A 46230-nucleotide genomic window follows, 5' to 3' on the forward strand; every position below is an offset into this window, starting at 1 on the left:
ATCTCCGCCGTGAACGACTCCAGGTCCTCCCGGACCCGATCCATCTCCTCAGGTGTCACACACCATCAACGCGCCCGCGGCCACAAGGACACGCCGCCAGTGATCACACCTGACCAAGCCCTACTAGAGCCCGGCCGGTCAACAACTCCTCTACGGCGGGGCCGAGCCGTGCCGGCGCGTCGCTGGCAACGCGGCGGAGGACGGCTTCGCCGTCCTCGCCGAGATCCGCGCCGAGCAGTGCCAACAGCTCGACCATGACCTCGTCGGTGATCTCCCGCGGCAGCTCACGGCGGGCACGGCGGCGGGCACGGCGACGGCGGCCGTTCCCCAAGAAACGCAGCCGCTGCTCCTCCAGGAATCGCTGCTCCGCTTCGGCCTCCCCCGGAGGCCGGGCTGCCTGTGCGTCCTCGAACCGGCGGTCGGCTGCGGCGCAAGCGGTGATCAGGCGGTCGTGCAGCTTGACGCGCAGCGGATAGCCGGCGGGTTCGTTCTTGACGATGACGGCATGGAGCCAGTCTCGCAGAATGCCCTGCACGTGCTTGCCTCGGCGCCATGGCTCCTCGTCTTCGAGCAGCAGGGCGATGATCGGTTCGACAGCGGTGATCCGTACCAAGCCTGCTTCATTGTGCAGGCGCTGGTCCACGAGTCGGATGAGTCGCCGCACGCCGGTGTCGGGGTGAGCTTGTAGGGCCGGCCACGCGTCGCGAAGGACCGGGTCGGGTGCTCCGAGCGTCAGGAGCGCTTCACCGGGCACGTCTCCCCAGCGGTCGCCGTGGCCCTGGGCGACCAGGCCGTCGAACTCCTCCTGCAGGCGGGCGAGTCTGCCGCGTACGGGGGTCTTCAAGGCATCGGGCGCGGCGAGCAGTGCTTGGCAGGCGAGTCGTGCGGCACCGAGCGCCCACCGCGGCACGCCGACCTCGACCAGCTTCGCAGTGGGATGTCCCGCGGAGAGGAAGAGTCGGGCGATCGCGTACCGGCGGACCTCGTCGTGCGCGAACTGCGGGCCGATGGCGAACGGGTCATCAGGGTCCGTGCGGAGCAGGCCGTCCTGTCGGAGGCCGGCGAGCGCGGTGGGGTCGATCGCGCTCACGACCTCCAGGGCATCTCCCTGGCCGAGTTCCAGGGCCGCGAGGCGTAGCAGCGTGATACTGCGGGCGTCGGGGGTACCGCGTTCGGGATGTCCTGGGCGGAGTACCAGTCGCGACCACACCTGCTGCATGGCGTCGGCATCGCTGAGGGGAGTGCCGTTGACACCTCCGCGGACTAGCAGGTCCACCACGACGGGCCTGCGCAGCAGTTCACGTGACCTGGAGTCAGCTGCGAGGGTCGACAGCTCGGTGAAGACGGTGACGACTTCGGCCACCTGGGCGTCGGTCAGTGGCGGCACCTCGAAGCTCGCGACCTCTGCGGTGATGCGATCCGTGATGGTGTCGCGGACCACCTGCTGGGCGTCGTTCGCGGTGATCGCGACAGTTTTGACTTCGGCCTGGCGTGCCGCGTCGATCAGGTGGAGGAAGGGCTCGCGTTTCCCTTCGGCGAGGGCATCCGCGCCGTCGATCACCAGGACGCGCCGAGGGGCGCTGAGCTCGCCGAGAAGGGTCGCCAGCGGGGTGCCGAGCGCGGTCTCCAGCTCCATTGTGGTGTTCGGGAGTTGTCGCAGATTGATGCACACCGTCTGCACGGAGTCGACGTCCTTGGCGGCGTCGGCAAGCGTGCGGAGGACCAGGGCGCTCTTGCCTACGCCGGAGTCACCGCGCGCGACGACCGCCGCAGCCTCGGACTCGATGAGTTGGAGCAGTTGGCTCGCGGTGTCGCTGCGGTCGAGGTGTACGGTGCGGTCGGCACCCTCGGCGGCGATCTCATCGCGGACCGACGCGAGCGCGCGCTCGTGCAGGTGGTCGAGCATCCGCCACCCCTGCCGGTGGCGGCGTGTGGTCGAGTCGAGGACCTCGTGCGCATCGCGCCGCAGGACGCTCAGGTCGACGGTGGCTGCCTTCGGTGGGTACTCGTCGGCCAGGGCGACGAGCCGCTCCAGCAGACGGGTGGCCCCGTAGAGGTCCGTGCCGCGGGCGACGGGGATCAAGGTGTTCGTTACGCCGGCCCAATCCAGTTCGTCCGGTGTCTCGAGTCTGGGCATGAGCACGGTCAGCCGCGACAGCATCTCCCAGGTGCGCTGTTGGACAAGCTGCAGGCTGGGATCGGGAGTTCCGGGCTTCGTGAGTGCGAGTTCGACGAGCTTCTCGATGTGGGTGAGGCGTGTCCGCACCTCGGTGGTGAACTTCCGATGTGTGCGGATGAGGCCGAAGAAGCTGGGTGTGTCCTTCTGCCGGAGAGCTTCGGCGGCGAGTACGGCGAGCTGTTCGGCGTGGTCCTGGGGGCCTGCGACGACCAGTGCCGCCCGGTGTTCGGGGCCGTTGCTCGGCACGTTGGCGGTCTCCTGCACGAACGTGGAGATGAGCTTCCTGCTCAGCTCGTTACTCTGCACGAGGTCGGGTGCGCGCCGTACGGCGATGGCGAGTACGAGGGAGGGCTCGGACTCGTCGGCACGGGCCGCGTGAACGACGAGGTCATCAACCGAGTGGCCGGGCGACTGCTGGAAGTCCACCCCTACCACCAGTCGGCCGTCGCCGAGCTCGGTCGCGCCAGCACCGAGGAGCAGACGCGCGAGGTACTGGACAGCGACCTTGCGCTCGAAGGTGACGCCGCCACCCCCTGTCGCGTATGGACTCATCCCGCCAGGGTCCGAGGCGTCGGCGGTGCTCGCCCGAGTCTCCTCCAGCCAGGTGCGCAGCACGGCGTTCGCGCTGTTGATGTGCCACTGGTCGGCGCGGCCGACCCGGCTGGAGATCGCGTACCCGGCGTCCCGAAGCCTGTGCAGCGCCGCCGTCGCCATGGTCGGGGACACACCCAGCGCCGCGGCCACGGCCCGGCCGGACAGCGGCCCGCCTGCGCCGGCCAGGGTTTCCAGTGCCTTGTATTCGCACTCGCTCAGCGTGCTGCGAAGCAGATCGACGGTAGACGCCACATCCCCACCTTATCGGCCCGTCCTGCTCCTTCAAGGCACACCGGAGGCCGCCCCGGAGACGCCGACCCGGGCGGTCGACCTCCTGCGGGCGGCGGGGGAGTGGACACGGTCGAGCTCCTTGACCACCTACGCCGTCGAGGCGGCGCTGGCCTGCGGCCTCCACGACGAACTCGAGCGGCTCACAGCCGAACTCGAACTCCAGGTGTATGGGAAGGACTCACTGGCTGCCGACGCCGGACTGCAGTGCTGCCGGGCGTACCCCGGCGTTCGGCGATGCCGGGTCGCTGAGTCAGAACTTGTGGTCGAGGACCGCCGTGACGGGCGCGTGGTCGGACCAGCGCTCGGCGTGGGAAGCTGGCCGCTCCACGTACGCCTCGGTGCAGCGGCTTGCGATACCCTCCGTTGTACAAATCAAGTCGATTCGCCAGCCCGAGTCGTTGTCGAACGCCCGGCCGCGGTAGGACCACCACGAGTACGGGCCGGGCCGGTCGGGGTGGAGGCGGCGGACGACGTCGACGTAGCCGACCTCGTCGAAGAGGCGGGTGAGCCAGGCGCGCTCCTCGGGGAGGAAGCCGGCGTTCTTCTGGTTGGCGCGCCAGTTCTTGAGGTCGTCCTCGCGGTGGGCGATGTTCCAGTCGCCGCAGACGAGCACCTCGCGGCCGTCCTCGGCGGCCCGCCGCCTCAGGTCGTCGAGGTGGACGAGGAACTCCGCCATGAAGCGTTCCTTCTCGTCCTGGCGCTCGGTGCCGACCTCGCCGGACGGCAGGTAGAGGCTGGCGACGGTGAGGCCGGGCAGGTCGATCTCGGCGTACCGGCCGGAACCGTCGAACTCGGTGGAGCCGAACCCGACGGCGGTGCGCTCGGGCGCGCGGCGGGAGAGCACGGCGACGCCTGCGCGCCCCTTGGCCGCGGCGGGCGCCCACACGGCGTGCCAGCCGTCGAGGTCGCGGATCTCCGGGGGGAGCTGGCCGGGTTCGGCGCGGACCTCCTGCAGGCAGACCACGTCGGCCTTGGTGTCGGCGAGCCAGCCGACGAGGCCCTTCTTGGCGGCTGCACGGATGCCGTTGACGTTGACGGTTGAAACCACGATCACCCCGGGAGGGTACCGGGCGGCGGGCCGGATCGCCGAAGCGGCAGGCCCCGGGTGTGGCGGGGTTCACGAACGAGCGGGCCGCGGCGGGGACCGGTCGGCGGCCCGTCATTGGTCTTGACCATGTCGTTCGGCACCCCCTAAGGTCACATACTGCAAAGACCTTTAATAAAGAAGGACGGATAAAGCCCACCCTCCCCACCTGCCGAAACAGGGGAGTGGTGGGCCGGCCCACACTTCAGGACCTTCAGGGTGGAGGACACGGTGGCGCAAGGACAGCTCACGGCAGCCCCGGAGCCGAAGTACTGGCACCTGCGCACCGTGTTGGTGCGCACCATCGACTCGGAGTTCTCCACGGGGCAGGTGCTGCCCAACGAGCGTGAGCTGGCAGCGCGCTTCGGGGTGGCCCGGGCGACGCTGCGGCAGGCCCTCGACCAGCTGGAGCTGGAAGGCCGGCTCGTCCGCCGCCGCGGCATCGGCACCCTGATCGCCGCCCCGCGGGTCGGTGTGCCGGTGAGCAGCAGCGAGGAGGGCTGGCCGAGCGCCTCGCGCAGCCAGGCCTGGCGGGTGGTGGACTGCACGAGCGCCCCCGCCACCGAGCGGCTCGCCGCCGAACTGGGCATCCCCCAGGGCGAGATCGTGCACACCGTGCGCCGGCTGCGGCTGGTGCAGGGCCGGGTGATGGCGACGGAGTCGCTGCACGTGCCCGACTCCGCGGTGCCGCACCTGCCCGCACTCCCGCAGCTCGTCGGCTCGACGGCCGAGGGCGAGCGCGCCCGCTCGGTACTGCGCCAGCTGGAGCGGTGCGGGGTCGACGGGGAGTCGCGCACCGTGGAACTGGGCGTCGCCGAGGCCGCGCAGGCGGCCCTGCTGGAGCGTCCCCCGGGCACGCCGGTGCTGGTCGTCACCACGCAGTACGCCGCGGCCGGCCGCCGGATCGCCCGCGCGGTCTGCACCTACCGCGCGGACACCTGCAAGCTCACCTTCGGCGAGGCCGGGGCCGTCGAGGTCACGCCGGTCGAGGCGGTCCGCTCCGCCTGAGCCCGCCCGCACCGCCCGTACGCGGCGCCGGTCCCCTCGGGGCCGGCGCCGCTGCACGTGCCGGCCGACCGGGGCGCCGGAGCCGCCGACGGCCGGTCAGCGGCTGCCGGTGCCGGGCGGATCGACGGCGAAGAGCTGCACCTCGACGTGGTCGAGGGCGACCCGCAGCGCGCCCGTCGCCACGACCTCCGTGCCGAGCGTGGCGAGCGACACCTCGGGTGCGCGCAGCGTGAACTGCGCGAGCCGCTCGCGCAGCGGCTCCAGCACGCCGTCCAGGCCGGCCGCCCAGCCGCCGACCACGACCAGCTCCGGGTCGAGCGCGAGCACGAGCGCGGCCACGTCGTGGACGAGCCGCCGCATGAAGCGGTCCATCGCGACCTGGGCGACCTCGTCGCCCTCGCGGGCCAGCCGCAGCACGCGGGCGACGGCGGCCTCGTCCAGCGGGTCGAGGGGCTTGCCGGTGGTCGACAACAGCCGTTCGGGGGTGGCCTCCTGGCCGAGCAGGTGCAGTGCGCCGATCTCGCCGGCCGCACCGCCGTAACCGCGGTGCAGCCGCCCGTTGATCAGGGAACCCGCACCCGGGCTGAGCCCGGCCATGACGAAGACGACGTCGCCCTTGCCGACGGCTGCGCCCTTCCAGTGCTCGGCGATGGCGGCGAGGTTGGCGTCGTTCTCGATGGTGACGGTGCAGCGGAACGAGCGGCGCAGCCGGGCGCCGAGGTCGAGGCCGGTCCAGCCGGGCATGGCGGTGCTGAGCTGCACGGTGCCCTCGCCGTCGACGATGCCGGGCGTGCCGACGGCGACCGCCCACAGGCTGTCGCGCGAGACGCCGGCCTTGCGGAGCACCTCGGCGACCGTGGTGCGCATGACGCCGAGCCGCTCCTCGGCGTCGAGCGTCTCGTGGACGGGCTTGGCGTGGCTCGCGAGGATCTCGCCGGCGAGGTCGGCCAGCACCACACGGACGTCGTGCACGCCGATCTCGATGCCCAGCACGTGGCCGGCCTCGGCGCGGAAGCGGAACCAGCGGGCGGGGCGGCCGCGGCGCCCTCCGCCGTCCTGGCCGTTCTCGACCTCGGCGACGAGCCCGGCCTCCAGCAGGCCCTCGATGACTCCCTCGACGGTGGGCCGGGAGAGCCCGGTGTCGCCGACGAGCCGGGTCAGGGTCACGGAGTGCCCGTCCCGCAGCGCCCGCAGGGTGACTGCCGCGTTGATGCGACGCAGCAGTGAGGAGTCCCCTCCGGTGAGCCGATCCGTCAAGTCGCTGCCTTTCCCGCGTTCGCGCGACAGCTCTGGCGCGCGGTGCCGAGTGCGCGGTGACCTCCGTTGCCCCGCGAGAGCCCGCCGTCGGGCCGGTGCGGCACGTGGCCATCCGGCGCCCGGGGCGTCAGCCGGATGGTACTCGGGCGCCCGTTCGGCCGCGAGCGTTTCCGCAGCTCATCACGGCTTCGGTATGGAAACGGTACTTAGCCGGTGATGCTCCCGTGCGTTCGCGGAACGGGAGGCGGGGACGCCGGTGACGGCCGGTCCGGCCGCGGTGGTCCGGGGGCGTCAGCCGAGGGGGTCGTCCTCGGAGCGCAGGGTCTCCAGGACGGTCGCGTACATGCGGGCCTTGATGGTGCCGAGCGTGGGGCCGGCCTTGGCCGCCTGGGCCCGTGCGATGCCGACGGCGGTGGGGCGCACGGCGTCCTCGTCCACCGCGCGGTCGACGACGGCGGCGGCCAGGGCGTCCGTGCCGCCGTAGCGCCGCGCGGTGGTCATGGCCTCGTGCGCGACCTGGGGTGCCAGCCGTGCCTGGATCAGGGCGGACATGCCGGGGGTGAAGGGGATGTCGATGTCGGCCTCGGGCAGGCACCAGAAGCCGCGGTCGGCGCGCATCACGCGGAAGTCGTGCGCGAGGGAGAGCATGGCCCCGGCGGCGTAGGTGTGCCCCTGCAGGGCGGCCACGGTGACCACGGGCAGCGACAGCATCCGGGCGAACAGCCGGTGCACCGACACGACGTACTCCTGGTACCGGTCCGCGTTGGCGTAGAGCCACTCCAGGTCGAGGCCGTTGGAGTAGAACTTGCCGGTGGCGGCGGTCACCAGGGCGCGGGCCCCGTCGGTCTTCTCCACCTCGTCGAGGGCGGCGTCGGCGGAGGCGATCCAGTCGGGGTGGAAGCGGTTCTCGCCGTCGCCGAGGTCGAGGACGAACACGTCGTCGTGGCGGTCGAGCACGGGCATGGTGGGCTCCTTCGGCGGGGCGGACGGCGGACGGCGGACGGGTGGCGGTCGGGTGAACGGGGGTACGGGCGGCGGACCCGGGTGCGCGGCCCGGTCGCCGGCCCTGCGGGCAACGCTCACCGCGATCCCGCCTACCCATCGGTAACATATGATGCGCGGCCGCGCCCGTGCAAGGGTCCGCGGGTCGCCGTCCCGCGGCGCGCCGCCGGTGGCCTTCGCCGGCGCGGCCCGCCGGCCCGCCCGTCCTGCGGTCGCCCGTTCTGCGGTCGCCCGTCGCCCGCCCGTCGTGGTCCGATGGTGGTCGAGCCGGGTGTGGTGCACCGACCCGCCCGCGAGCCCGCACAGTGGAGGTTCACCATGGCCGGATCGCCCGATGCCGGGGTGATGAGAGCGGTCGCCTACCGCGCGTACGGCGGCAACGAGGTCCTTGCGGCGACCACCCTGCCCCGCCCGAAGGTGGGCCCGGGCGAGGTGCTGATCAGGGTGCGGAGCGCCGCGGTCAACCCGGTCGACTGGAAGGTGATGGCGGGCGGACTGGACGGGCTGATGGACATCGTCTTCCCGGCCGTGCCCGGCTGGGACGTCGCCGGTGTCGTGGAGCAGGTCGGCCTGGACACCCCCGAGTTCGCGCCCGGTGAGGAGGTCTGCGCCTACGCCCGTCGCGATCACGTGCACGGCGGCACGTTCGCCGAGTTCGTGACGGTGGCCGCCCGCGACGTGGCCCTCAAGCCGGCGTCGCTCGGGTGGGACGAGGCCGCGGGCCTGCCGCTGGCCGGGCTGACGGCCCACCAGACGCTCACCCGGCTCGGGACGGGCCCGGACGACGTCGTGCTCGTGCACGGCGCCGCGGGCGGGGTCGGCACGTTCGCCGTGCAGATCGCGGTGGCGCTGGGCGCCCGGGTGATCGGCACCGCGTCGCCGTCCAACCACGAGCGCCTGCGGGCGCTGGGCGCCGAGCCGGTGGCGTACGGCGAGGGCCTGGCGGAGCGGGTCCGCGCGCTGGCGCCGTCGGGGGTGACGGTCGTCGCGGACTACGTCGGCGGCGTCCTCGACGCCACGCTGGCCGTGCTCCGGGAGGGCGGCCGGCACGCGTCCATCGCCGACGACCGGGTGGTCGGTGCGGGCGGGCAGTGGATGTGGGTGCGCCCGGACGGCGACGGACTGCGGGCGCTGGCCGTGCTGGCCGACGAGGGCCGGCTCGTGGTGCCGGTGGCGGCGGTGCTGCCGCTGGAGCGGACGGGCGAGGCCTTCGACCTGAGCCGGGAGGGTCACACCCACGGCAAGATCGTCATCCGGGTGTCCGAGTGACCGCGGGCGCCCGCGGGTGGTCGTGCGCGGCCGGTGGGCCGCGGCGGCGCGGGCCGCAGGGCGGCTGACCCGCGAGGCTGACGCCCCCGTCGTGTTCCGGCTCCGCGCCGGGCCGCGGCGGGGGCGTCGCCGTGCCGTGCGGCGTCCGGTGCGGGCCGCGGGGCGGGGTGCGCTCCAGGGGTGTTCAGCGGCGTTCCCCGCGCGAAGTCTTGACGGCGATTCATCAAAACCGTACGTTCTGGGCTCGGAAAGTTTCCAGCAAGTTTCATGACCATTTCGGAAATTCTCCGAATGACTTTGCATGCCCCCCTGTGCGCCCATGCGCACCATGCACCCCAGCCCAGCTCCCCGAGCTGCCCCCACCCGCAAGGAGACGCCGTGGACCGATCCGTACGCGAGCCGCAGCGCAGACGCGAGCCCCGGCGCGGGCACCGCAGGCCGCGCACCGCGGGCGTGCTCGCCACCGCCGCCGTGCTGAGCCTCCCGCTCGGCGCGGGCCTCGCCCAGGCCCCCGCCGCGCACGCCACCCCGCCCGGTGCCAGGACGGTGACCGCCACGCTGTTCGAGTGGACGTTCGCCTCGGTCGCCAAGGAGTGCACCGCCACGCTCGGCCCGAAGGGCTACGGCTACGTCGAGGTCTCCCCGCCCCAGGAGCACATCCAGGGGGCGCAGTGGTGGACCTCCTACCAGCCCGTCGGCTACCGGATCGCCGGCCGGCTCGGTGACGCCACCGCCTTCAAGGCCATGGTGAACACCTGCCACGCGGCGGGCGTCAAGGTCGTCGCCGACGCGGTGGTGAACCACATGAGCGCAGGGTCCGGCACCGGCACCGGCGGCACCGCGTACACCAAGTACAACTACCCCGGCTACTACCAGACCCAGGACTTCCACTCCTGCCGCACGAACATCAGCGACTACGGCAACCGCGGCAACGTGCAGAACTGCGAGCTCTCCGGGCTGGCCGACCTCGACACCGGCAGCGACTACGTGCGCTCCACGATCGCCGCCTACCTCAACACGCTGATCGCCGCGGGCGTGGACGGCTTCCGCATCGACGCCGCCAAGCACATGGCCGCGGCCGATCTGGCGGCGATCAAGGCCAAGTTGAGCAAGCCGGGCATCTACTGGGTCCAGGAGGTGATCTACGGCTCCGGCGAGGCCGTCCAGCCGGGGGAGTACACCGGCACCGGGGACGTGGACGCGTTCCAGGGCGCGTACGACCTCAAGCGGATCTTCACCTCCGAGAAGCTCGCCTACCTGAGCAACTGGAACGACTCCTGGGGCGCGGGCTACCTGCCCGGCGCCAGCGCCCGTACCTTCACGGACAACTGGGACACCGAGCGCAACGGCTCCACGCTCAACTACACGTACGGCTCCACCTACACCCTCGCCAACGTCTACATGCTGGCCTGGCCGTACGGCTCACCCAACGTCTACTCCGGCTACGAGTTCTCGAACGCCGACGCCGGCCCGCCCAACGGCGGCACCGTCAACGCCTGCTTCTCCGACGGCTGGAAGTGCCAGCACAAGTGGCGGCAGATCGCCAACATGGTGGGCTTCCGCAACGCCGTCGCGGGCACCGCGGTGACGAACTGGTGGTCCAACGGCAACAACGCCATCGCCTTCGGCCGCGGCGGCAAGGGGTACGTCGCCGTCAACCGCGAGTCGGGCGCGATCAGCCGGACCTTCCAGACCTCGCTGCCGGCCGGCACCTACTGCGACGTCCAGCACGGCGACCCGACCGCCGGCGGAGGCTGCACCGGACCCACCTACACCGTCGGCTCGACCGGCACCTTCACCGCCACCGTCGGGGCGGGTGACGCGGTGGCGCTCTACGTCGGGGCCACGGCGTAGCGGCGGGCCCGGAGCCGTGACCGCGGGGTCCGGGGCGCGCTGTGCGAGCAGCGCGCACCGGACCCCGCGGCGCAGGCGGGGCCGCCTGGGGGCGGGGCCGGCGGTGGCCGGGCGGCGCGCGGAGCGGCCTGGGGGCGCCGCCGGCCCCGGACCCCGCGGCGCAGGCGGGGCGGCGTGGTGGCGGGGCCGGCGGTGGCCGGGCGGCAGCGGGCGGCGGTGGCGGCGGGAAGGCCGGGTCGTTCGATGCACGATCGATGCGACACCGGTGCGCGGCGCATTCGGTCCAGGATCGCGGGCAGGCGGGGCGGGTGTCGGCGTCCGTGCGCCCCCGGCGCTGTGGTTCACCGATAAAGACTCTCAATCATTGAGATACTATCGGCCGTCCGGTCTTTCACCGCCCGCCCGAAGGGCTCCCCCGCCATGCTCGCCAACCGACGTCGCCTCAGACTCCTCCTGCCCCTCGCCCTCCTGATCACCTGGCTCGCCCTGGGCGGCGCGTTCGGCTCCTACGCCGGAAAGCTCTCCGAGGTCGCGACCAACGACAACGCCGCGTTCCTCCCCCGGAGCGCCGAGTCCACCGAGGTCGTCCGCCTCGACAAGGGATTCCAGGCCGACTCCACCCTCCCCGTGATCGTCATCTGGGAGAACAGCGGCGGCGGCGCCCTGGAGCCCGCCCAGCAGGAGGCCGCAGGCCGCGCGATCGAGTCCGCCGCCTCCGTGCCCGGCGCCGTCGGCAGGCCGTCACCGGTCATCCCGTCGTCCGACGGCAAGGCCGCCGAGGCGATCCTCCAGCTCCGCGCCGACCTCGGCACCGCCACCCCGGACAGCGTGGACGCGATCCGCGGCCTGGCCGAGAAGGTACCCGGCACCACCGTCGCCATCGCCGGCCCGGCAGCCATCCAGGCCGACCTCTCCGGCGCCTTCGCCGGCATCGACGGCCTGCTCCTGGGCGTCGCCCTCGGCGTCGTGCTGGTCATCCTGCTCGCCGTCTACCGCAGTGTGCTGCTGCCCTTCCTCGTCATCCTCGGCGCGGTCTTCGCCCTCGGCGTCTCCTGCGCCGTCGTCTACGTGCTCGCCGACCACGGCGTCGTCCGCGTCGACGGGCAGGTCCAGGGCCTGCTGTCGATCCTGGTCATCGGCGCCGCCACGGACTACGCACTGCTCCTCTCCGCCCGCTTCCGGGAGGAGCTCCAGCAGCACGGCGACCGCTTCACCGCCATGCGCATCGCCTGGCGGCAGTCGCTCGAACCCATCGCCGCGTCCGGCATGACCGTGGCCCTCGGCCTGCTCGTCCTGCTGCTCTCCGACCTCACCAACAACCGCGCCCTCGGCCCGGTCGGCGCCATCGGCATCGTGTGCTCCGTCCTCTCGGCCCTCACCTTCCTGCCCGCCGCGCTGGTGCTGCTCGGCCGCGCCGCCTACTGGCCCGCCCGTCCGCCCGCCGACGGCACCGCCCCGGTGCACGGCATCTGGCGCAGGGTCGCCGCCGTCGTCGGCCGCCGTCCCCGCGCCACCTGGGCGGCCAGCCTCGTCGTCCTCGCCGCCCTGGCCGCGTTCGCCCCCGCACTCGACAGCAGCGGCGTGCCGCAGACCGAACTCTTCATCAAGGAACAGCCCTCCGTCACCGCCCAGAAGGTCCTGTCGGCGCACTTCCCCGGCGGCTCCGGCAACCCGGCGGTGATCATCACCTCCGCCGGCGGCGCGGACTCCGTCGCCGCGGCCGCCCGCACGGTGCCCGGCGTGACCTCCGTCCGCCCGTACACCGGCGGCGACCCGTCCGCCCCCGCGAAGACGGTCGACGGCAGGGTCCGCCTGGACGCGACGCTGAACGACCCGGCCGACAGCGACGCCGCCGTCGCCACCGTGCAGCGCCTGCGCGACGCCGTGCACGCGGTGCCCGGCTCCGACGCCCGCGTCGGCGGCTACACCGCCCAGCAGTACGACACCCGGACCACCGCACAGCACGACCGTGCGGTCATCATCCCGGTCGTCCTGATCTGCATCCTCGCCGTCCTCGTGCTGCTGCTGCGCTCCCTGCTCGCGCCCGTGCTGCTCGCCGCCACCGTGGCCCTCTCCTACCTGGCCACGCTCGGCGTCTCGGCGATCGTCTTCCCGCACGTCTTCGGCTTCAGCGCGACCGACCCCTCCGTGCCGCTGTACGGCTTCGTCTTCCTGGTCGCCCTCGGCGTCGACTACAACATCTTCCTCATGACCCGGGTCCGCGAGGAGGCCCTCCGGCACGGCACCCGGGAGGGCGTGCTGCGCGGCCTCACCGCGACCGGCGGCGTGATCACCTCGGCGGGCGTGGTGCTCGCGGCGACGTTCGCCGCCCTGGGCGTCATCCCGCTCGCCTTCCTCGCCCAGATCGCGTTCATCGTCGCCTTCGGCGTCCTGCTCGACACGCTGCTCGTGCGCTCGCTCCTCGTCCCCGCGCTCGTGCACGACCTCGGCGGCCGCGTCTGGTGGCCCGCCCGCCTGCCCGCCCCGACCGCCGCCCGCACGGGCCCGGCCGACACGGCGGACTCCGCCGGACTCCCCGAGGACGCCCGCCGGTAGCCGGACCCGTCCCCGGGCCGACCTGCCCCTGCCCCGGCTCTGCCCTGCCCTGCCCGCGCACCGGACCGCCCGGTGCGCGGGCAGGGCCGTCCGCCCGTCCGGCCCGGTCCCGTCCTGCCCGGCTCCCGCTGCGCAGGCGGAGCGGAGCTGCCCGGGTCCAGAGTGGAAGGTGGCCTCCCGGCAGCGCGCGGGGGAGCGGCCCCGACGGAAGGCGGTCCCGACGATGGCCAGGATCGTGGTGATGCTGGAGATCGAGGAGCTCGACGCCGCACGCGACCTCGGCGGCGGCGAGCACCCCACGCCGGGCAGGGCCGCGCTGGTCGTCCACGCGGCCGGCCCCGCCGCCGACCCGTCCCGTCCCGCGCCGCGCACCTTCTGCGGGCTGGAGACGGCCGGGCTGCAGCGCGACCCGGCGCAGCCCGACGACGCCGACGGCGAGTGGTACCCGGCACGCTGGGCCCAGCGGGTCTGCGACGACTGCGCCGCGGCCGTCCACCACCTCACCGCGCACTGAACCCGGCAGCCGCCGTCCGGCGCCCGGCAGCCGGTGGGACTCCGGGCCGGGCGGACCGGAACCGCCCGTCGGCGGACGCCGATCGGCCTGGCCCGTCGCTCCGGCCGGTCGCCGGTGGCGGCCCGGCCGGTCGCGGGCCCTCTATGCTGCGGGCATGCCGAACGAGACCCCCACCCTCCCGGACCGGGCCGCCTCCGTGGACGCGGCCTTCGTCCGCAGGGAGACCAGCCAGGCGCTCGTTCCCTTCGTACCGGAGGTCAGCCTGCACATGGCGGACGACGCCATCGCGCTGTGGGAGACCACGGAGTCGGCGCGCGGCGAGGTGGGCCTGCCGCCGCCGTTCTGGGCGTTCGCCTGGGCGGGAGGGGTGGGGGTGGCCCGGTACGTCCTCGACCACCCCGGGCTGGTGCGGGGACGGACGGTCCTCGACGTGGCGGCCGGCTCCGGTCTGGTGGGCATCGCCGCGGCGCTGGCCGGTGCCGCGTCGGTCCGTGCCGCGGAGATCGACGCCTACGCGGTGGCGGCGGTCGGGATCAACGCCGAGGCGAACGGCGTGCACGTCGACGCGGCCGTCGAGGACCTCCTCGACGGCGACGGTGGATCCGCCGAGGTCGTGCTCGCCGGGGACGTCTTCTACGAGCGCGCGATGGCGGCGCGCTTCCTGCCGTTCCTGGAACGCGCCCGGGCCCGCGGCGCCGTCGTCGTCGTCGGCGACCCGGGCCGGGCCTACCTGCCGCGGGAGCGGTTCACGGAACTGGCCTCGTACGAGGTGCCGGTCGTGGCCGATCTGGAGGACACGGCGCTCAAGCCCACCACCGTCTGGCAGCTCGCGCCCCTCTCCGGCGACGGGACGGTGTCCGGGTGCTGACGGTGCCGGGCCGCAGGGCCGGTGCGGCTGCCGGACGGCGCGCATGAACGAGAGCCCCGCCGCGCACGCCCCGGCCCCGCGGAGCGGCACCGCCGGCCCGTCCGGCGCGGACGGCCGGGCCGTGCGGATCCGGGCCGCGGTGCCAGGGGACGTCCCCGCGCTGCTGGAGTTCTGGGCCCGGGCGGCGGAGGGCACGAGCATCACCGACGACCCGGCGGGCGTCGCCGGTCTGGTCGCGCGCGACCCGGAGGCCCTGCTGGTCGCGGAGGTCGACGGGGTGCTCGCGGGCACCGTGATCGCCGGGTTCGACGGCTGGCGCTGCCACCTCTACCGCCTCGCGGTCGCCCCGGAGCTGCGGCGCCGCGGGGTCGGGGCGGCCTTGGTGGCGGCCGCCGAGCGGCGGTTCGAGGCGCTGGGCGGACGCCGCGCGGACGCCATGGTGCTGCAGCACAACGACCTCGGCCGCCGCGCGTGGGAGGCCGCGGGCTACCGGCCCGAGGAGCAGTGGCGGCGCTGGGTGAAGCCCCTGGAGGGACCGGAGCGCTGACCGCCGCCGGCCGTCAGACGTGCTCCATGACGATCACCGCCGCGGTGCCGGGCGCGAGCGCCTCGAAGACGTGCAGGGCGTCGCCCGGGTAGGTCACGTAGTCGCCGGGGCCGAGCTCGACCGGCGCCTCGACCGGGCCGACCAGTGCGCGCCCGGTGCCGAGCACGAGGTGCTCGACCGAGCCCGGGATGTGCGGGTCGGAGATCCGGGGCTCGCCGGGCTCGGCGGTGATCCGGTAGATGTCGCGGCGGGCGCCGGGCGGGCAGGAGGCGAGCAGGGTCGCCGCGTAGTCGGCGTGCTCGGCGTAGGTGACCGGCCCCTCCCCGGCGCGGATCACCCGCACGTGGGGGCGCGGCGGGTCGACGAGCCGGCTGAACGGCACCTCCAGCGCGGCGCCGAGCGCCCACAGGGTCTCCACGCTGGGGTTGCCCGTGCCCGACTCCAGCTGCGAGAGCGTCGACTTGGCGATCCCGGCCCGCCGGGCCAGCTCGGCCATGGAGAGCCCGGCCCGCTCGCGCTCCCGGCGGATCGAGGCGGAGATCAGGGCGATGAGGTCGAGCGAGGAACGGTGCCCTCCTGCTGCCGACGCGTTGTCCACGTGTTCGCTCCAGACTGCCGATCGTTCGACTTGACGAACGGCGGTGATGCTGTTCATTCTAATGGACATGCGTTCGGCATTGCGAACACTCGACCGCGGCACGCTCCGCGACATCACCCTGGTCTGTCTCGCCGACGCCCTCGTGGGGGCGTCCTTCGGTGCGATCGCGGTCTCCGGCGGCCTGCCGCCGTGGGTACCGGTCGCCATGTCCCTGCTGGTCTTCGCCGGCGGCTCGCAGTTCGCCGCGGTCGGCGTCGTGCTGGCCGGCGGCGGACCGGTCGCCGCCGTCGTGACCGGCCTGGTGCTCAACGCCCGCCTCCTGCCCTTCGGCTTCGCGGTCGGCGACGTCCTCGGCGGCCGGTGGCGCGACCGCCTCCTCGGCAGCCACCTGCTGACCGACGAGTCCACCGCCTTCACCCTGCTCCAGCGCGACCCGGCCGCCCGCCGCGCCGCCTACTGGACATCCGGCGCGGCGCTGTTCGCCTTCTGGAACATCGCCGTCCTGCTCGGTACGCTGGCCGGCGGCGCCATCGGCGACACCGACGCCCTCGGGCTGGACGCGGCCTTCCCGGCCGTCCTGCTGGCCCTCGTCCTGCCCTCGCTCGGCGACCGGTCGGTCCGCAACCCGGCCCTCGTCGGCGCGGTGCTCGCGGTCGGCGCGACGCCCTTCCTGCCCGCCGGACTGTCGGTGCTGTGCGCACTGGCGGCACTCCTGCCCGCCGTCCGCTCGGCACTCCGGGCCGCGCCCGCCCGGTCCGTCGCCACCGCGGGGGAGGCCCGCTGATGCCGCTGCCCGCCATCCTCCTGCTCGCCCTCGGCACGTACGGCCTGCGGCTGGCCGGGCCGCTGCTCCGCGACCGGCTCCGGCTCTCCGCCGGCCTGGAGCAGCTGCTGTCGACGGCCACCGCCGTGCTGCTCATCGCCCTCGTGGCCACCGCGGCCCTCACCCAGGCGCAGGGCTTCGCCGGCTGGGCCCGCCCGGCCGGGGTGCTCGTCGCCGGGGTCCTCGTGCTGCGCCGGGCGCCGTTCCCGCTGGTGGTGGTGGCCGCGGCGGCGACCACGGCGCTGCTCCGGCTCGGCGGGGTGCCGTGACCCCGGACCCGTCCCGCTACCGCCCCGGCGGGGCCACCGCGTGCGCGGCGGTGAACGCCGCCGCGTCCCAGGTGCCGCCCAGGGCCGGCGCGAGGGCCGCGCGGGCCGCCGCGGTGAACGGCTCGCCCCCGACCGCCGCCGCACCCAGCGGCAGCGCGCCGAGCAGGGGCGCACCCGCCACGGTCGGCAGGTCGGCGAGGTTGCAGCGCATCGCGAGGTCGGGCTCGGCGGGCCAGGCCCCGATCACCACCCCGCGCAGGTCCAGCCCGCGTGCCCGCAATGCCTCCGCGGTCAGCGCGGTGGTGTTGAGGGTGCCGAGGCCTGCGGAGGCGACCAGCAGCACGGCCGGTGCCAGGCCCAGCGCGGCGGCGGCCCGGGCCATGTCGGCGAGGGTGCGGCCCTCGTCGTCGTAGCGGACGAGCAGCCCGCCCGCGCCCTCCACCAGCACCAGCGGGTGCTCCGCGGCGAGTTCGGCGACGGCCTCGGCGACCTGCCCGGGGCCGACGGGCGGCAGCCCGGAGCGCCGGGCCGCCGTGTCGGGGGCCAGGGGCTCGGGGTAGCGGGCGAGTTCGCGCACGGTGAGGTCGCGGCCCGTCAGCCGGAGCACCTCGGCGACGTCGCCGGGCTCGCCCGGGGCGACGCCGGTCTGCCCCGGCTTCAGGACGGCCACCGGGCCGTCCGCGAGGGCGGCGACCGCCGCGGTGGCGACGGTCTTGCCGACCTCCGTCCCGGTGCCGGTCACGAAGAGCACGGTCATCCGGCCACCGCCGCCGCGGTCACCCCGGCGGTGATCCGCGCCAGGTCGTCGTCGCCGGTCACGTACGGCGGCATGGTGTAGACGAGGTCGCGGAACGGCCGCAGCCACACGCCCTCCCGGGCGGCCGCGTCCGTGGCGGCCGCCATGTCGACCGGGTGGTCGAGCTGGACGACGCCGATCGCGCCGAGCACCCGCACGTCGCGGACGCCCGGTGCCCCGGCCAGCGGGGCGAGGCCCGTGACCAGGCCGGCCTCGATCCGCTTGACCTCCTGCGCCCAGTCCTGGCCGAGGAGCAGGTCGAGGGAGGCGTTGGCGACCGCCGCGGCCAGCGGGTTGCCCATGAAGGTCGGTCCGTGGGCGAGCACCGGCACCTCCCCGCGGCTGATCCCGTCCGCGACCCCGGCGGTGCACAGGGTCGCCGCCATCGTCAGGTACCCGCCGGTGAGCGCCTTGCCCAGGCACATGACGTCGGGTGACACCCCGGCGTGGTCGGCGGCGAAGAGCGCGCCGCTGCGGCCGAAGCCGGTCGCGATCTCGTCGAACACGAGCAGCACGCCGTGCGCGTCGCACAGCTCGCGCAGCAGGCGCAGGTAGGCGGGGGAGTGGAAGCGCATGCCGCCCGCGCCCTGCACGACCGGCTCGACGACGACGGCGGCGAGCTCGTCGGCGTGCTGCTCGACCAGGTCGGCGAGCGAGGCGGCGTACGCCTCGTCGACGGGGGCGTCGAACCCGGCGGGGGGCTCGGCGGCGAAGAGCTGGCGCGGCAGCACCCCGCCCCACAGCTGGTGCATGCCGCCCTCGGGGTCGCACACCGACATGGGGTGGAAGGTGTCGCCGTGGTAGCCGCCGCGCCAGGTCAGCACCCGGCGCTTGGCGGGCCGGCCCACCGACTGCCAGTACTGCAGGCACATCTTCATCGCGACCTCGACGGCCACCGACCCGGAGTCCGCGAGGAAGACGTGCTGCAGGGGCGCAGGCGTGATCTCCACGAGCCTGGCCGCCAGCCGGACGGCGGGCTCGTGGGTGAGGCCGCCGAACATGACGTGGCTCATCCGGCCGAGCTGGTCGCGCACGGCCTCGTCGAGCACGGGGTGCCGGTAGCCGTGGATCGCGGCCCACCAGGACGACATGCCGTCGACGAGTTCGCGGTGCCCGGCGGCCGGCTCGGCGAGCCGCAGCCGCACCCCGGACGCGGACTCCACCACGTACGGGGTGACGGTGCCGGGCATCGGCCCGTACGGGTGCCAGACGTGCGCCCGGTCGAGGTCGAGCAGCTGGTGCACGTCGCCCATCAGGCGTTCGGCGCCAGCTCGGTGCCGGCGCCGCGCCGGCGCACCCGGACGAGGTCGGTCCGGGCCTCGTCGGCGTCCTCCCCGGCCGGGGCGGGGGCGTGCCCGCCGCAGGGGCCGCAGCCACCGCTGCCGCAGGCGTGCCCGCCGTCCGCAGTACCCGCCGCACTGCCCGCCGCCGTACCGGCCTCGGACGCCGCGGAGCCGCAGCCGCCGGAGGAGGCGGTGCCGCAGCCGTGCCCGGCCGCGGCGGCGGCGTCGGCCCGGTGCCGCGGCAGGGTGGCCTCGCCCGCGCCCTCGACGGTGAAGCCGGCGTCCTTGATCATGTCGAGGTCGGCCTGCCCGGCCTGGCCCTCACTGGTCAGGTAGTCGCCGAGGAAGATCGAGTTGGCGATCTCCAGGCCGAGCGGCTGCAGGCTGCGCAGGTGGACCTCGCGGCCTCCGGCGATCCGCACCTCGACGTCGGGGCAGACGAAGCGGACCATCGCCAGGATGCGCAGGCAGCGCTGCGGGGTGAGGTTCCACTCCTGGGCGAGCGGCGTTCCCTCGAACGGGATCAGGAAGTTGACCGGCACGGAGTCCGAGCCGATCTCGCGCAGGGCGAAGACCACGTCGACGAGGTCGGCGTCGCTCTCGCCCATGCCCGCGATGAGGCCCGAGCACGCCGACAGGCCCGCACCGTGCGCCTTGGCGACGGTGTCGACGCGGTCCGCGTAGGTGTGGGTGGTGGTGATGTCGCCGTACGTCGCCTCGGAGGTGTTGAGGTTGTGGTTGTAGGCGTCGGCACCGGCCGCCTTCAGGCGCTCGGCCTGGTTGTCGGAGAGCAGGCCCAGGCAGGCGCACACCTCGACCTGCTCGTCGGCGTCCTTGATGGCGGCGATGGTGTCGCTGACCCGGTCGATGTCGCGGTCCGTCGGGCCGCGCCCGCTGGCGACCAGGCAGACCCGCTTGGCGCCGCCCGCCACGCCCGCCCTGGCGGCCTCGGCGGCCTGCTCCGGCTTCAGCCAGGTGTACTTGAGGATCTCCGCCTTCGAACCGAGCCGCTGCGAACAGTAGGAGCAGTCCTCCGGGCAGAGGCCGCTCTTGAGGTTCACCAGGTAGTTGAGCTTGACGCGCCGTCCGAACCACTGGCGGCGCACCTTGCCGGCGGCCGAGACGACGTCGAGCAGTTCGTCGTCGGTGGTGGCGAGGACGGCCAGGGCCTCCTCCCGGGTGGGGAGTTCCCGGCGCAGGCCCTTGGCGGTGAGGGTGTCGAGCAGATCCATGCGCCCGATCCTGCCCGGGGCACGTCGCGTTCCGCCAGAGGGAACCCGCCAGAAGATCGGCGTGGCGGTGTGCGAGTTGTCACAGTGCCGCCGCACAGGGTAGTGGCGCAGGGTGGTGCGCAGCTCACGCACGCCCCCCGGTCACGTCCTGCGCCCTTCTCCGGGCCCTCCCTCCGGGCCCGACTGATCATCTGCTTACAATCACCCGCATGACTTCGCAGGGGGAGCCCGACCAGTCCGCCGCAGGCCAGGAGGGCGGAACGCCCGCCACCGACCGCCGCGGGCGGCACTTCGGACGCCGCCGCACCGCGCTCTGGTGCGCCCTGGTGGTGGCCGCCGCCGGCGTCGGCTTCGTCGTCAGCCTGCCGCACCCGGGCGACCTCATACCCGGGCTGGGCTCCACCGCAGGCGGCCCGAAGGCCCAGCCCGCGCCCGGCCTCGACTCGCAGCAGCCCCTGACGGAGGCCCAGGCGTTCACCGCCGACCACTACTTCCCGGGCGACCGGACGGTCGAGCAGGACGGCGTGCAGGCCCGCCGCACCGCGGCCCGCGGCGGCGGCGACTGCGCGGAGACCCTCCTCGACCGGGCCCGCGATCCGCTGCACGACACCGGCTGCCAGGCGTACGTCGGCGTCGCCTTCGACCACGTCGACCAGAAGGTGGTCAGCAGCGTCACGGTGTTCCGCTTCGCCGACGAGGAGGGCGCCCGGAAGGCCCGGCAGGCGCTCACCGACCCCGGCGCGCTGCTCTTCGTGACCTCCGCCCCCGCGACACCCTCCCCGACGACCGGCGCGACGGCGAGCCCCGGGGCCGGCACCGCGAGCGCCTCGCCCGGCGCACCCGCCGGCGCGGCCCCGTCCACCCCGGCCGCGGTCACGACCCCGCCCGGCGGGTCCGCCACCCAGCCCGCGCCGAAGCCCGTGACCGCGGTGCGGGTCGAGCCCGTGGGCCGCTACCTGACGGTCACCGTCTCCCGCTACGCGGACCAGCGCACCACGACGCCCCCGGACGACCGCACGCTCGACCACGCGGCCCGGGCGCTCTCCTACGTCGTCCGCGCACCGTTCCTCTGGATGTAGGCCCGACCGGACCCGGCAGGCCCCGGCGCCGACAGGCCGGGTCCGGGGCTGGCCGGGCCCGGCAGGCCGGCCCGGCCTGCCGGATCAGCCGCCGAGCCGGTCCACCCCGGTCACCCGCAGCACCGCCCGGCCCTCCTCGTCGGAGCCGAACAGGTCGACCTCGGCGCTGATGCCCCAGTCGCGGTCGCCCGCCGGGTCGTCGAAGATCTGCCGGACCCGCCACAGGCCCTCGTCCTCGACCTCCTCGATGAGCAGCATCTTCGGGCCGCGGGCGTCGGGGCCGGTGCCGAGGTCGTCGTACTCCTCCCAGTACCCGTCCAGCGCGTCCGCCCACCGGTCGGAATCCCAGCCGTCCTCGCCGTCGAGCTCGCCCAGCGCGCCGTAGTTCTCCAGCGCGGCCATCTCGACACGGCGGAACATCTCGTTGCGCACCAGCACGCGGAAGGCGCGGGCGTTCGCGGTGACGGGCGCCGGCTTGTCGTCGAGCCGCACCTCGGCCGACTGCGGGTCGGTCGGGTTGGCGAGCTGCTCCCACTCGTCGAGCAGCGAGGAGTCGACCTGCCGCACCAGCTCGCCGAGCCAGGCGATGACGTCCTTGAGGTCGTCCGTCTTGATGTGCTCGGGGACGGTCTGCTCCAGCGCCTTGTACGCGCTCGCGAGGTAGCGCAGCACGATGCCCTCGGTGCGCGCCAGGTCGTAGTGGCCGACGAAGTCGCTGAAGGTCATCGCCCGCTCGTACAGGTCGCGGACGACGGACTTCGGCCGCAGCGGGTGGTCGCCGATCCACGGGTGCGCCCGCTGGTAGACCTCGTACGCGTGGCCGAGCAGCTCCTCCAGCGGACGGGGGTACGTGATGTCCTGGAGGCGGGCCATCCGCTCCTCGTACTCGACGCCGTCGCGCTTCATCTCGCCGATGGCCTCGCCGCGGGCCTTGTTCTCCTGCGAGGCGAGGATCTGCCGCGGGTCGTCGAGGGTGGCCTCGACGACGGAGACGACGTCCAGCGCGTAGCCGGGGGACTCCGGGTCGAGGAGGTCGAAGGTGGCGAGGGCGAAGGTGGAGAGCGGCTGGTTGAGCGCGAAGTTCTCCTGCAGATCGAGGGTGAGGCGCACGATGCGGCCCTCGGCGTCCGGCTCCTCCAGGCGCTCCACGACGCCGCCCTCCAGCAGCGAGCGGTAGATCGCGATGGTGGAGCGGATGTGCCGGCGCTGCGCGGGCCGGTCCTCGTGGTTGTCGGTGAGCAGCTTGCGCATCGCCTCGAAGGCGTTGCCGGGGCGGCCGATCACCGACAGGAGCATCGCGTGGCTGACCTTGAAACGGCTGACCAGCGGCTCCGGATCGGCGCCGATGAGCCGCTCGAAGGTCTCCTCCGACCAGCCGACGAAGCCCTCCGGCGCCTTCTTGCGGACGACCTTGCGGCGCTTCTTCGGGTCGTCGCCGGCCTTGGCGAGCGCCTTGTCGTTCTCGACGACGTGCTCGGGCGCCTGCGCGACGACCTGGCCGACGGTGTCGAAGCCGGCCCGGCCGGCCCGGCCCGCGATCTGGTGGAACTCGCGGGCACGCAGCACCCGCACCCGCTGGCCGTCGTACTTCGAGAGGGCGGTGAAGAGCACCGTGCGGATCGGCACGTTGACGCCCACCCCGAGGGTGTCGGTGCCGCAGATGACCTTCAGCAGGCCGGCCTGCGCGAGGCGCTCCACCAGACGGCGGTACTTCGGCAGCATGCCGGCGTGGTGCACGCCGATGCCGTGCCGCACGAAGCGGGAGAGGTTGCGGCCGAACTTCGTGGTGAAGCGGAAGCCGCCGATCAGGTCCGCGATGGCGTCCTTCTCCGCCTTGGTGCACATGTTGATGCTCATCAGCGACTGCGCCCGCTCCACCGCCTCCTTCTGGGTGAAGTGCACGACGTAGACCGGCGCCTGGCCGGTCGTCAGCAGCTCCTCCAGGGTGTCGTGGATGTTGGTCCGGCGGTACTCGTAGAACAGCGGCACCGGGCGGGTCGCGGAGCGGACGACGCTGGTGGGCCGGCCGGTGCGGCGGGTGAGGTCGTCCTCGAAGCGACGGACGTCGCCGAGGGTGGCCGACATCAGCAGGAACTGCACGTGCGGCAGCTCCAGCAGCGGGATCTGCCAGGCCCAGCCGCGGTCGGGCTCGGCGTAGAAGTGGAACTCGTCCATCACGACCTGGCCGATGTCGGCCCGCTCGCCGTCGTGCAGCGCGATCTGGGCGAGCACCTCGGCGGTGCAGCAGATGATCGGCGCGGTCGGGTTGACGCTCGCGTCGCCCGTCATCATGCCGACCTGTTCGGTACCGAAGATCTTGCAGAGGTCGAAGAACTTCTCGGACACCAGGGCCTTGATCGGCGCGGTGTAGAACGTCCGCTTGCCCTCGGCCAGCGCGGCGAAGTGCGCACCCGCCGCGACGAGGCTCTTCCCGGAGCCGGTGGGGGTCGCCAGGACGACGTTGTTCCCCGAGACCAGCTCGATCAGCGCCTCCTCCTGGGCGGGGTAGAGGGTGATGCCGCGCTCCATCGCCCACTCGGCGAAGGTCTCGAACAGGGCGTCGGGGGTGGCGGGCTTCGGCATCAGGTCCAGGAGGGTCACCGGCCCATCTTGCCTGGCCGGGATCACCGGGGGCAAAGCCCGGGCCGGGGCCGGGCCGCGGACCCGCCGCGGCACGGCTCGTACACACCCCGCGCGGGGGCGGTTCGAATTAACCGAGTATCCCCGTTCGAAACGCCGGTGTAACCCTTCGGGCGGCACTCCGTCATCCGCATCGGATTTACATCCGATCATGGTTTCGCGACGGAACGCAAAACGCCGGAGAGCGTTACAGCGTGGTACTGCACCTTCCGCCGGGAAACTCCTAATGTCAGCGGTCTACACCGACTTCCGCAAGGAGTTGAGCGATGAGCCGAGTCGTCAGGGCCGCCCTCTTCCAGACCGCCTGGACGGGCGACAAGGAAACCATGGTCGCCGCCCACGAAAAGGCCGCCCGCGACGCGGCCGCGCAGGGCGCCCAGATCATCGGATTCCAGGAGGTCTTCAACGCCCCGTACTTCTGCCAGGTGCAGGAGCCGGAGCACTACGCCTGGGCCGAAGCCGTCCCGGACGGCCCCACCGTGCAGCGCATGCAGGCCCTCGCCCGCGAGCTCGGGATCGTCGTCGTCGTCCCGGTGTACGAGGTCGAGCAGTCCGGCTTCTACTACAACACCGCCGCCGTCATCGACGCCGACGGCAGCTACCTCGGGAAGTACCGCAAGCACCACATCCCGCAGGTGAAGGGATTCTGGGAGAAGTACTACTTCAAGCCCGGAAACGTCGGCTGGCCGGTCTTCGACACCGCCGTCGGCAAGGTCGGCGTCTACATCTGCTACGACCGGCACTTCCCCGAGGGCTGGCGCGCACTCGGCCTCGCCGGCGCCGAGATCGTCTACAACCCCTCCGCCACCAGCCGCGGCCTCTCCGCCTACCTCTGGCAGCTGGAGCAGCCCGCCGCCGCCGTCGCCAACGAGTACTACATCGCCGCCATCAACCGCGTCGGCGTCGAGGAGTACGGCGACAACGACTTCTACGGCACCAGCTACTTCGTCGACCCGCGCGGACAGTTCGTCGGCGAGGTCGCCTCCGACAAGGACGAGGAACTCGTCGTCCGCGACCTCGACCTCGACCTCATCGAAGAGGTCCGGCAGCAGTGGGCCTTCTACCGCGACCGCCGGCCCGAGGCCTACGGCCCGCTCACCGAGGCCTGAGAGGAGAACGGCCCATGACCCGTACGGTCATCCGCGGCGGCCTCGTCGTCACCGCCGCCGAGGAACTCCACGCCGACGTCCTCGTCGAGGACGAGAAGATCGTCGCCCTCGCCACCACCGGCAGCACCGCCGCCGACGGCTGGACGGCCGAGCGCACCGTCGACGCCGCAGGGATGTACGTCATCCCCGGCGGCGTCGACGCCCACACCCACATGGAGCTGCCCTTCGGCGGCACCGCCGCCTCCGACACCTTCGAGACCGGCACCCGCGCCGCCGCCTGGGGCGGCACCACCACCATCGTCGACTTCGCCGTCCAGGGCGTCGGCGCCTCCCTGCGCGAGGGCCTCGACGCCTGGCACGCCAAGGCCGAGGGCAACTGCGCCGTCGACTACGGCTTCCACATGATCCTCTCCGACGTCGACGACGCCAGCCTCAAGGAGATGGACCTGCTCGTGGGGGAGGGCGTCACCTCCTTCAAGCTGTTCATGGCCTACCCCGGCGTCTTCTACAGCGACGACGGCAAGATCCTGCGGGCCATGCAGCGCGGCGCCGACAACGGCGGCCTGATCATGATGCACGCCGAGAACGGCATCGCCATCGACGTCCTCGTCGAGCAGGCCCTCGCCGCCGGGAGGACCGACCCCCGCCACCACGGCGAGGTCCGCCGCGAACTCCTGGAGGCCGAGGCCACCCACCGCGCGATCAAGCTCGCCCAGGTCGCCGGCTCCCCGCTGTACGTCGTGCACGTCTCCGCGGCCTCCGCCCTCGCCGAGATCGCCGGCGCCCGCGACGCCGGCCTGCCCGTCTTCGGCGAGACCTGCCCGCAGTACCTCTTCCTCTCCACCGACAACCTCGCCGAGCACGGCACCGACGGCTTCGAGGGCGCCAAGTACGTCTGCTCCACCCCGCTGCGCCCCAGGGAGCACCAGGCCGAACTGTGGAAGGGCCTGCGCACCAACGACCTCCAGGTCGTCTCCACCGACCACTGCCCGTTCTGCTTCAGCGGCCAGAAGGAACTCGGCCGCGGCGACTTCTCGAAGATCCCCAACGGCCTGCCCGGCGTCGAGAACCGCATGGACCTCCTCCACCAGGCCGTCGTCGAGGGCCGCATCAGCCGCCGCCGCTGGATCGAGATCGCCTGCGCCACCCCGGCCCGGATGTTCGGCCTCTACCCCCGCAAGGGCACCATCGCCCCCGGCGCCGACGCCGACATCGTGGTCTACGACCCGAACGCCGTCCAGACGATCTCCGCCGACACCCACCACATGAACGTCGACTACTCCGCGTACGAGGGCAAGCAGATCACCGGCAAGGTCCGCACCGTGCTCTCCCGCGGCACCGTCGTCGTCGACGGCGACGCCTACCTCGGCCGCGCCGGCCACGGCCGCTACCAGCCGCGCGCCACCTGCCAGTACCTCGACCGATAGGAAACACCGTGGACATCGGCCTCGTCCTCCAGACCGACCCTCCCGCCCGGCTGCTCATCGACCGGATGAAGCGTGCCGAGGCCGCCGGATTCACCCACGGGTGGACGTTCGACTCCGTCGTGCTCTGGCAGGAGCCCTTCGTCATCTACAGCCGCATCCTCGCCGAGACCGAGCGCATGACCGTCGGCCCGATGGTCACCAACCCCGCCACCCGCACCTGGGAGGTCACCGCCTCCCTCTTCGCCACCCTCAACGACATGTACGGCAACCGGACGGTCTGCGGCATCGGCCGCGGCGACTCCGCACAGCGCGTCGCCGGCCGCCGGCCCGCCGGCCTCGCCATGCTCGGCGAGGCCATCCACGCCATCCGCGAACTCGCCGAGGGCCGCACCGTCGAGATCGACGGCACCGACATCCACATCCCCTGGGTCGGGGAAGGCGCCCGGCTGCCCGTCTGGATGGGCGCCTACGGCCCCAAGGCCCTCACCCTCACCGGGCAGGCCGCCGACGGCTTCATCCTCCAGCTCGCCGACCCCTACCTCACCGAGTGGATGGTCAAGGCCGTCCGCGACGCCGCCGCCGACGCCGGCCGCGACCCCGCGTCCGTCACCATCTGCGTCGCCGCACCCGCCTACGTCACCGCCGACGACTCACCCGAAGCCCTCGCCCACGCCCGCGAACAGTGCCGCTGGTTCGGCGGCATGGTCGGCAACCACGTCGCCGACCTCGTCTCCCGCTACGGCGAGCACTCCGCCATGGTCCCCGAGGAACTCACCGCCTACATCAAGGACCGGCACGGCTACGACTACAGCCACCACGGCCGCGCCGGGAACCCCGACACCGCCTTCGTGCCCGACGAGATCGTCGACCGCTTCTGCCTGATCGGCCCGCCCGAGCAGCAGCTCGCCAAGCTCGAACACCTCCGCTCCCTCGGCGTCGACCAGTTCGCCGTCTACGCCATGCACGACGCCATCGAGCAGACCATCGACGCCTACGGCAGCAGCGTCATCCCCGCGCTCTCCTGACGCACCGCCGGCCACCGGCCCGAGCAACCCCTCCGCACCACCGTCGCCACGGAGGCCACCCCGCCGGGGTGGCCTCCGCCCGTCCCCCCGCAAGGCGGTCGCCCATGTCGATAACCCAGAGCCCGCACCCCGACGGCAGAGTCGAACTCGCCGCCGGCGCCGACCTCTCCGACCCCCGCTTCGCCAACGCCGACCTCAACCCCGTCCCCGTCGCACAACGCCGCTGGACGACCTACAACTTCCTCGCCCTCTGGGTCGGCATGGCCCACAACATCCCCTCGTGGACGCTCGCCTCCGGGCTCGTCGCGCTGGGCATGGACTGGAAGCAGGCCGTCCTCACCATCGCGCTCGCCAACCTGATCGTGCTGGTGCCGATGCTGCTCACCGGCCACGCGGGCACGAAGTACGGCATCCCCTTCCCGGTGTTCGCACGGGCCTCGTTCGGGCTGCGCGGCGCGAACCTGCCCGCCATGATCCGGGCAGCGGTGGCGTGCGCGTGGTTCGGCATCCAGACCTGGATCGGCGGCGAGGGCATCTTCTTCCTCGCCGGCAAACTCCTCGGCACCGGCTGGCAGACCGCGGGGGAGATCGGCGGCTACCCGTGGACTCAGTGGCTGTCGTTCCTGATCTTCTGGATCATCGAGATGGCCGTCATCGCCCGCGGCATGGAGACGCTGCGCCGCTTCGAGAACTGGGCGGCGCCGTTCGTCATCGTCGGCGCGCTCGCCCTGCTGGCGTGGATCACCGTGAAGGCGGGAGGCTTCGGCCCGCTGCTCGACCAGCCCTCGAAGCTGGGCTGGGACGCCGACTTCTGGAAGGTCTTCTTCCCCGCCCTGATGGGCATGATCGGCTTCTGGTCGACGCTCTCGCTCAACATCCCCGACTTCACCCGCTTCGGCGGCTCCCAGAAGGCCCAGATCCGCGGCCAGGCCCTCGGCCTGCCCACCACCATGACCCTCTTCGCCCTGCTGTCCGTGCTCGTCACCTCCGGCTCGCAGGCCGTCTACGGCGAACCGATCTGGGATCCGATCGCGCTCGCCGCGAAGATGGACAGCACCGCCGGCATCCTCTTCGCCCTGCTCACCGTCCTGATCGCCACCCTGTCCGTCAACATCGCCGCCAACGTCGACCATCGCAAGTGGCTTACGACCCTCAAGCCTCCGACCTGTGGTTTTTCCGAGGCAGCCCGAGCAGTAGCTTGAGGCTGTCCGCCATGTTCCCCTCGACACCCTTGCGTGACGCCGACCTGCTCCCCCTGTGTGCTTTGTCGGCCTGACATTCGTGGATGCGAGACGCCTGCCAGGCTCGGTAGCCTTCTGCCCTCCCACGTTGGGGATGGAGAGGGTGGGGAACATGCGTGTCATGGTGCCGGAGGGGCTCCCTCGGCCGAAGGGCGACAGCGGCTTCGAGTTGCTGGAGGCGGTACACGCGTACCTCGTCATGAGCGGCAAGTGGCCGAGCTTCGACTACCTCGATCGGCACCTATGGCGCGAGAACATCCGGATCGAGGATGCTTTGGCGGAACTTCCGCGTGACTTGATCTTGGGTTATGACACGGAGGGCGGGTACTTCCACAATATCCAGGACCAGCAGGAGATCAGCTTGACGCCTGCCGGCCTTGCGAACTGCGCGGGCGGGAGGCTTCAGCTACGGGCCATGTTCGCGCTCCTGGACCACGCCGTGCAGGTGGAGCGCAACTGGGGTGGACGCCTTGAGAACCCGGGTGCGCGGCCGATCGTGACCGAGAGGTCCTTCGGCGAGGGGCGTGACCCACAGCTGGTGGATCGCGTGAACCTGTTTCTTGCGGCAGAGGTGGCCAGCAACGAGCCCTGGACAGCAGGGTTCTCCCGGACGGCGGCGGTCAATGATCGGGATCGTTGGAAGTTGGGCATCGATCGCAGAGTCAGGCCGTTTGACGGGGTGAGCGACCTTGCCGACTACTGGGCCCGTCGGCAGAAGGCACTGGGGCGGGGCTTCAAACTGGATCTGCCGACTACACACCAGCTCGCCGAATCAGCGCTGGGAGTTGACACCAGCTGGGATGGTGCTGAAGTCGAAGACGAGGAAGACCTCGTTGCGGACGAGAGCTTCACCGTCGAATGCTCGCTGCATCCCATGGTGGCTGAGGTAGCTGAAAGTCGCTTCGAGAGCGGGCACTTCGCGGATGCGGTGTTCGCGGCTTTCAAAGCGGTCGAGCATCGCGTACAGGGCCTGACAGGGTCCACCGAGATCGGCGAGAAGCTGATGGGCATTGCGTTGGGAACGACCACTCCCAAATTGATCGCCACCCGGTCGACCGGGGGATCGCTGCAGAGCGAACAGAGCGGGATGAGAGACCTGTTCAAGGGCGCGATGCAGGCACTTCGGAACCCCCGAGGACATGGACCCAACCAAGCGGACGAATATGCAGAGGCGCAGGAGATGCTGGTGCTGGCAAGTTTCCTGATGCGCCGCCTCGACATCGCAGAGGCTGCTCAGGCCGCAGCACCTGCCAACCCGGCTGCGCCGTAGGCACCGTCAGACGAGGAACGACTCCACTCCGCCCTTGGCTACGTCCCGCCCGACGAGTACGAGCAGACGTACTGGGCCGACCTGGAGCAACAGAAGCCCCGCTGACCGCTTGATCACACGATCGCGGACTCCACGAAACTCGGGGCATCTCAGTCGACCGGCGACGGGCCGGTCGCTTCGCCCCTTTTTTCGCGCGCACGTGGGAAGCGTCTACGCATGCGCGTGTCCGGTCGATCTGGCCGGCCGCGCTCAGCTCGGCCAGGAGTATCCGGTGCAGGGCCTCGGACACGCCGACTTCCTGCCACCGGCCCAGGCGACGCCGGCAGGTCTGCCCGGAACCGAAGCCCAGCTCCGGCGGCAGCTGGTGCCAGGTGATGCCGGTGTACAGCACGAACAGGACGCCCTGCAGAGAGCGCCGGTCGTCCACCGGGCGAGGGCCAGGCCGGCAGCAGCGGCTCGATCCGGGCCCAACAGCTCGTCGTCCACGATCAACGGCTTGTTGCTCACACCACCACGAACGGACGAATCGTCACATCGGTAACGCTCACCAGCAGCGATTCGCAAGATCGTGTCACGAGTTCTAAATCGGCGCCCCCGGTGCTGCTGCTTTTCCGTCCCATCCTGCAGGCGCTGTTCAAGCAAGTCCCCACGGCAGGTGCGCCGCCTCGACAGCTTGTCCTATCCGGGTGATGGGCTGAGGCGGTGTGGCCGGTTGTGGTAGATCAGTTGCACGCCGTGCATACCACGGCATCGGTCGGGAGGGGATCGGCACGTGGGCGACATCAGTCTCGGTGAGGCACTGGAGGAGCTCCGGTCGGAGCTGTACCAGGCGCAGGCCGACGGTACCGGGCAGCAGTTGAAGTTCGAGGTGGAGAAGGCGGAGCTGTCGCTGGAGGTGGAGTTCCGGCGGGACGGCAGCGGCAAGGTGAAGGTCGCTGTCGGCGCGTTCGGTGCGAAGGCCGAGGGGGAGCTCGGCGGTGCACGGGGGTCGGTGCACCGGCAGCGGCTCACTCTGACGCTGGGTGTCCTGGACGAGGCTGCCGGCTCGACACGGGCCAGGGTCAACCGAAACGCCTCCGGTTCCGCTGCGGTACCCGCGCGGATCGCGGCTTCAGAGAGCGCGGTGCCGAACCCTGGCGACGGTGCTCAATCGTCCGAACCGCTGCAGCCTGAGATCGAACTTGAGCCCTGGGAGAAGTGACATGGATCCGGCGAGGCTGGTGCTGATCCGCGTCGGGGGCCTACCGAACGGCAGCGGTTACCTGATCGGGCCTCAGCTGGTCTTGACCAGTCTTCACGTCGTCTGTGACTCCGCGTGGCGGCTGAGGCCCGGGGTGGACGTGCGCGTCGGGCACTCGACCCTCAGCCCGCCCCTGCACGAACGCGCAGCCCGAGTGTGCTGGCCTGCCCCCCGCGGCTATGTTCCCGGCAGCAGTAAAGCGGACGTGGCGCTGCTGTGGCTGGACGAGCCTGTCGAGTTGGGCGGCTGCGAGCCGGTGCGGTGGGGGCGGCCGTTGGGGAAAGTGCCGTTGCCGTATGAGGGCGGGGGCTTCCCACTGTTCGCCGAGAACGGCGGCGAGGCGCAGGCGGAGTACCTGCGGGGTGAGCTCCCCCTGGTCAGCACCTCAGGTCTGGGCCCGGCCGGCCGGGGATGGGTGCTGGACACTTCTACCTGGCCGGAAAGTTCACGGACAGGTTCACCCTGGGCAGGGACCTCAGGCAGTGCCATCTTCTGCCACGGGCGGCTGGTCGGCATCGTCGCCGAAGCGGACCCGGCCCTTGGGCATCGACGCCTGCACGCCGAACCGGCGCACCATCTGTTCGACGAACTGACGTTCACCGAACTCCTGGAGCGGCACAGCGACCACCAGCCCCCACTGGCACTGGAAGACGTGGGGGCAGACGGGCCTATCGGCCCGGTCGAAGTAGTGCCTCCTTTCAGCAGGCATGCGCATGCCAAGGTAAAGCAGCTCCAGGAATTTCTGAAATTCCCAGAAAGCCTGTGCCTGCCGATAATTCAAGCGGCTCGCTTGAAATCCTGGCTGACCGATTTCACGGCACGGGATGACGAGCAGAACCTGGCGGTGAATCATCTTCAGGGAATTTTTGAGGATTCTCAAATGTGTGCCGACCTGCTCAATCGCCTGGGGCGGTTTGATGGTCAACTAAATGCCGAAGAGGCCCGCAAGGTCGCCTTGAGGGCAGGATTTCCGGTGGGTATTCTCTACCCGCACGGAGAATCTCCGATAACTTTTTCCGAAATAATAGAGCATGCCCTTCGGGTCAGGCGCACTCCGTACAATCGGCCCGGTCCGCCAATTTCGTGGGACCTGCTGGCCCGACTCCTTGCCATCCTCGTCCGAGTGCGGGGCGGTGAAGATATTCCAGAGCCGCTGCGCAGCTGGCGGCCCGGGCCGGATTTTCTGCCGGTGCTTGAGGAACACTGGAAGCGATCGGGACTGGGGGAGCCGCGAGATGAGTTCCGCCTGGTTCTCGCACTGGAGACCGACGTCAATGACGAGGTAATAGCGGTAAACGCATCGTTGCTCTACGCCGGGATTCCCCAGGGGCGTTTCAAGAGTCACGGGAAGACCCCTCGGGCAATGGTGGGTGACGTGGTGCAGCGTGCCTCGGAGGTGGTTGGGGCTGCCGGAGAGACGCTGGTCCACGTCGATGTGGCTGCACCTGCTTCCTACCTGATCAATCAGCATCCAGCCGACCAGCAGGGACGGCAGACCCGGCTGGGCGTCGACTATCAGGTGACGCCACGATGGGACGGCCTGCTGCGCCTGCATGACGACAGGAGCATCGCGCAGGCGAACGGCCGCAAGCTGCTGAATGCGCTGGAGCAGGGGGCCGGCCCTGTGATCAAACTTGTGCCGGGGGGTGAGCTGGACTACGAGCAGTTGGACCTGCATCTAATGGACTGCACAAGCAGTGATGGGGTCTGGCTGGCAGGCACGTCAACGTCCGGATGGGAGGATTTGGTTGATGAACTCCTCATCCATACACCCGCGATCATCTGGCAGGATCCGGGCCCGGAATCCTCTCTCGGCTACCGAGAAGACATAAAATCCACAGTCGAGCGACACTGGGACGGTCTTCCCGTCCAGATGTCCCGCCTCTATCAGGCTCATAAGGCTCACCTGATCGGCAAATCCCCGGAACACGAGTGCGGCGCGCTGGAGACGGTGCGAATCGCATGGCACGACCAGTTCTGGCAAGAATTCTGTGAACGGCATGAGGGCCGGGTGTTCGGGGCGCCAATACCGACGACTTTCGAGGAAAATGTATGAGTTGGATGCCATACTACCGAGGCACCGGAAAAGCTCCGGAGGTTCTGCCTGATCTACCGCCGCCGCCGCCATGGCGCGCTGCGCGCCGCGAGGGGGCGAGGGGCGCGGCCAGAACTTACCTGCCTGCTCCGGGCCTGGTGCGGGCAGTCAATGCGGCGTTGCACCTGCACAGGCCACTGCTTGTGACTGGTCCAGCCGGGTCAGGAAAGTCGACACTGATCGAGCAGGTGGCAGTGGAGGCAGGGCTGGGCGAGGTGCTGCGATGGCACATCACGTCACGCAGCACGCTGGCGGACGCCTTGTATCGATACGATGCGCTGGGTCGAATCCACGCGCACAACCTTGGCCAGAGATCGCGCCCCGCGGAAGAGTCGGACATTGGGCAATTCCTGGAGCTCGGCCCGCTGGGTACGGCACTGCTGCCCCGTGCCAGCGACCGGCCGAGGGCGCTGCTGATCGACGAGATCGACAAGAGTGACCTGGACCTCCCCAGCGACCTGCTGGACGTACTCGAGCGGGGGTCCTTCGAGATTCCCGAACTGTCCCGCCATCCGGTGCGGGAAGTCAGGGTCCGCACGGCTGTTTCCGTACCGGAAGGGGAGACAGGTGACGACGAAATGGCCACGGTCACCAGGGGCAGAGTGGCCGGTGCGGCGTTTCCGTTCATCGTGATGACCAGCAACGGCGAACGGGACTTCCCAGCACCGTTCTTGCGCCGGTGCATCCGCTTCGACATGCCACCGCTGGACAAGGAGGTACTGGCCTCCATCGTTACCGCGCACCTGGACTCGGTCGAGCCGGACGAAGGCCACCTGATCGCCAAGTTCGCCGAACGGCTCGACTCGAAGGACCATCTGGCCATCGACCAGTTGCTGAACGCGGTATTGGTACTGCGGGATGCAGGCGTTGCAGACCCTGACGAGCGCGACGAGTTGAGGTCGCTGCTGCTGCGGGAGCTGGGACGTGCCTGATGCGCACGTCCCGGGCCGCGCGAAGGCCGGCAAGCTCCCAGTGTCGGTGCTGCGGGCTCTGACAGCACTCATCCGGCACGGCATCGAGGCGGAGGACGTCGCCGACTCGCTCCTCCTTGCCATCGCGGAATCCCGCGAGCACGGCGCCGAGCCCGATCGTTTCGGCCAGAACACCGATGCGGGCACCAGCGAAATCACCGAGCAGCCGCCTCAGGATGCTCAGCCACCCTTGAGACGCCTCCCCGGCCCTGCTCACCGGGGCGGTCTTGAGGGGTCGGACGTGCTGCTCAGCGGCAACGGCGGCCCCGTGCTGGGGCGGCCGCTGAGCATCGGACGCGCCCCGGCACTCCCGGGGGCTCTGGCCATTGGACGTTCCTTGCGTCCGCTCCGCAGGCAGCACCCTTCGGCTGTAAACCAGCAGTTGGACGTAGATGCCACGGTCGAGCACTACACGCGCACCGGGCAACTTACCCCGCACACTCGCCCGTCATCCGAGCCCTGGTTCGATGCGGTCGTGATCGTGGACCAGGGCACCGCCATGGCGGTGTGGGACGAACCCGTACGCGCCCTGGTCAAGGTCTTCCACACGCTCGGGGCATTCCGCAGTGTGCAGGCGTGGAAACTTGAGCACACCTCTGACGGCGCGCCCGTGTTGCGCGACCTCCGCGGCCAGGTCCGGCCCATGGCGGCGGCCCCGCCGGGCAGCCTGCCGGCCGCCCGGCGACTGACGGTCGTAGTCTCAGACTGCGCAGCCCATGGGTGGTACTCCCCGATCCTGTGGCAACGCCTGCACGTGTGGGGCACGGTGTCGCCTATGGCCCTGCTCAACCCGCTCCCCCGGCACCTGTGGCAGATGTCCGGCCTGAGCCTGCCACGTACCAGGGCCACCGCCGCCGTGCCGGGCGCAGTGGGACGTCACCTCGGGTACCGGCGGCCTCGTGTCATACGCCGTTTCCCGGGAGACGAGCCATGGCAGGCCCTTCCTGTCATTACCTTCGACCCCGAGAGTGTGGAAGCTTGGGCCCGGGCTCTGGTACGCACCGACCCGAACGGCTGCGAAGCAGTTCTGGTTCCTGCAACCGGACGCCCTCCCCAGCGTTTCGGGGCGCAGCCCTCGTCAGCCACGCACGTCAGCCCGGACTCAGATACACATGCCAGGGCTGCGGCCAGGGCTTTCGCAGACACTGAGCCGGGCGCACCCGCCCTGCGCCTGGCCATCGCCGCATCAGCCCTCGGCGCGTTCACCCTGCCTGTCCTGGATGTCCTCCGCGACGCTGTCGTGCCGGATGCCGGGTTGGGCGATGTCGCCGAATTCCTCACTGCTGGGCTATTGGCGGCAGCCACTTCCCCCGGCTCCGACACTGTCTACCGGTTTCACCGGGCCGCCGCCGACTATCTGCGGACCCTGCTGACACGCGACACCGAATGGACGGCCCGTCTGGCACTGAGCCGACACCTGGCCGCCCACCCGCAGGCGCCACACGGCATCACAGCGGTACTGGCATCCCCAGACGGCACGCCTCTCGACGTTGCAGACCCCGAGCCGCTCACCCAAGCCCGTAACGACGGAAGCATCGACCGGTCCGGTGGGGATGTGACCGTCCACCACCATCACGGGCTGGAACGCGATGCCGTACTGAGGCTGGAGCTGCCACCTCTGGCACCGCCACCAGCCGTTCCTACCGGGTTCACCGGCCGAGACCGGGAGCTGGAGGACCTGCTGGCTCTCCTGGACCCGTCGCCCGAAGCCAATGAACCATCTACGGAGGTGGTGGTGGTGGCATCCGTGCTCGGGATGGGCGGCATGGGCAAGACCACCCTCGCCCTCGCGGTCGCCCATGCCGTCCTGCAGCGCGGCATGTTCACCGGCGTGCTGTTCCTCGACCTGCACGGCTACGACGAGACCAGCCTCGATGCCGGCCAGGCCCTGGACATGGTTCTGAATGCCCTCGGCACCGATCCGGAGTGGATCCCGCCTGAGGCCGACCAGCGCGCAGCCCTCTACCGCACCCAGCTCACCGCCCGCACCCGCGCAGGCGAACGCATCCTGGTCCTGGCGGACAACACCTCCACCGCCGACCAGGTCCAGCACCTCGTCCCCGCAGACGGGCCGCACCGGCTGCTGGTCACCTCCCGCGACGACTTCGCTACCGCCCTCGGCGCCCGCCTCGTTGACCTCGACGTCCTCGGCCCCGAGGAGTCCGTCGCCTTGATGGATACCGCCCTGCGCACCGTCCTCCCCAAGGACCAGCGGATCGCTGCCGACCCCGACGGCACTGCACGGATCGCTCAGCTGTGCGGGCACCTGCCGCTCGCCCTGCAGATCGCCGCCGCCCAACTCGCCGCGGACCGCTCCCTCACACCTGGTCGGCTCGCCGACGATCTGGAAGACCTCGGAGAGCGCCTCGGTGTGCTGGAGGACGGGCTGCGGGCGGTACGGACAGTGCTGGAGCGCTCCTACCGGCGACTGGCCCCACCCCAGGCCGAGCTGTTCCGACTCCTGGCGGTCAACCCCGGCCCCGACCTGTCCACCAACACCGCCGCCGCCGTCACCGGCATCACCAAACTCAAGGACGTCCGCACCCGGCTGGTCGCCCTGTCCAGGGCCAGTCTCATCCGCCAGGACCCCGGCACCGGACGCTGGCGCATGCACGACCTCGTCCGCGCCTACGCCACCGAACAGGCCTGGCTGAGCCCCCAGCACAGTGCCAAAGCCCTGACCCGTCTCCTAGACCATTACACCCTCACCGCACAGGACGCGATCGCCCACGTGAACCCGGCAATCATCGACAGCGGCCGGGGGCAGCAGTTCGCCGGCCGCGCGGAGGCGTTGGTTTGGCTCGACGCTGAAAGCGCCAACCTCATTGCCGCCGTCCACACCGCCCACACAGCGGGCCACGACGACATCACCCACGCCCTGGCTTCATACCTTGGCCCATATCTCAACCTGCGCCGCTGGTTCGAAAGCTATCTGGATGTTGCCGAGATCTCTCTTACCGCAGCACGCAACAGCAACAACACAATCGAGGAAGCCGCCGCCTGGAACAACTTGGGCACCGCGCTGCGGGAGCTGCGGCGCTTCGACGAAGCCCTCGACGCCCACCGCACCGCCCTTGCCCACTACCAGGACCTTGGCGACCGCTACAGCGAAGCTACCGCCTGGAACAACTTGGGCACCGCGCTGCGGGAGCTGCGGCGCTTCGACGAAGCCCTCGACGCCCACCGCACCGCCCTTGCCCACTACCAGGACCTTGGCGACCGCTACAGCGAAGCTACCGCCTGGAACAACTTGGGCACCGCGCTGCGGGAGCTGCGGCGCTTCGACGAAGCCCTCGACGCCCACCGCACCGCCCTTGCCCACTACCAGGACCTTGGCGACCGCTACAGCGAAGCTACCGCCTGGAACAACCTCGGCACCGCGCTGCGGGAGCTGCGGCGCTTCGACGAAGCCCTCGACGCCCACCGCACCGCCCTTGCCCACTACCAGGACCTTGGCGACCGCTACAGCGAAGCTACCGCCTGGAACAACCTCGGCACCGCGCTGCGGGAGCTGCGGCGCTTCGACGAAGCCCTCGACGCCCACCGCACCGCCCTTGCCCACTACCAGGACCTTGGCGACCGCTACAGCGAAGCTACCGCCTGGAACAACCTCGGCACCGCGCTGCGGGGCGCTGAAGCGTACGAGCAGGCGGTGGAGGCTGGTGAGCGTGCTGTCGCCGTGTTCCGCGAGCTGAACGATGCGTACCGGGAGGGTGAGACGCTCGGCAAACTCGCCGACACCCTCCTCGCCGCCGGGCGCCCGACCAGCAAGATCCGGACCACGCGGGAGGCATCCGCCCAGGCCTACCAGCGGGCTGGCGCGACGGAGGAAGCTGTGAAAGCCCTGGAGGAGTTGGAGTCCCAGCCTCTCGAACCCGGAAAGCGCCACCCACAGTGAGATAAAGCCCACGTTGGCGAAGCTGGGCTTGATCCGCTTTGACGGACACTCCTGATCAGGGGCTTCGGCCCCGGAAGGATGATGTCCATCATGGAGAGCATGGGGAAGAAGAAGCCGCGTCCTCTCCGCTCGTTCACGCCGGAGTTCAAGGCCGAGATCGTCGAGCTGTGCCGACGCGGTGACCGGTCGGTCGGCCAGGTGACCAAGGGCTTCGACCTGACCGAGACCGCGGTGCGCGACTGGATCAGGCAGAGCGAGGTCGACGCCGGCGAACGCGACGGCCTGACCAGCAACGAACGCGAGGAACTGGCCCGGCTGCGGCAGGAGAACCGCCGTCTGCGCGAGGACGTCGACATCCTCCGCCGGGCCACGGCTTTCTTCGCGAAGGAGACCCGGTGACGGTGCACCCGTTCATCGAGGCGGAGAAGCAGGCGGGTCACAACGTCAAACGGATGTGTGAGCTGCTGAAGGTCTCCCGTGCCGCCTTCTACGCCCGCCGCACTGCCGAACCCGGCCCCCGCGCGGTGCGCGACGCGGACCTGACCGAGAAGATCGCTGAGGTCCACGAGACCTCGCGCGGCAGCTACGGCGCCCCTCGGATACATGCCGTACTCAAGCGTGACGGCGACCGGTGCGGCCGCCGAGGGTCGCGCGCCTGATGCGCCAGGCCGGCCTGCAGGGCCGACACCGCAGACGAGGCCGGCGGCACCACAATCCCCGACCCGCACGCCGCCGCACGCCCGGACCTCGTCCTGCGGGACTTCCGGCCCTCCCCGAACGCCGTCGACACCCGCTGGTGCGGCGACATCACCTACGTCCCCACCGATCAGGGCTGGCTCTACCTGGCCACCGTCATCGACATCGCCTCCCGCCGCGTGGTCGGCTGGGCCACCGCCAGCCACCTGCGGACCGAACTCGTCTCCGACGCGCTGCGGGCCGCCTGCCACAGCCGGCGGCCCGACGGTCCGGTGATTTTCCACTCGGATCGCGGCTGCCAAGGCGGATTCAACCGATCGTTGCAACACCTCGTCCTCGGAGGTGTTGATGGGCCGGCCAGCTGGATGGATGCAGGCGTTGACGGGGCGGTCGCCGATGAAGTAGCCGGGTGCGCCTGCGCTTCGGCGGGAGGTCGAGCGCGAGTTTTGGCGTGAGATCGCCAAGGGGCTGCTCGCCGAGGAGGCGGCGGCCGCGGTCGGCGTATCCCAGGCTGTGGGCGGGCGTTGGTTCCGGCACGGTGGCGGGATGCCGCCATGGATCTCGCCCCGCTGTCCGGCCGGTACCTGTCCTTCGCCGAGCGTGAGGAGACCGCGATCTGGAAGGCGCAAGACATTGGGGTACGGGAGATCGCCCGGCGGCTGGGCCGCGCTCCGTCGACGATATCCCGGGAGCTGCGGCGCAACGCCGCGACCTGGGGCGGCCGGCTGGACCACCGGGCCTCGGTCGCGCAGTGGAAGGCCGATCCGGTGGCCCAACGCCCGAAGCCGGCCGCGAACGACCAGCTGCGGGACTACGTACAGGAAAGGCTTTCGGGCAAGGTCAGCCGCCCGGACGGCACGGCATTGGGGCCGGAGGCGGCGCCGTGGAAGGGCCGGAACAAGCCGCACCGCGGCGATCGCCGGTGGGCCACGGCATGGAGTCCGGAGCAGATCGCGAACCGGCTGAAGGTCGACTTCCCCGATGATGAGTCCCTGCGGATCAGCCACGAGGCGATCTACCAGGCCCTGTTCGTCGAAGGCCGGGGAGCACTTGAACGTGAGCTCGTCACCTGGCTGCGCACCGGCAGGGCCCTGCGGGTTCCTTGGGCCTGATCCAGGCGGAAGGCATGGGCTCACGTCACGCCCGAGGTGTTGATCAGCGAGCGGCCGGCCAAGGCCGATGACCGCGCCGTGCCGGGGCACTGAGAGGGCGATCTGCTGATCGGACTGGAACGCTCGGCGATCGGCACCCTGGTCGAACGCACCACCAGGTACACCATGCTGGTCCGCTTGCCCCGTCAGGACGGCTTCGGCACCGTCCCCCGCACCAGGAACGGACCGCCACTGGCCGACTACGGCGCGGTGACGATGAAAGACGCGCTCACCGCCACTGTCGCCACCCTGCCCGAGCAGTTGCTGCGGTCGTTGACCTGGGACCGCGGCAAGGAGCTGTCGGCCCACACCCAGTTCACGATCGAGACCGGCATCCCGGTCTACTTCGCCGACCCGCACAGCCCCTGGCAGCGCGGCACGAACGAGAACACGAACGGCCTACTGCGCCAGTACTTCCCGAAAGGCACGGACCTGTCCCGCCGGAGCGCTGAGGAGATCGCGGCAGCAGCCGCCACGCTCAACAGCCGCCCCCGCAAGACCCTCGGCTGGAAGACACCCGCCGAAGCCCTTAACGATCACCTACGATCGATCCAGCAAGCCCGGTGTTGCATCCACTGGTTGAGTCCGGTGTGTTCCATACGAAGTGGGCAACGTCGGGGCCGTAGCCCAGGACGATTCCGTTGCCTGTGGCGGTGACGGCCTGCACGTTGCGGAAAGGAAGGCTGATCTCCCGACCGATCTGGCGGCCTTCCGCGAGGTTCCACACCCGTACGTTCCCCGTGCTGTGGGTGGTGATGGCGAGAGCACGGCCGTCGGGCAGCACGGCGGTGGCCACCGCGAGGACCTGGCCGGGGTGGTTGCCGAGGTTGTGGAGTTGCTTTTGGCTGTTCATGTCCCACACGTGGGCTCCGCCGCCGATTCCGACGGTCACGGCGAGGACGGTGCCGTCGGCGAGCGTCGTCACAGCGATCGAGCTCGCCGGGTCGAAGCGGGTGGCGAGTCTGGTGAGGGGGGCGAGGTGCTTTCCGGTGTGAAGCTCCTTGACCCATCTGGTCCCGGGGTGGACGAGGATTTTCCTGCCGTCAGCCATGATCATCGCGGCGATCTCGGGAGAGGAACGGGTGTGCCAGCCGGGTCGGCGGAAGCTGGGCAGGGTCCAGTCGGTTGAGATCCTGCCCCTGCGCCCTTCCTCGGTGACGACGACCATGCCGTTGTCCAGCACAGCAGCCAGTGAACCCTGAGGGAGGGGGCCGTCTGTGATCTGGTCGAGAAGATCAGCCTCACTGCCCGTGGCGAGTTCCCCCGGCCACTGCTCACCGGTGTCGACGGTGAGGACCTCCCCGCCTGGCAGTACTGCTCTCCTCCCGGCACGGATCGTGTCCGCGAGGTTGGAGAGGGGTTCAGGCTGGCTGCTTTCCAGGTCCCACACCTGCACGGTGTCGAAGAACCCCGCGGTGACGGCGAGAACCCTCCCGCTGGAAGACGTTGCCGTTGCCAGTTCGAGCAGGCTGCCGGTGTGTCCCGTGAGGGAGTACAGCTGTTCACCGGAGACCAGGTCCCGTACCTGGACCACTAGGTTGTCGGCACTGAGCGCGAGGGTCCGTCCGCCGGACCGCGTCGCTGTCGCCACCGCACCGACCGCGCGGAGGTGACCCCTTCGGGGGTGCATCGGATGTTTGGCCGCAGCCAGATCCCATACCAGGCCTTTCCCGACACGGTCGGTGGTGACGGCGAGGGCGCGGCCGTCGGGCAGTACCAACGTCGCCACGGCCAGTACCGCGTGGGTGTGACCGGTGAGGGTGTACAGGCGCTTGCCGGTGACCAGGTCCCACACCTGTGCCGTCCTGGTGCGGTCGGTGGTGATGGCTAGGGCCTGGCCGTTGGGCAGTACCAACGTCGCCACGGCCAGTACCACACCGGCGGGGCCAGTGAGGGAGTGCACGCGGTCGCCGGTCTCTAGGTTCCAGACTCGGATCTGTCCACCGATGCCGGTGGTGATGGCGAGGGCGCGGCCGTCGGGCAGCACCGCCGTCGCCACCGATCGCACCGCACCGGCGTGGCCGGGCAGGCCGCGCAGACGCTTGCCGGCGACCAGGTCCCACACCTGTGCCGTCTTGGTGCGGTCGATGGTGATGGCGAGGGCGCGGCCGTCGGGCAGCACCGCCGTCGCCACCGATCGCACCGCACCGGCGTGGCCGGGCAGGCCGCGCAGGTGCCTGCCTGAGAGCAGGTCCCACACCCGCGCCGCGCCGCCGTCGGTGGTGATGGCGAGGGCGCGGCCGTCGGGCAGCACCGCCGTCGCCACCGAACTGAGCTGGCGGCTGCGGCTGGCGAGATGGTGCAGGTGCCGGCCCGAGAGCATGTCCCACACCCGTGCTCTGCCCTTCTCGATGGTGACGGCGAGGACGCGACCGTCGGGTAGAGCTGCCGTCGCCACCGGGCCTTCACTGCTGCCGCGGAAGCGTGCCACGTGCTCACCGGTGTCCAGGTCCCACACGCGGGTCTCCCCGCCACCGGCGCTCACGGCGAGGGCCTGGCCTTCGGCGGTGGCTGCCGTCGCCACCGCGGCTACCGCGGCGGTGTGCTTCATGAGGGTGTGCAGGAGCGCTGGGTGGGCGGTGCTGCTGGTCGCCCAGACCGGTACGAGGGGGGATGCCTGGTGGTCGACGGGTGCAGTGGAGAGTGCCCTGGCGAGAGCCGGTGCCTTCCAGGCGGCGGCATCGACGGCGAGGAGGTCCCTGCGTGTGGCGGTCAGGTGGCGCTCGGGGTGGTGGGTGGCGGTGGTGCGGTAGATGTGGGCGTGGTGGACGGCTGTTTCCGTGGTGGCGTGGTGGAGGTACGGGGCGAGGCCGTCGGGGTCGGCGTGCAGGAGGAAGAGCGGGTCCTCTAGGAGGTCGTCGACATGGGCGCGTCCGGCGGCCAAGGCGTGGGCGGCGGCGTGCCGTTTGAGGTAGGGGTGGGCAAGTTCCCAGTCCGGGGTGCCGTCGGGTGCGGGAACGGTCCTGACCAGGGCGTCGTGGACGACGACGGGATCGGTTGTGGGCGCGGTGTGGTCGACCAATGCCTGGTGGAAGTAGCGGTAGAGCAGGTGGTGATCGCTGTCGGGGGCGGTCCGCAGGTAGAAAGCGGCTTTCAGTAGGGCCCTGCGGGTGTCCTCCAGGGTCGGCTTCCGGTCTACTTCGGTGTCCCGGTGGGTGTGGGCGAGGGCCGCTTCGTGGAGGAGGTCGAGGGGCATGCCCTGGCCGCGGGCCTGGCCGAGGACTTGCAGGACGGGCAGGACCCAGGGGTCGGCGGTTACGAGAGACTGGATGTGCAGGTCGAAGACGTCGGTGATGGTGCAGGGTAGGTTGTCGGCGATGTCGTCGGCGGCTGGCGGCCGCCCGGCCTCCGCCTGCTGGACGAGGTGGTCGGCGTAGAGCGCGGCGATGAGGAACGCGCCAGTTTCCGCGTGGTGGGCGAGGCGGTGGGCGATCGTCCCGGAGACCGACGGGGAGTAGTGATCCTCCAGGAGTTGGCCGAGGTATTCGGCGAGATCGCTGGCCAGCACTTGCCGGTCGTCGTCTGTCGCAGGGTCGAGGGTGAGGAGGGTTTCCGGCCGGGTGACGGCGTGCTCGTGGAGTTCGTGGAGGGCGTCCCACCAGGGGCGGGTGCCGACCATGACCCGGCAGTGGGGTGTCGGGTCGCCGTCGTCGGACGCGGCGCCAGCAAGGGGCAGGACGAGCTCGCGCACCACCGCGGCGGGGTCTGTGGCCTCGTCGAGCGCGTCCAGGACGATGACTACCGGGCCGGTTGCGCGGATCCGGGCCGCCAGCTTGTCGAAGCCCGCCCCGTCCCCCTGTTCAGAGGCCTGCTTCTCCTCCCCGCCGTCGGAGCTGGCCGGCGTGGGCCCGCCGGTGAGGGCAGACAGCTGACGCAGAAGCGAGTCGATGATCTGGTGGGACGTCAGCTGACGGGCGTGGACCGCGAGGATGCGGGCCCGGGGGCGGGGGTCGAAGCCGGCGATGCGGGCGCGCACCCTACGCCGGAGCGGCTGCAGCTCGGGGTGCAGGAGGCAGGCGGTGACGCCGAGCAGGGCGGATTTGCCGCTGCCGGGGCCGCCGGTGACGACCAGGAGCCGCGCCTGGCCGCCTGTTGGGTCGTCGAGCCAGGCCTGGATCTGCTCAAGCTGGGAGGTGCGGCCGGAGAACTGGCACACATCCGCCCGTCTGTTCCCTGCGGCGCGGGTGGCGAAGTGCAGCAGGTCGAGAGACGGATCCGTGTCGAGTGCCAGCTGCCGCAGGGCGGCGTCGACTCCGGCGAGGAAGCGGCCGGGTGCGTCCTCCGCGTAGGAGCGGTTGGGGAAGAACCCAGGCACCTCTTCCAGGGCCAGATCCGTCGGGGTACGGACCACGGACTGGCCAAGCCCGCCAGCCCGTGCGAGTTCCCGGGCGACGTCCGCCGCGAACGTCTCGACGGGCACGTGCTCCAAGGCGGGGGACACGTCGATCAGGCCCTCGGCCAAGCGGTGGAGGACCGTGGCGGTCGCGCGGCTGAACATGGCCTGCTGCGTGGTCTCACCAGCGGCGCACGCCCCGATCACCCACACATTGCGGGTACTGGGCTTACGGGCGGCTGCCGCTCGTACCAGGTCGTTCAAGGCCTGGCTGGTGACGGCGTAGCCGGCCTGGCAGACGTCCAACAGGAACAGCACGGGCGACTTCCCCGATAGGGCGTCCTTCAGCAGCGCGTCCGCCTCCACGCTCGTCGGACGCAGCCGCTGGCCGCGTTCACTGCCGCGCACGGCCAGGTACAGGCTCCCGTTGTCGTACTCGCCGTGTCCGCTGAAGTGCACGACCAGCGGCTGGTGCGCCGACTGCTCGAGCGCCGCGTTCCACGTGTCGATCAGCACGTCCCTGGTGGGGTCCTGCAGCGGCTCGCCGACCTCGATCCCGGCCGCTCGCATCGCCCTGGCGACATCGTGGACTGCGTCGGCCACACTCGGCAGGTGCTCGAACGGGGCCTCTCCCCGAGCAGCGCTCTCCTCGTCGACGAGGACCTGGGAGAAGCCTCCCGCGCCGACCACCAGCGAGCGCACCATTCCGCGTCCCTCCCTCTCCCCGTCGGGCTGTACGTACGCCTACTCCGGGCCGGAAGACGTCCCTGACCGGCCGGATCACTGCCTGTCAGGACGAAAGATAGGGGGCCATCGCTGCCGCTGCCATGCCGTTCGACAGATATCCGCCCAGGGTATGGAGATCGAACGGGCCGATGCCCGTGGTCATATGGGTGTCCACGGGGAAGATCCCGCCGAGCTCCGGCGGGAGGGCGACGAGGTCTCCCCCGTCCGCGATGTTCACCCAGCGCCTCACCCCCGCGGGCCGGAGCCCTTTCCCATGCCGCAGCGGCGGCTCCAGTCTCTGCGTCAGTGCGGGGAGCCCCAGCGGGGAGCCCAGCGTTACCAGGAGCTCCACGTCCAGCTCCGGGGAGGCGCACAACGTCTCCCACGCCACCACCGACCCCAGCGAATGCGCGACCACCACCTGCGGCCGGTGCGCTCGGATCGCCTCCCGGACCCGCTCGCGCACGGCCTTCCTGACCTGCGGCCGGGAGGTGTAAGCGTCGACCTCCCGGATCAACGCGCACACGAGCCGCTCCAGTCGGACCATCGCCTCCTCCCGGGCCCGGGAGGTCCGCAGGTCACCGCCGTGCTGCCGCACCAGCCAGCCCAGCCCTTGCCGTACCGGGGACAGCCAGCCCGCCTGGGACTCCTGGAGTCCCGGCGCACCTGCGGCCAGTAGCCACTGCCACGCCTGTGCGAGCTCGGAGTCCGACAACCCCTCCAGCCCGTCTTCACCGGCCGACTGCAGCTCCGCGCCGTCCGTCAGCAGGTCCGCGTAGTAGGCCATGGCCAGGGCAGGCAGCGGGGTGTGCGGCAATTGGGCTGCCTGAAGCCCCCGGGCCAACTTGGGCAGCGCCGCGTCGGCGAGTGCCGTCGCAGCCAGGTCTGCGGTCATCCCCCGCTGCCGGTTCCAGATCCCGTGCACCAGTACTACCGTCGCCACTGCCCCACCCCTCCGCCGGGGCCTCCCGGCCCGGCGCGTTCCGTCCGCCCGTGCTGGCATTCGTCCGTCGCGCAACCGTACCGTCACCGCCGACCGGGCTCGTACCCGCTGCCCCGTCCATACCCGGTGGTTGAAGACCCAGTGGGGACACGGCGAGGCTGGACCTTCGCCGTGAGCTCCTTCCGGGAGTGATTGAGCTACAACCTCGGCCACGGCAACCTCCCCTGTCTGCGTTGGGTGCAGATCTAATGAGGGCTCTGGTGATCAAGCTGCGGGTATGAGCGTGTCGCGATAGCGGGCCTGGTGGTTGCGGGTGAACTCCTGCTTCTCGTGCCAGGCCCAGTAGGCGTCGAAGTCGCCGT

The 46230-nt window shown here is 71.3% G+C and carries 32 protein-coding genes and 4 pseudogenes; 24 read left to right on the plus strand and 12 right to left on the minus strand.

Annotation, left to right across the window (positions count from 1 at the left end):
• Window positions 1-103: 103 nt before the first annotated feature.
• Window positions 104-3025, minus strand: a complete 2922-nt coding sequence (locus SNE206_RS35460; protein WP_407917692.1) for a hypothetical protein — start codon at window positions 3023-3025, stop codon at window positions 104-106.
• Between the two features lie 289 nt (window positions 3026-3314).
• The gene (locus SNE206_RS35465; RefSeq protein WP_407917693.1) at window positions 3315-4118 is read right to left on the minus strand and encodes an exodeoxyribonuclease III; all 804 of its coding nucleotides are present in this window, start codon (window positions 4116-4118) and stop codon (window positions 3315-3317) included.
• Between the two features lie 261 nt (window positions 4119-4379).
• Here SNE206_RS35465 and SNE206_RS35470 point away from each other — a divergent pair, with 261 nt between their 5' ends.
• Window positions 4380-5156: a UTRA domain-containing protein gene (locus tag SNE206_RS35470; RefSeq protein WP_407917716.1), complete on the plus strand. Its 777-nt coding sequence runs from the start codon at window positions 4380-4382 to the stop codon at window positions 5154-5156.
• A 96-nt stretch (window positions 5157-5252) separates the two neighbouring features.
• Here the strand turns inward: SNE206_RS35470 and SNE206_RS35475 are convergent, their stop codons facing one another.
• A complete protein-coding gene (locus SNE206_RS35475) occupies window positions 5253-6413 on the minus strand; it encodes an ROK family protein (RefSeq protein ID WP_405009526.1) in 1161 nt (386 codons plus the stop codon).
• A 291-nt stretch (window positions 6414-6704) separates the two neighbouring features.
• Window positions 6705-7376 carry an enoyl-CoA hydratase-related protein gene (locus SNE206_RS35480; RefSeq protein WP_407917694.1) on the minus strand — a complete coding sequence of 224 codons (672 nt, stop codon included), beginning with the start codon at window positions 7374-7376 and terminating at the stop codon, window positions 6705-6707.
• Between the two features lie 384 nt (window positions 7377-7760).
• Between SNE206_RS35480 and SNE206_RS35485 the strand changes: the two genes are divergently transcribed.
• The 6 genes from SNE206_RS35485 (at window position 7761) to SNE206_RS35510 (ending at window position 15023) form a co-directional block, all read left to right on the plus strand.
• A complete protein-coding gene (locus SNE206_RS35485; protein ID WP_407917717.1) occupies window positions 7761-8684 on the plus strand; it encodes an NADP-dependent oxidoreductase in 924 nt (307 codons plus the stop codon).
• 471 nt (window positions 8685-9155) lie between these two features.
• Window positions 9156-10538: an alpha-amylase gene (locus SNE206_RS35490; RefSeq protein WP_407917718.1), complete on the plus strand. Its 1383-nt coding sequence runs from the start codon at window positions 9156-9158 to the stop codon at window positions 10536-10538.
• A 420-nt stretch (window positions 10539-10958) separates the two neighbouring features.
• Entirely contained in the window at window positions 10959-13094 is a 2136-nt protein-coding gene (locus SNE206_RS35495) for an MMPL family transporter (protein ID WP_407917695.1), read from the plus strand.
• Window positions 13095-13317: 223 nt separating this feature from the next.
• Window positions 13318-13608 carry a hypothetical protein gene (locus SNE206_RS35500; protein WP_407917696.1) on the plus strand — a complete coding sequence of 97 codons (291 nt, stop codon included), beginning with the start codon at window positions 13318-13320 and terminating at the stop codon, window positions 13606-13608.
• Between the two features lie 154 nt (window positions 13609-13762).
• Complete coding sequence (locus tag SNE206_RS35505) at window positions 13763-14476, plus strand: class I SAM-dependent methyltransferase (RefSeq protein WP_407917697.1); 714 nt, start codon at window positions 13763-13765, stop codon at window positions 14474-14476.
• Window positions 14477-14519: 43 nt separating this feature from the next.
• Complete coding sequence (locus tag SNE206_RS35510; RefSeq protein WP_407917698.1) at window positions 14520-15023, plus strand: GNAT family N-acetyltransferase; 504 nt, start codon at window positions 14520-14522, stop codon at window positions 15021-15023.
• A gap of 13 nt (window positions 15024-15036) precedes the next feature.
• On the opposite strand, the gene SNE206_RS35515 is transcribed toward SNE206_RS35510, so the two are convergent.
• The gene (locus SNE206_RS35515; protein WP_407917699.1) at window positions 15037-15621 is read right to left on the minus strand and encodes a helix-turn-helix domain-containing protein; all 585 of its coding nucleotides are present in this window, start codon (window positions 15619-15621) and stop codon (window positions 15037-15039) included.
• Between the two features lie 67 nt (window positions 15622-15688).
• Between SNE206_RS35515 and SNE206_RS35520 the strand changes: the two genes are divergently transcribed.
• Both SNE206_RS35520 and SNE206_RS35525 read left to right on the plus strand, forming a co-directional pair.
• Window positions 15689-16405 carry an AzlC family ABC transporter permease gene (locus SNE206_RS35520; RefSeq protein ID WP_407917700.1) on the plus strand — a complete coding sequence of 239 codons (717 nt, stop codon included), beginning with the start codon at window positions 15689-15691 and terminating at the stop codon, window positions 16403-16405.
• Window positions 16405-16713 carry an AzlD domain-containing protein gene (locus SNE206_RS35525; RefSeq protein ID WP_405009517.1) on the plus strand — a complete coding sequence of 103 codons (309 nt, stop codon included), beginning with the start codon at window positions 16405-16407 and terminating at the stop codon, window positions 16711-16713. Before SNE206_RS35520 ends, SNE206_RS35525 begins: the two co-directional genes overlap by 1 nt.
• A 16-nt stretch (window positions 16714-16729) precedes the next feature.
• Here the strand turns inward: SNE206_RS35525 and bioD are convergent, their stop codons facing one another.
• Genes bioD through bioB form a run of 3 tightly spaced genes read right to left on the minus strand, consistent with a single transcriptional unit; the run spans window position 16730 to window position 20024 of the window.
• Window positions 16730-17470 (minus strand): dethiobiotin synthase, encoded by a 741-nt coding sequence (gene bioD, locus SNE206_RS35530; RefSeq protein WP_407917701.1) that lies wholly within the window; start codon window positions 17468-17470, stop codon window positions 16730-16732.
• On the minus strand, window positions 17467-18762 hold the full coding sequence (locus SNE206_RS35535) for an adenosylmethionine--8-amino-7-oxononanoate transaminase (protein ID WP_407917702.1): 1296 nt from the start codon (window positions 18760-18762) through the stop codon (window positions 17467-17469). Before SNE206_RS35535 ends, bioD begins: the two co-directional genes overlap by 4 nt.
• The gene (gene bioB / locus SNE206_RS35540; protein ID WP_407917703.1) at window positions 18762-20024 is read right to left on the minus strand and encodes a biotin synthase BioB; all 1263 of its coding nucleotides are present in this window, start codon (window positions 20022-20024) and stop codon (window positions 18762-18764) included. Before bioB ends, SNE206_RS35535 begins: the two co-directional genes overlap by 1 nt.
• Before the next feature lie 209 nt (window positions 20025-20233).
• Here bioB and SNE206_RS35545 point away from each other — a divergent pair, with 209 nt between their 5' ends.
• Complete coding sequence (locus SNE206_RS35545) at window positions 20234-21103, plus strand: hypothetical protein (protein WP_407917704.1); 870 nt, start codon at window positions 20234-20236, stop codon at window positions 21101-21103.
• A gap of 84 nt (window positions 21104-21187) precedes the next feature.
• Here the strand turns inward: SNE206_RS35545 and SNE206_RS35550 are convergent, their stop codons facing one another.
• On the minus strand, window positions 21188-23686 hold the full coding sequence (locus SNE206_RS35550) for a DEAD/DEAH box helicase (protein ID WP_407917719.1): 2499 nt from the start codon (window positions 23684-23686) through the stop codon (window positions 21188-21190).
• Between the two features lie 323 nt (window positions 23687-24009).
• Here SNE206_RS35550 and SNE206_RS35555 point away from each other — a divergent pair, with 323 nt between their 5' ends.
• From SNE206_RS35555 to SNE206_RS35575, 5 genes and pseudogenes are all read left to right on the plus strand, one after another.
• Window positions 24010-24852: a nitrilase-related carbon-nitrogen hydrolase gene (locus SNE206_RS35555; RefSeq protein WP_407917705.1), complete on the plus strand. Its 843-nt coding sequence runs from the start codon at window positions 24010-24012 to the stop codon at window positions 24850-24852.
• A gap of 14 nt (window positions 24853-24866) precedes the next feature.
• Window positions 24867-26279: a dihydropyrimidinase gene (hydA, locus tag SNE206_RS35560; protein WP_407917706.1), complete on the plus strand. Its 1413-nt coding sequence runs from the start codon at window positions 24867-24869 to the stop codon at window positions 26277-26279.
• A gap of 8 nt (window positions 26280-26287) precedes the next feature.
• Entirely contained in the window at window positions 26288-27304 is a 1017-nt protein-coding gene (locus SNE206_RS35565) for a TIGR03842 family LLM class F420-dependent oxidoreductase (protein ID WP_407917707.1), read from the plus strand.
• Window positions 27305-27408: 104 nt separating this feature from the next.
• A pseudogene (locus tag SNE206_RS35570) lies at window positions 27409-28431 on the plus strand (NCS1 family nucleobase:cation symporter-1); the annotation flags it as partial.
• A 226-nt stretch (window positions 28432-28657) separates the two neighbouring features.
• Window positions 28658-29815, plus strand: a complete 1158-nt coding sequence (locus SNE206_RS35575; protein ID WP_407917708.1) for a TIGR02391 family protein — start codon at window positions 28658-28660, stop codon at window positions 29813-29815.
• 152 nt (window positions 29816-29967) lie between these two features.
• Here the strand turns inward: SNE206_RS35575 and SNE206_RS35580 are convergent.
• Window positions 29968-30257: pseudogene (locus SNE206_RS35580) on the minus strand (transposase); the annotation flags it as partial.
• 330 nt (window positions 30258-30587) lie between these two features.
• On the opposite strand from SNE206_RS35580, the gene SNE206_RS35585 reads away from it, so the two are divergent.
• The 9 genes and pseudogenes from SNE206_RS35585 to SNE206_RS35625 all read left to right on the plus strand — a co-directional run.
• Window positions 30588-31016: a trypco2 family protein gene (locus SNE206_RS35585; protein WP_407917709.1), complete on the plus strand. Its 429-nt coding sequence runs from the start codon at window positions 30588-30590 to the stop codon at window positions 31014-31016.
• A gap of 1 nt (window position 31017) precedes the next feature.
• Window positions 31018-33111 (plus strand): trypsin-like serine protease, encoded by a 2094-nt coding sequence (locus tag SNE206_RS35590; RefSeq protein WP_407917710.1) that lies wholly within the window; start codon window positions 31018-31020, stop codon window positions 33109-33111.
• Window positions 33108-34082, plus strand: a complete 975-nt coding sequence (locus SNE206_RS35595) for an ATPase (protein ID WP_407917711.1) — start codon at window positions 33108-33110, stop codon at window positions 34080-34082. The genes SNE206_RS35590 and SNE206_RS35595 overlap by 4 nt, the downstream gene beginning before the upstream one ends.
• A gap of 46 nt (window positions 34083-34128) precedes the next feature.
• Window positions 34129-35529 (plus strand): annotated as a pseudogene (locus SNE206_RS35600) (SAV_2336 N-terminal domain-related protein); the annotation flags it as partial.
• A gap of 330 nt (window positions 35530-35859) precedes the next feature.
• Window positions 35860-38019 carry a tetratricopeptide repeat protein gene (locus SNE206_RS35605; RefSeq protein WP_407917720.1) on the plus strand — a complete coding sequence of 720 codons (2160 nt, stop codon included), beginning with the start codon at window positions 35860-35862 and terminating at the stop codon, window positions 38017-38019.
• Window positions 38020-38109: 90 nt separating this feature from the next.
• Window positions 38110-38418, plus strand: coding sequence for a transposase (locus SNE206_RS35610; protein ID WP_407917712.1), 309 nt, complete (start codon window positions 38110-38112; stop codon window positions 38416-38418).
• Entirely contained in the window at window positions 38415-38678 is a 264-nt protein-coding gene (locus SNE206_RS35615; RefSeq protein WP_407917713.1) for an IS3 family transposase, read from the plus strand. The genes SNE206_RS35610 and SNE206_RS35615 overlap by 4 nt, the downstream gene beginning before the upstream one ends.
• Before the next feature lie 93 nt (window positions 38679-38771).
• The gene (locus SNE206_RS35620) at window positions 38772-39170 is read left to right on the plus strand and encodes a transposase (protein ID WP_407917721.1); all 399 of its coding nucleotides are present in this window, start codon (window positions 38772-38774) and stop codon (window positions 39168-39170) included.
• Window positions 39121-40427: pseudogene (locus SNE206_RS35625) on the plus strand (IS30 family transposase); the annotation flags it as partial. The gene SNE206_RS35620 and the pseudogene SNE206_RS35625, both read left to right, overlap by 50 nt.
• On the opposite strand, the gene SNE206_RS35630 reads toward SNE206_RS35625, so the two are convergent.
• Both SNE206_RS35630 and SNE206_RS35635 read right to left on the minus strand, forming a co-directional pair.
• Window positions 40396-44904 carry an AAA family ATPase gene (locus SNE206_RS35630; RefSeq protein ID WP_407917714.1) on the minus strand — a complete coding sequence of 1503 codons (4509 nt, stop codon included), beginning with the start codon at window positions 44902-44904 and terminating at the stop codon, window positions 40396-40398. The pseudogene SNE206_RS35625 and the gene SNE206_RS35630 sit on opposite strands and share 32 nt — an antisense overlap.
• 85 nt (window positions 44905-44989) lie before the next feature.
• Window positions 44990-45850, minus strand: coding sequence for a hypothetical protein (locus tag SNE206_RS35635; protein WP_407917715.1), 861 nt, complete (start codon window positions 45848-45850; stop codon window positions 44990-44992).
• Window positions 45851-46230: the final 380 nt, after the last annotated feature.

It is taken from the genome of Kitasatospora sp. NE20-6 (assembly GCF_045862635.1).

Excerpts from the sequence above, each read along its gene's own strand:
- SNE206_RS35480 (WP_407917694.1), bottom strand. The coding sequence starts at position 7,376 with ATGCCCGTGCTCGACCGCCACGACGACGTGTTCGTCCTCGACCTCGGC.
- SNE206_RS35485 (WP_407917717.1), top strand. The coding sequence starts at position 7,761 with ATGAGAGCGGTCGCCTACCGCGCGTACGGCGGCAACGAGGTCCTTGCG.
- SNE206_RS35495 (WP_407917695.1), top strand. The coding sequence starts at position 10,959 with ATGCTCGCCAACCGACGTCGCCTCAGACTCCTCCTGCCCCTCGCCCTC.
- SNE206_RS35500 (WP_407917696.1), top strand. The coding sequence starts at position 13,318 with ATGGCCAGGATCGTGGTGATGCTGGAGATCGAGGAGCTCGACGCCGCA.
- SNE206_RS35505 (WP_407917697.1), top strand. The coding sequence starts at position 13,763 with ATGCCGAACGAGACCCCCACCCTCCCGGACCGGGCCGCCTCCGTGGAC.
- SNE206_RS35510 (WP_407917698.1), top strand. The coding sequence starts at position 14,520 with ATGAACGAGAGCCCCGCCGCGCACGCCCCGGCCCCGCGGAGCGGCACC.
- SNE206_RS35520 (WP_407917700.1), top strand. The coding sequence starts at position 15,689 with ATGCGTTCGGCATTGCGAACACTCGACCGCGGCACGCTCCGCGACATC.
- SNE206_RS35525 (WP_405009517.1), top strand. The coding sequence starts at position 16,405 with ATGCCGCTGCCCGCCATCCTCCTGCTCGCCCTCGGCACGTACGGCCTG.
- bioD (WP_407917701.1), bottom strand. The coding sequence starts at position 17,470 with ATGACCGTGCTCTTCGTGACCGGCACCGGGACGGAGGTCGGCAAGACC.
- SNE206_RS35535 (WP_407917702.1), bottom strand. The coding sequence starts at position 18,762 with ATGGGCGACGTGCACCAGCTGCTCGACCTCGACCGGGCGCACGTCTGG.
- bioB (WP_407917703.1), bottom strand. The coding sequence starts at position 20,024 with ATGGATCTGCTCGACACCCTCACCGCCAAGGGCCTGCGCCGGGAACTC.
- SNE206_RS35545 (WP_407917704.1), top strand. The coding sequence starts at position 20,234 with ATGACTTCGCAGGGGGAGCCCGACCAGTCCGCCGCAGGCCAGGAGGGC.
- SNE206_RS35550 (WP_407917719.1), bottom strand. The coding sequence starts at position 23,686 with ATGCCGAAGCCCGCCACCCCCGACGCCCTGTTCGAGACCTTCGCCGAG.
- SNE206_RS35555 (WP_407917705.1), top strand. The coding sequence starts at position 24,010 with ATGAGCCGAGTCGTCAGGGCCGCCCTCTTCCAGACCGCCTGGACGGGC.
- hydA (WP_407917706.1), top strand. The coding sequence starts at position 24,867 with ATGACCCGTACGGTCATCCGCGGCGGCCTCGTCGTCACCGCCGCCGAG.
- SNE206_RS35575 (WP_407917708.1), top strand. The coding sequence starts at position 28,658 with ATGCGTGTCATGGTGCCGGAGGGGCTCCCTCGGCCGAAGGGCGACAGC.
- SNE206_RS35590 (WP_407917710.1), top strand. The coding sequence starts at position 31,018 with ATGGATCCGGCGAGGCTGGTGCTGATCCGCGTCGGGGGCCTACCGAAC.
- SNE206_RS35595 (WP_407917711.1), top strand. The coding sequence starts at position 33,108 with ATGAGTTGGATGCCATACTACCGAGGCACCGGAAAAGCTCCGGAGGTT.
- SNE206_RS35610 (WP_407917712.1), top strand. The coding sequence starts at position 38,110 with ATGGAGAGCATGGGGAAGAAGAAGCCGCGTCCTCTCCGCTCGTTCACG.
- SNE206_RS35630 (WP_407917714.1), bottom strand. The coding sequence starts at position 44,904 with ATGGTGCGCTCGCTGGTGGTCGGCGCGGGAGGCTTCTCCCAGGTCCTC.